The organism is Nocardia sp. NPDC050412 (assembly GCF_044458825.1).
Lineage (GTDB): Bacteria > Actinomycetota > Actinomycetes > Mycobacteriales > Mycobacteriaceae > Nocardia.
The window spans coordinates 56,907-112,317 of sequence record NZ_JBITIJ010000017.1; the positions used below are offsets into that span (position 1 = coordinate 56,907).

Annotated in this window: 56 protein-coding genes and 3 pseudogenes (2 of these 59 only partly in view); 23 read left to right on the plus strand and 36 right to left on the minus strand. The window is 65.7% G+C overall.

Going from position 1 to position 55,411, the window contains the following annotated elements; all coding sequences use genetic code 11:
* The 3 genes from ACIBI6_RS34305 to ACIBI6_RS34315 all read left to right on the plus strand — a co-directional run.
* On the plus strand, positions 1-256 hold the 3' portion of the coding sequence (locus ACIBI6_RS34305) for a flavin-containing monooxygenase (protein WP_396959026.1). The gene continues 1,184 nt to the left of window position 1, outside the view; the window shows 256 of its 1,440 coding nt (coding positions 1,185-1,440); its start codon lies off the left edge, out of view; it ends in the stop codon at positions 254-256.
* Positions 257-436: 180 nt separating this feature from the next.
* Positions 437-718 (plus strand): ABC transporter permease, encoded by a 282-nt coding sequence (locus ACIBI6_RS34310; RefSeq protein ID WP_396959168.1) that lies wholly within the window; start codon positions 437-439, stop codon positions 716-718.
* A 278-nt stretch (positions 719-996) separates the two neighbouring features.
* Complete coding sequence (locus ACIBI6_RS34315; protein WP_396959028.1) at positions 997-2,874, plus strand: glycosyltransferase family 2 protein; 1,878 nt, start codon at positions 997-999, stop codon at positions 2,872-2,874.
* Between the two features lie 341 nt (positions 2,875-3,215).
* Here ACIBI6_RS34315 and ACIBI6_RS34320 read toward each other — a convergent pair whose 3' ends face one another.
* From ACIBI6_RS34320 to ACIBI6_RS34330, 3 genes are read right to left on the minus strand one after another with little or no spacing between them, the layout of a single operon-like run.
* Entirely contained in the window at positions 3,216-4,232 is a 1,017-nt protein-coding gene (locus tag ACIBI6_RS34320) for an alpha/beta fold hydrolase (RefSeq protein ID WP_396959030.1), read from the minus strand.
* A gap of 21 nt (positions 4,233-4,253) precedes the next feature.
* Entirely contained in the window at positions 4,254-4,739 is a 486-nt protein-coding gene (locus ACIBI6_RS34325) for a DinB family protein (protein ID WP_396959032.1), read from the minus strand.
* 20 nt (positions 4,740-4,759) lie between these two features.
* Positions 4,760-5,386, minus strand: a complete 627-nt coding sequence (locus ACIBI6_RS34330) for a class I SAM-dependent methyltransferase (RefSeq protein WP_364360343.1) — start codon at positions 5,384-5,386, stop codon at positions 4,760-4,762.
* A gap of 88 nt (positions 5,387-5,474) precedes the next feature.
* On the opposite strand from ACIBI6_RS34330, the gene ACIBI6_RS34335 reads away from it, so the two are divergent.
* The 3 genes and pseudogenes from ACIBI6_RS34335 to ACIBI6_RS34345 form a co-directional block, all read left to right on the plus strand.
* A complete protein-coding gene (locus ACIBI6_RS34335) occupies positions 5,475-6,056 on the plus strand; it encodes a helix-turn-helix domain-containing protein (RefSeq protein WP_396959035.1) in 582 nt (193 codons plus the stop codon).
* 39 nt (positions 6,057-6,095) lie between these two features.
* Positions 6,096-6,280: pseudogene (locus ACIBI6_RS34340) on the plus strand (MerR family DNA-binding transcriptional regulator); the annotation flags it as partial.
* A gap of 964 nt (positions 6,281-7,244) precedes the next feature.
* Positions 7,245-7,337 (plus strand): annotated as a pseudogene (locus tag ACIBI6_RS34345) (XRE family transcriptional regulator); the annotation flags it as partial.
* Positions 7,338-7,501: 164 nt separating this feature from the next.
* Here ACIBI6_RS34345 and ACIBI6_RS34350 read toward each other — a convergent pair.
* Together ACIBI6_RS34350 and ACIBI6_RS34355 are read right to left on the minus strand one after the other, a co-directional pair.
* Positions 7,502-7,945, minus strand: coding sequence for a nuclear transport factor 2 family protein (locus ACIBI6_RS34350; RefSeq protein ID WP_364359895.1), 444 nt, complete (start codon positions 7,943-7,945; stop codon positions 7,502-7,504).
* Positions 7,946-7,955: 10 nt separating this feature from the next.
* Complete coding sequence (locus tag ACIBI6_RS34355) at positions 7,956-9,548, minus strand: FAD-dependent monooxygenase (protein WP_396959037.1); 1,593 nt, start codon at positions 9,546-9,548, stop codon at positions 7,956-7,958.
* A gap of 117 nt (positions 9,549-9,665) precedes the next feature.
* Here ACIBI6_RS34355 and ACIBI6_RS34360 point away from each other — a divergent pair, with 117 nt between their 5' ends.
* On the plus strand, positions 9,666-10,250 hold the full coding sequence (locus ACIBI6_RS34360; protein WP_396959039.1) for a TetR/AcrR family transcriptional regulator: 585 nt from the start codon (positions 9,666-9,668) through the stop codon (positions 10,248-10,250).
* Between the two features lie 317 nt (positions 10,251-10,567).
* On the opposite strand, the gene ACIBI6_RS34365 is transcribed toward ACIBI6_RS34360, so the two are convergent.
* The 3 genes from ACIBI6_RS34365 to ACIBI6_RS34375 all read right to left on the minus strand — a co-directional run bounded on the left by ACIBI6_RS34365 (position 10,568) and on the right by ACIBI6_RS34375 (position 11,846).
* Complete coding sequence (locus ACIBI6_RS34365) at positions 10,568-10,783, minus strand: carboxylesterase family protein (protein ID WP_396959041.1); 216 nt, start codon at positions 10,781-10,783, stop codon at positions 10,568-10,570.
* A gap of 218 nt (positions 10,784-11,001) precedes the next feature.
* On the minus strand, positions 11,002-11,196 hold the full coding sequence (locus ACIBI6_RS34370; protein WP_396959043.1) for a hypothetical protein: 195 nt from the start codon (positions 11,194-11,196) through the stop codon (positions 11,002-11,004).
* On the minus strand, positions 11,193-11,846 hold the full coding sequence (locus ACIBI6_RS34375; protein WP_396959045.1) for a class I SAM-dependent methyltransferase: 654 nt from the start codon (positions 11,844-11,846) through the stop codon (positions 11,193-11,195). Before ACIBI6_RS34375 ends, ACIBI6_RS34370 begins: the two co-directional genes overlap by 4 nt.
* An 86-nt stretch (positions 11,847-11,932) precedes the next feature.
* Here ACIBI6_RS34375 and ACIBI6_RS34380 point away from each other — a divergent pair, with 86 nt between their 5' ends.
* The 3 genes from ACIBI6_RS34380 to ACIBI6_RS34390 all read left to right on the plus strand — a co-directional run bounded on the left by ACIBI6_RS34380 (position 11,933) and on the right by ACIBI6_RS34390 (position 15,823).
* Positions 11,933-12,574, plus strand: a complete 642-nt coding sequence (locus ACIBI6_RS34380) for a TetR/AcrR family transcriptional regulator (RefSeq protein WP_396959047.1) — start codon at positions 11,933-11,935, stop codon at positions 12,572-12,574.
* A 1,753-nt stretch (positions 12,575-14,327) separates the two neighbouring features.
* Positions 14,328-14,666, plus strand: coding sequence for a YciI family protein (locus ACIBI6_RS34385; RefSeq protein WP_364359915.1), 339 nt, complete (start codon positions 14,328-14,330; stop codon positions 14,664-14,666).
* Positions 14,663-15,823 (plus strand): RNA polymerase sigma factor, encoded by a 1,161-nt coding sequence (locus ACIBI6_RS34390; RefSeq protein WP_396959049.1) that lies wholly within the window; start codon positions 14,663-14,665, stop codon positions 15,821-15,823. Before ACIBI6_RS34385 ends, ACIBI6_RS34390 begins: the two co-directional genes overlap by 4 nt.
* 507 nt (positions 15,824-16,330) lie before the next feature.
* Here the strand turns inward: ACIBI6_RS34390 and ACIBI6_RS34395 are convergent.
* The 7 genes from ACIBI6_RS34395 to ACIBI6_RS34425 form a co-directional block, all read right to left on the minus strand.
* Positions 16,331-19,081, minus strand: a complete 2,751-nt coding sequence (locus ACIBI6_RS34395) for a cation-transporting P-type ATPase (RefSeq protein WP_364359921.1) — start codon at positions 19,079-19,081, stop codon at positions 16,331-16,333.
* Positions 19,082-19,110: 29 nt separating this feature from the next.
* The gene (locus ACIBI6_RS34400; protein ID WP_396959052.1) at positions 19,111-19,272 is read right to left on the minus strand and encodes a hypothetical protein; all 162 of its coding nucleotides are present in this window, start codon (positions 19,270-19,272) and stop codon (positions 19,111-19,113) included.
* A 4-nt stretch (positions 19,273-19,276) separates the two neighbouring features.
* A complete protein-coding gene (locus ACIBI6_RS34405) occupies positions 19,277-19,414 on the minus strand; it encodes a hypothetical protein (RefSeq protein ID WP_364359927.1) in 138 nt (45 codons plus the stop codon).
* 191 nt (positions 19,415-19,605) lie between these two features.
* A complete protein-coding gene (locus ACIBI6_RS34410; protein ID WP_396959054.1) occupies positions 19,606-20,253 on the minus strand; it encodes a response regulator in 648 nt (215 codons plus the stop codon).
* Positions 20,254-20,285: 32 nt separating this feature from the next.
* Positions 20,286-21,842 (minus strand): AAA family ATPase, encoded by a 1,557-nt coding sequence (locus ACIBI6_RS34415; RefSeq protein WP_396959056.1) that lies wholly within the window; start codon positions 21,840-21,842, stop codon positions 20,286-20,288.
* Positions 21,843-22,054: 212 nt separating this feature from the next.
* Positions 22,055-22,237: a universal stress protein gene (locus ACIBI6_RS34420; RefSeq protein ID WP_396959058.1), complete on the minus strand. Its 183-nt coding sequence runs from the start codon at positions 22,235-22,237 to the stop codon at positions 22,055-22,057.
* A 32-nt stretch (positions 22,238-22,269) separates the two neighbouring features.
* Positions 22,270-23,175 carry a universal stress protein gene (locus ACIBI6_RS34425; protein ID WP_364348430.1) on the minus strand — a complete coding sequence of 302 codons (906 nt, stop codon included), beginning with the start codon at positions 23,173-23,175 and terminating at the stop codon, positions 22,270-22,272.
* Between the two features lie 433 nt (positions 23,176-23,608).
* On the opposite strand from ACIBI6_RS34425, the gene ACIBI6_RS34430 reads away from it, so the two are divergent.
* Both ACIBI6_RS34430 and ACIBI6_RS34435 read left to right on the plus strand, forming a co-directional pair.
* Positions 23,609-24,211: a hypothetical protein gene (locus ACIBI6_RS34430; RefSeq protein ID WP_364348427.1), complete on the plus strand. Its 603-nt coding sequence runs from the start codon at positions 23,609-23,611 to the stop codon at positions 24,209-24,211.
* Positions 24,208-25,101 carry a universal stress protein gene (locus ACIBI6_RS34435; protein ID WP_364348424.1) on the plus strand — a complete coding sequence of 298 codons (894 nt, stop codon included), beginning with the start codon at positions 24,208-24,210 and terminating at the stop codon, positions 25,099-25,101. The genes ACIBI6_RS34430 and ACIBI6_RS34435 overlap by 4 nt, the downstream gene beginning before the upstream one ends.
* Positions 25,102-25,385: 284 nt before the next feature.
* Here ACIBI6_RS34435 and ACIBI6_RS34440 read toward each other — a convergent pair.
* Positions 25,386-26,082 (minus strand): annotated as a pseudogene (locus ACIBI6_RS34440) (erythromycin esterase family protein); the annotation flags it as partial.
* A gap of 286 nt (positions 26,083-26,368) precedes the next feature.
* On the opposite strand from ACIBI6_RS34440, the gene ACIBI6_RS34445 reads away from it, so the two are divergent.
* Positions 26,369-27,250: an ABC transporter ATP-binding protein gene (locus ACIBI6_RS34445; RefSeq protein WP_364348421.1), complete on the plus strand. Its 882-nt coding sequence runs from the start codon at positions 26,369-26,371 to the stop codon at positions 27,248-27,250.
* 6 nt (positions 27,251-27,256) lie between these two features.
* Positions 27,257-28,051 (plus strand): ABC transporter permease, encoded by a 795-nt coding sequence (locus ACIBI6_RS34450; RefSeq protein WP_396959062.1) that lies wholly within the window; start codon positions 27,257-27,259, stop codon positions 28,049-28,051.
* A gap of 146 nt (positions 28,052-28,197) precedes the next feature.
* On the opposite strand, the gene ACIBI6_RS34455 is transcribed toward ACIBI6_RS34450, so the two are convergent.
* The 9 genes from ACIBI6_RS34455 to ACIBI6_RS34495 form a co-directional block, all read right to left on the minus strand.
* Complete coding sequence (locus ACIBI6_RS34455; protein WP_364348415.1) at positions 28,198-29,559, minus strand: Acg family FMN-binding oxidoreductase; 1,362 nt, start codon at positions 29,557-29,559, stop codon at positions 28,198-28,200.
* A gap of 166 nt (positions 29,560-29,725) precedes the next feature.
* Positions 29,726-30,634 carry a universal stress protein gene (locus ACIBI6_RS34460; RefSeq protein WP_396959064.1) on the minus strand — a complete coding sequence of 303 codons (909 nt, stop codon included), beginning with the start codon at positions 30,632-30,634 and terminating at the stop codon, positions 29,726-29,728.
* A gap of 260 nt (positions 30,635-30,894) precedes the next feature.
* Positions 30,895-31,368 carry a hydrogenase maturation protease gene (locus ACIBI6_RS34465; protein WP_396959066.1) on the minus strand — a complete coding sequence of 158 codons (474 nt, stop codon included), beginning with the start codon at positions 31,366-31,368 and terminating at the stop codon, positions 30,895-30,897.
* Positions 31,365-32,657: a Ni/Fe hydrogenase subunit alpha gene (locus tag ACIBI6_RS34470; protein WP_364348406.1), complete on the minus strand. Its 1,293-nt coding sequence runs from the start codon at positions 32,655-32,657 to the stop codon at positions 31,365-31,367. The genes ACIBI6_RS34465 and ACIBI6_RS34470 overlap by 4 nt, the downstream gene beginning before the upstream one ends.
* Positions 32,641-33,429 carry an oxidoreductase gene (locus tag ACIBI6_RS34475; protein WP_396959068.1) on the minus strand — a complete coding sequence of 263 codons (789 nt, stop codon included), beginning with the start codon at positions 33,427-33,429 and terminating at the stop codon, positions 32,641-32,643. The genes ACIBI6_RS34470 and ACIBI6_RS34475 overlap by 17 nt, the downstream gene beginning before the upstream one ends.
* Positions 33,429-34,304, minus strand: a complete 876-nt coding sequence (locus ACIBI6_RS34480) for an FAD/NAD(P)-binding protein (RefSeq protein ID WP_396959070.1) — start codon at positions 34,302-34,304, stop codon at positions 33,429-33,431. The genes ACIBI6_RS34475 and ACIBI6_RS34480 overlap by 1 nt, the downstream gene beginning before the upstream one ends.
* Positions 34,301-34,813, minus strand: coding sequence for a cyclic nucleotide-binding domain-containing protein (locus tag ACIBI6_RS34485; protein WP_364348400.1), 513 nt, complete (start codon positions 34,811-34,813; stop codon positions 34,301-34,303). The genes ACIBI6_RS34480 and ACIBI6_RS34485 overlap by 4 nt, the downstream gene beginning before the upstream one ends.
* The gene (locus ACIBI6_RS34490; RefSeq protein WP_396959073.1) at positions 34,800-35,921 is read right to left on the minus strand and encodes a 4Fe-4S dicluster domain-containing protein; all 1,122 of its coding nucleotides are present in this window, start codon (positions 35,919-35,921) and stop codon (positions 34,800-34,802) included. Before ACIBI6_RS34490 ends, ACIBI6_RS34485 begins: the two co-directional genes overlap by 14 nt.
* 395 nt (positions 35,922-36,316) lie before the next feature.
* Positions 36,317-37,714, minus strand: coding sequence for a wax ester/triacylglycerol synthase domain-containing protein (locus tag ACIBI6_RS34495; RefSeq protein WP_396959075.1), 1,398 nt, complete (start codon positions 37,712-37,714; stop codon positions 36,317-36,319).
* Between the two features lie 547 nt (positions 37,715-38,261).
* Here ACIBI6_RS34495 and ACIBI6_RS34500 point away from each other — a divergent pair.
* The gene (locus tag ACIBI6_RS34500) at positions 38,262-40,100 is read left to right on the plus strand and encodes a long-chain fatty acid--CoA ligase (RefSeq protein WP_364348390.1); all 1,839 of its coding nucleotides are present in this window, start codon (positions 38,262-38,264) and stop codon (positions 40,098-40,100) included.
* On the opposite strand, the gene ACIBI6_RS34505 is transcribed toward ACIBI6_RS34500, so the two are convergent.
* The 3 genes from ACIBI6_RS34505 to ACIBI6_RS34515 form a co-directional block, all read right to left on the minus strand.
* The gene (locus tag ACIBI6_RS34505) at positions 40,094-40,882 is read right to left on the minus strand and encodes a universal stress protein (RefSeq protein ID WP_364348387.1); all 789 of its coding nucleotides are present in this window, start codon (positions 40,880-40,882) and stop codon (positions 40,094-40,096) included. The two genes, ACIBI6_RS34500 and ACIBI6_RS34505, sit on opposite strands and share 7 nt — an antisense overlap.
* Before the next feature lie 202 nt (positions 40,883-41,084).
* Complete coding sequence (locus tag ACIBI6_RS34510) at positions 41,085-42,812, minus strand: GAF domain-containing sensor histidine kinase (RefSeq protein WP_364348384.1); 1,728 nt, start codon at positions 42,810-42,812, stop codon at positions 41,085-41,087.
* Positions 42,813-42,932: 120 nt separating this feature from the next.
* Positions 42,933-43,697, minus strand: a complete 765-nt coding sequence (locus tag ACIBI6_RS34515; protein ID WP_364348381.1) for an SDR family oxidoreductase — start codon at positions 43,695-43,697, stop codon at positions 42,933-42,935.
* A 247-nt stretch (positions 43,698-43,944) separates the two neighbouring features.
* Between ACIBI6_RS34515 and ACIBI6_RS34520 the strand changes: the two genes are divergently transcribed.
* Positions 43,945-44,865 carry an NAD(P)H nitroreductase gene (locus tag ACIBI6_RS34520; protein WP_396959170.1) on the plus strand — a complete coding sequence of 307 codons (921 nt, stop codon included), beginning with the start codon at positions 43,945-43,947 and terminating at the stop codon, positions 44,863-44,865.
* A gap of 14 nt (positions 44,866-44,879) precedes the next feature.
* On the opposite strand, the gene ACIBI6_RS34525 is transcribed toward ACIBI6_RS34520, so the two are convergent.
* The 6 genes from ACIBI6_RS34525 to ACIBI6_RS34550 form a co-directional block, all read right to left on the minus strand.
* Positions 44,880-45,788 (minus strand): DUF302 domain-containing protein, encoded by a 909-nt coding sequence (locus ACIBI6_RS34525; RefSeq protein WP_364348378.1) that lies wholly within the window; start codon positions 45,786-45,788, stop codon positions 44,880-44,882.
* An 8-nt stretch (positions 45,789-45,796) separates the two neighbouring features.
* A complete protein-coding gene (locus ACIBI6_RS34530; protein ID WP_364348375.1) occupies positions 45,797-46,324 on the minus strand; it encodes a flavodoxin domain-containing protein in 528 nt (175 codons plus the stop codon).
* A 348-nt stretch (positions 46,325-46,672) separates the two neighbouring features.
* Positions 46,673-47,665, minus strand: a complete 993-nt coding sequence (locus ACIBI6_RS34535; protein ID WP_396959079.1) for an Acg family FMN-binding oxidoreductase — start codon at positions 47,663-47,665, stop codon at positions 46,673-46,675.
* A 264-nt stretch (positions 47,666-47,929) separates the two neighbouring features.
* On the minus strand, positions 47,930-48,055 hold the full coding sequence (locus tag ACIBI6_RS34540; protein ID WP_364348369.1) for a hypothetical protein: 126 nt from the start codon (positions 48,053-48,055) through the stop codon (positions 47,930-47,932).
* A 286-nt stretch (positions 48,056-48,341) separates the two neighbouring features.
* On the minus strand, positions 48,342-48,476 hold the full coding sequence (locus ACIBI6_RS34545; protein WP_364348366.1) for a universal stress protein: 135 nt from the start codon (positions 48,474-48,476) through the stop codon (positions 48,342-48,344).
* A 69-nt stretch (positions 48,477-48,545) separates the two neighbouring features.
* A complete protein-coding gene (locus ACIBI6_RS34550; protein ID WP_364348363.1) occupies positions 48,546-49,226 on the minus strand; it encodes an SRPBCC family protein in 681 nt (226 codons plus the stop codon).
* 198 nt (positions 49,227-49,424) lie between these two features.
* Between ACIBI6_RS34550 and ACIBI6_RS34555 the strand changes: the two genes are divergently transcribed.
* From ACIBI6_RS34555 to ACIBI6_RS34565, 3 genes are all read left to right on the plus strand, one after another.
* Positions 49,425-49,580: a hypothetical protein gene (locus tag ACIBI6_RS34555; protein WP_396959082.1), complete on the plus strand. Its 156-nt coding sequence runs from the start codon at positions 49,425-49,427 to the stop codon at positions 49,578-49,580.
* 33 nt (positions 49,581-49,613) lie between these two features.
* A complete protein-coding gene (locus ACIBI6_RS34560) occupies positions 49,614-49,856 on the plus strand; it encodes a hypothetical protein (RefSeq protein WP_364348357.1) in 243 nt (80 codons plus the stop codon).
* Between the two features lie 267 nt (positions 49,857-50,123).
* Positions 50,124-50,321: a hypothetical protein gene (locus ACIBI6_RS34565; protein WP_364348354.1), complete on the plus strand. Its 198-nt coding sequence runs from the start codon at positions 50,124-50,126 to the stop codon at positions 50,319-50,321.
* Positions 50,322-50,384: 63 nt separating this feature from the next.
* Here ACIBI6_RS34565 and ACIBI6_RS34570 read toward each other — a convergent pair whose 3' ends face one another.
* Positions 50,385-50,912, minus strand: a complete 528-nt coding sequence (locus tag ACIBI6_RS34570; protein WP_364348351.1) for a flavodoxin domain-containing protein — start codon at positions 50,910-50,912, stop codon at positions 50,385-50,387.
* A 216-nt stretch (positions 50,913-51,128) separates the two neighbouring features.
* Entirely contained in the window at positions 51,129-51,683 is a 555-nt protein-coding gene (locus tag ACIBI6_RS34575) for a flavodoxin domain-containing protein (RefSeq protein ID WP_396959085.1), read from the minus strand.
* 149 nt (positions 51,684-51,832) lie between these two features.
* Between ACIBI6_RS34575 and ACIBI6_RS34580 the strand changes: the two genes are divergently transcribed.
* From ACIBI6_RS34580 to otsB, 4 genes are all read left to right on the plus strand, one after another.
* Positions 51,833-52,138, plus strand: coding sequence for a DoxX family protein (locus tag ACIBI6_RS34580; RefSeq protein ID WP_396959087.1), 306 nt, complete (start codon positions 51,833-51,835; stop codon positions 52,136-52,138).
* 338 nt (positions 52,139-52,476) lie between these two features.
* Positions 52,477-52,761, plus strand: a complete 285-nt coding sequence (locus ACIBI6_RS34585) for an SHOCT domain-containing protein (protein ID WP_396959089.1) — start codon at positions 52,477-52,479, stop codon at positions 52,759-52,761.
* Between the two features lie 35 nt (positions 52,762-52,796).
* Complete coding sequence (locus tag ACIBI6_RS34590; protein WP_364348338.1) at positions 52,797-54,227, plus strand: serine hydrolase domain-containing protein; 1,431 nt, start codon at positions 52,797-52,799, stop codon at positions 54,225-54,227.
* 294 nt (positions 54,228-54,521) lie between these two features.
* On the plus strand, positions 54,522-55,411 hold the 5' end (the start) of the coding sequence (gene otsB / locus ACIBI6_RS34595; protein ID WP_396959092.1) for a trehalose-phosphatase. Its footprint extends 3,076 nt past the window's final position; only the first 890 of its 3,966 coding nucleotides appear in the window; it begins with the start codon at positions 54,522-54,524; the stop codon falls past the right edge of the window.

Here is a 55,411-nt window from a genome sequence, read left to right on the forward strand (position 1 = left end):
CGCCCAGTATCTGCGTGACCAGACGACCCAGCCACAGAGGGCTGCGCAGTTCGACCGCCTGATCGCCACCGACCGTCCCGACCTCAGCGGCGGTCTGCACCTCGTCAAGTCGGCCCGCCATGCTGGATACGTGGACGCGAAGTCGTTCAAGAAGGTCATCAAACGAGTGCGTAAGCAGATCGGCTGGACCGCTCTGACACCCCACTTCGCTGATCATCTGGCCCAGCCTCAGCAGGTACAGGTAGCGGCACGCTGACCGGACAGCAGCCACAGCACTGTGTGGCTGCGCCACCGCAGTCGCGCGGGATGAGCCGGTGCTCGTGGCACGCCACCACACGGATCGTCAACCGAGTCGGCCAGGATAGCTGTTGACTGCCGAGGCGCCGTGGATCGCCGTCCGAGCGGGATCTACGGTTGTATGCCGCTCGTGGTCTCGATGATCTTCGGCTTACATCCCGCTTGGGGCATGTTGACAGTGCCACTCATCGGGTTCGTGACGGGATTCGGATGGGCCTCGTTCGGCATGCTCGTTGCGGGTGTGTTCCGGTCGATCGAGAACTTCAACTACGTCCCTGGCATCGTCACCACCCCGCTATTCCTCACCGCTGGCACATACTGCCCGATTTCCGCACTGCCGAAGTGGACGCAGATCGTCGTCAATGCAAACCCGGTCTATCACTGTGTCCAGCTTGTCAGACATGCAGTGTTTGGCTTCTGAACCCAATGCATCGACCACATTCGAGGCGGTCGGTGAGGAAATATCCCGCGAGCCGAGATGATGTGACTGGCGAAGGTGACCACGTCCCCCAAAGTCTAATCGTAGCGGTAGAGCAGGTTCAGCCCACCTTTGTAGCAGAGAGCCTCGATCTCCAGGAAGAGCTGCATCTGCAATAGATACCGATCGCGTTAAAGGTCAGTTATGAGTTGAACCCATTCTGCGCGCAGAATGCCGATTTCTTTCGGAATTATATATGTGAATGCAACAATGGAGGGGCGATGAGCTTCAACGTATGGATTAGTGCTTGGCTGGTCGAGACATCGATTGCCCATTTGGCGAGTATCGGATTTCTAGCTTCAAGCTGGCGCAGGCCGATGACGCGACGGCCATCTCTGATGGCGATACCGGTGTCACACGGAGTCGGCGCCGCAACTGCATGTGTGTTGGGTTGCGATTGGTTTACTGCGGCGGCGATCGCGACCATCGGGATGGCGGCCACCGCGCTCGCGATTCGAAGATGGTCACAGTTTCGAGTGGTTGGAATGGCGGTATGGATTTCTTTTCTTTTGATGATTGTCAGTCAGATCCTATGGGGAACGCACTTTTTGATCTTATCGCACACCAGCATGGTGACATGGCTGCTACTGATAGTCATGGCTGTGGCGGGTCTGATAGTTCTTCCGGCTCATATTATTAATGTCTTCGAGCACTGGGAGGTTCTGCTCCGGCAGCAGTGGACTAGGCGGGCCGAGCCGCTTGCAGACTGGAAACCAGATAATTGGCCATCAAGGATCTCGATTCACGTTCCGACGCATGCTGAGCCGCCAGATTTGGTAATCGAGACCCTAAACGTGTTGTCGCAGTTGCGATACGTGGACTTCGAGGTATTGGTGATCGACAACAATACAGCGGACGAGACGTTGTGGCGGCCGGTTGGGGAGCATTGCCGTCGTCTCGGGCCCAAGTTCCGCTTCCTGCACGTCATGGGTATAACCGGCGCGAAAGCCGGTGCACTGAACTGGGCTCTGCAGCACACGGATCCGACTGCCGAGCTTGTTGCAGTGGTGGATGCCGACTACCACGTTGATCCAGATTGGCTGAAGCACACGATCGGCTTTTTTGATGATCCGGAGATGGGATTCGTTCAATGTCCGCACGCCTATCGTGACTACAGCGACTCAGTATTCGGGAGAATGGCCAACGCCGAGTATGCGATGTTCTTTCAAACGTCCATGGTGTCGTTGGATGAACATGGTGCCGGTTTGACTGTGGGAACCATGTCACTAATTCGCCGCAATGCGCTACTGGAGGCCGGAGGCTGGGCCGAGTGGTGTCTGACCGAAGATTCCGAACTGGCCATCCGCATCCATGCCCTCGGGTACCGATCCGTCTATTTGACCAAGGCCTATGGCAGGGGGCTGATCCCAGAGACATACGCGGGCTACAAGAAGCAGCGGTTCCGGTGGACCTATGGTCCAGTGCAGGAGTTTCGGACACATTGGCGACTGTTTGTGCCTGGTCCAGCGAGGTCTCCCTCTGCACTCACGGTCCGCCAGCGGATGCACCACGCGGTACATGGGTTGTCCATAGGACTGGCGGGCCTTCAACTGGTACTCATCGCGCTCTCGATAGCCTTGATCGCCGCGGCCGCCTGGAATCAGGACTCGCCCCCTCTTCTAGTACCGGCCTGGACTGCCCTAATTGCTATGGCGGCGTCGCGGAAAGCCATGCGGGCGCTGACCTATCGTCATGTGCTTCACTCGACCTGGCGGCAAGCGGCCGGTGGGGAGATCGCCACCGCCGCGCTGACCTGCGTGATCGCTGTCGCTGCTTTTGCCGCTGACATCGGATTACCCGCACATTGGCAGCGCACCAACAAGTTCCGCTCGTTGCCTTCCGGCTCGGGCGCGTTACGCGTAGCCGCCGGCGAGACCGTTTTGGGCATTATTTCTTTGTCGGTAGGCATCGGCGCCATCATCGTGGCATCGCCTGGTCTAACGCTCGCTATCGCCATAGGACTCATCAACTACAGCATGTTTTTTCTGGCTTCTCCGGTGATCGCGGTGATAGCTGACCGGGATCTGCGGCGGAAATCAATCTCCGACAGCCGGCATTCCCATACCGAATCCGTCAGTCGAGTAGTAGATGCAACTTAATTTAGGGTCCGTCACCACACATTAGTGCGTCCGCGCGCATCTAGCGAGTGGCGACAATGCCAGAGTCGCGTCGGTTGCATCAACTTTGCGGCCATCGACTGATGTTCCTGCGGCAACAACAGAGCGCAGATGAGCATCGAGCCCGATCTTGCTTGCCGAACCCGATCCGTCTGTCTGGCAGTACAGAACCGTCCCGGCTTTGTCAGCGCTGCTTCCCGCCCTCACCGGTGTCTCCCGGATCGGACTGCGCTCCGCTCCTACCAGACCACGGCCGCACTGACAGAGCAAGAAACCTGGCATCGACCATGACGTAGATCGCCCTCCGACCGGGCCGGATGTCGTCAGTCGAGGAAGTGTTCGAGTTCCGCGGTGACGAATTGGGGATTCTCCTCGACGAGCCAGTGCCCCGCGTGCGGGACGTCCACGGCTCGCACGATGTTGGTCAGGCGCGGAGAGAGGGTGGTTCGGATCGCGTCGAGTTGGCCCTGGGCGGTCATGAGCAGGGTCGGGACGGATGTCGGTGGGTCAGCGACGGTGTCGCGGACGTCCTTGTCGAGAGCGCGATAGAGCTCGAAGCCGACCGACAGGGCCTCGGGGCGACTGTAAGTGCGTGCGAATTCGTCGATCTCGGCGTCGGTGAATGGGGACCGTTGCGAGGTGCCGCCGAATGCCGTGCCGCCGAAGGAGACCTGCGGGTAGAACATGGCCAGGTACTCGCGGACGTGGTCGCCGACGATCGCTTCGGGGACCCGTGGCTGGGAGTGGAAGGCGATGTGCCAGCTCAGCGTGCGGTAGGTGCGTGCATCGATCGCGGGGCCGGGCAGCGGTAGGTCGAGGTAGCCGAGGCGGGCGGTGTCGGCGGGGAACTGGTCGGCGTACTGGAATGCGACGGCGGCGCCGAAGTCGTGTCCGACAACGCGGGCGTCCCGCACTCCGAGCCGGTCGGCGATCAGGGTGTGCACGTACCGGGCGAGGGTGGCCTTGTCGGAGCCGGTTGGTAAGCCGGTGCTGTCACCCAGTCCGGGGAGGTCGATGGCGTAGACGGTGTGGTGTTCGGCGAGGGCGGGCATGATCGGCCACCAGCCGTACCAGGTCTGGGGCCAGCCGTGGATCAGCACCACCGGGCTGCCGTGGCCGCCGGTCACGTAGTGCATGCGGACGCCGTCGACGTCGGCGAAATTGTGCTGAAAAGTGTTGTCGAACTTGGGATCCCCGTGCGTGGCGGTGGCGTAGGAGGGGACGGCGGGGGTTGTCGTGGAGCAGGCCGCGGTTGCCATCGTGAGCAGGATCGTGAGTGCGATGGTGGCGACCGCGCGCGTGGCGCGGGGCAAGCCGTGTGGCCGGGTTGCGGTGATCATGTGGTCCTGTCCTGGATGAAGTCAGCGGCCGGTCGTGCCGTCGAATAGTTCGCGGAGGATGTCAGCGTGGCCCGCGTGGCGGCCGGTTTCCTCGATCATGTGGGTGAGTGCCCAGCGCAGGCTGGGAGCGGAACGGCCCGGCTGCGGAACCGGTGCGCCGAGATCGGTGCAGCTGGCGAGTATTTCGTTGGCCCGCTCGACCGCCTCGCGGTAGCGGGCGACGACCTCGGCCACGGTGTCGGTCGGTGCGGCCTGGAACGTTGCCTGCCAGTTGGTGACCCGGTCTCCGAGGAACATCGAGCGCTCGACGAAGGTGAGATGCCGGAGCAGGCCGAGCAGGTTCGTGCCCGACGGCACCGCGGCCGTTCGCACCTGCGGTTCGGGGGCGCCCTCGACCTTCGCGGCGATCGCGGCCCGCAGATAGTCGAGAAAGCCGCGCAGCACCTCGGCCTCGCTGCTTCCGGTGCGGGGCGGCGGAGTGTCGTTGCGGCGCTTGGCGGTTGGCACGATGGCCTCCTTCGCAGGGGTTAGGCGGTGCGGCGGATGAGCAGGACGTGGTCGGTGACCTCGGCGGTGCGCCCGTCCGGGCCCGTCGCGGTACGGCGGGGCGTGTCGGCGCGCTCGACCGTCCACGTCGCCGGATCCAGGTCGATTCCGGCCGCGACCTCATGCGGGGACGGGTACCGGACGTCGGGATCCTGATTCCACGACCAGGGCGCGGTCGAGCCGTGGTCGACGACCAGCAGCCGCCCGCCCGGCCGCAGCGCGTAGGCGGCCAGGCGCAGGACGGCGACTCTGTCGAGGTCGAACGGGGTGTGCAGGTAGTGAGCGGAGACCAGGTCGAACCGCCCCGCGGGAAAGGACTCGCGCAGGTCGTGCCGCTCGCCGGCGATCCGGTCGTCCAGGCCGTGTGAGCGGGCGAGGCCGGCGAGCCGCTCGATCGCCACGGCCGAGATGTCAACTGCGGTCACCCGCCAACCGCGCCGGGCGAGCCACAACGCGTCGCCGCCGTCGCCGCAGCCGAGGTCCAAGACGTTGCCCGGTGACACATCCGGAACCGTCTCGGCGAGAAGAACATTCGGACGCGGGTCCGCGGGCGCCGGCCGGTCGGCATACACCGCGTCCCAGAACGTGACCGCATCGGTGGTGGTCATCGAGACTCCTTACTGTCGGAATAGGCTGAGTCTCATCCGGCGCACCAAGGTCTGGCACGCAATCTTGCGGTTCCGGCAAGATGGGCGGATGGACCCCGAAACAGATGACGTGCTCGACGCGGTGGGCCCGCGGCTGCGTGCGTTACGGCGCGAGCGCGGTATCACCCTCGCCGATCTCGCGACGACGACCGGTGTCTCCGAGAGCACGCTGTCGCGGCTGGAGAGCGGGCAGCGCCGGGCAACCCTCGAGTTGCTGCTGCCACTCGCTCGCACCTACGACGTGCCGTTGGACGACCTCGTCGGTGCGCCCCGCACTGGCGATCCCCGAATCCATCTGAAACCGATCCGGCGGTTCGGGATGGTCTTCGTGCCGCTGTCCCGGAGGCCGGGCGGGGTGCACGCGTTCAAGATGATCATTCCCAGGGTTCCGGCACCGCTCGAGCCGACGCCGCAAACGCACGACGGCTTCGAGTGGCTGTATGTGCTCAACGGCCGCCTCCGATTGGTGGTCGGCGAGCGCGATCTGACCTTGCCGCCCGGCGAGGCCGCGGAATTCGACACCTCCCTACCGCACTGGCTGGGCAGCGCCGACGGCGGCACGGTCGAGCTGCTCATCCTGTTCGGCTTGCAGGGGCTGCGGTCGCATGTACACGCCGATACACATCGGTGAGCCTCACGCGGCGCCGAGGCGACCAGGTCGCTGACGGATATGGCATGGAGCACTCGTGAACTCGCCGAACTCGCCGGCACCAGCCAGCGGACGGTGCGGCACTGCCACGACGCCGACTACTTGCCGAGCCCGAACGGGCGGACAACGGCTACAAACGCTACGGGGTGACCCACCCGGTTCGGCTGCTTCGGATCAAAAAGCTTACGGCGCTCGGCTTTTCACTGTCCTGCTGCGCGCGTGATCACCGGACCACGATGTGCTGGCAGGCTGTTAGAGGTCTGCGTCCCAGAGCGTCTATCTGACAACCACTTTGCCCGGATGCATGGAACAGATGATCGGCCTGGCACTGGCGATGCGGGAGATCTGCGAACGCCTCGCGGCCGACACCACCGCGGCCCGACCAGCGCAGGGCCGCTGCCCGGGCCGCGGTGGCGGCGAACTTCGTCCGGATGCAGTACGGGGTAGGGTAGCGACCCCAAGATCCGTTCCGGCCCTTCGGCTTTCGGCCCTGGATAACCTGCTACCCGCGAGGGCAACCCGAACCGGCAACAGGTCATCGGTGCTGGTCAAGCCATTGTCTTTGTTTTTCGTGCGATTACTACGACTGCCGCCAATTGCAGCGGATGCAAATTCGCGACTGTGTGTCCGTCAGCCGCACTTCGGGCGCAAAAGTACTCGCGACCAACGGAATCCGGCGACACAGCGAGGGTTGAGAGAGTATGCCGACAGATATTTCGATGGACGGATTCAGCTCAGTTACCTGCGGTTTCGCGGCAGTCGCATCCGATGCGAGATTATCGCATCGGATGCGACCCACCAGGACCTGGCCGAGGGACGGCGCCGACCTGGGACGAAACGTCCGCTGGCCTCAACCGGACCTCCCGAAGCCCCCGCAATGCACCACAATCGGAGACGGTCGAATACGCGACTCCACCAGTCCGGGACCCCGGGCTGCAGCCGCAGCTCATCGCCTGAGTCGGCTGGGGGCTCAGCCGTCCTCGCTCGGTCGCACAGGTCTGTTGAACCAATGCCGGCCGAGCCTGGTGTGCAGCTGGTTGGGCTGGGGTGAGACCTTGGGGCTCGAGATGATGGTGCAGCTGAATAGTCTTGCCACGTCGGTGATGGTTTCAGGCTCGGCGAGGATGAGGATCTCGTTAGCGGTCGCCACCGCATCACGGGTGACTCGGCGTGGTGCCGCTGCTGGCCGAGCGCGGGATCGAGTTATCGCGTGAGCAGGTGTTCCGGCTGGTCACCCAGCCCCCGCAACGCCTGTCCACGGACAGAACATCAATTACTTCGGCGCGATCGAGGTCGACATCGATGCCGAGCTGGCCCAGCTCGGCCCGACCGGGTACCGGCCGCTGCGCATCCGTAACACCCTGTTCTGATCGCAGCTGCCACCACGTTCGTTCGACCTGCTTCGCCTCGCCGTCTCGCCATCCGGGTCAGCTGGTGGACAGTTTGGTGCCAAAGTCAACCTTGACGGTGTGGATGCGCCAGCTGTCGCTGGTCCGCAGGTAGGTGATGTCGGTGCTCATGTAGACCGCGCGCGGATCGCCGGCCATCACCGAGGTCACCCACATCAGCCAGTGTGCTGTCGCGGTGTCGCCGTCGAGGACGATGATCGGGTTCACGAAGGCGTGCATCGAGAACTCCACGACCGAGGTAGCGGCGGGCAACGCGGCGAGGATCGCGTCGATACCGACGGTCACCTCGCCTTCATGGCTCTCCCATCTCGCGTCGGTGGCGAAAACCTGGGCGACGGCGTCGAGATCGACAGTCTTGCCGTTCCAGCCCTTGTTGATGGCGTCGGCGTAGCGCGCGGTCAGATCGCGGATCGCTTCGAGATCTTCCAGTCGCTGAATTCGCTGTTGCAGTGTGGCATTCATAGCTATCACCTCAATTTTCGGTGGAGTCGGCGCGGGTGGCCGCGGCGACGGAAGCCAGGACCTGGGTCAGTTCCCGGGCGGGATCGTGTGGCGCGACGCGGGTCCGCCACGCGATGTAGCCGTCGGGCCGGATCAGTGTGGTGCCGGTGGACTCGATGCCGTAGGCGTGCTCGAACGCCTCGTGGTCGTCGAACTCGACGTCGGTTCCGGCCTGCTGGAAATCGACTCCGATGCCCAGCTGCGCGGTCGCCTGGGCGGCTGCGGCGGCCCAACGCTCATCGGCTGAGAGCAGGACCCAGTCGCGTTCGATCAGATCGAGCGTTGAGCGCTTGTCGTCGCCGATGCGCACCCACTGGTGCGGGGCGCGGGTACCGGGCTGACCCGCCCACTGCTCGGGGAGTTGCGCGGTCGGCAAGGACGCGTCCGCACCCAGCACCGCAGCCGAGCGGTACAGCTGCCCCAACTCGATGGCCGAATCGTCGAGCACGGGGGTATCAGGGGTATCGACTTTCAAGAAGGCCTTGTAGTCGGCGCGAGCGAACAGTTGATCGTGACGCAGGTCTGCGGTCGGGCGGCGCTCGGCGTCGTAGGTGTTCAGCAGCCGCGGGTCCGACTCGCCCGAGAGCACCGCGGCCAGTTTCCAGGCCAGGTTGTGCACATCGTCGATGCCGGTGTTGGCGCCGTACCCGCCGCGGTTGGGCGGCAGTTGGTGCGCTGCGTCACCGGCGAGGAAGATTCGTCCCTGCGAGAATCGGTCGGCGATCAGACCGGCCAGCTTCCACCGGCCGGTGGTGATGAGTTCGATGGGGATATCGGTACGGCCGATCGCGCGCTGCACCAGTTCGATCTGCTGGGCGGGGGTGCGTTCGACGTCATCGGAGAGCATCAGCACCCACCGGCCATCGGAGTAGGTGGTCAAGAACGCCGTGAAGTCGGGCTGCTCGATCTCGAACTGGACCACGCCGTGCTGCAGGTAGTCCTCGAGGGGGGCGCGGAACAAGATGCTGCGCTGCACCGACAGTGGGCCGACGCCGTGACGCTCGATCCCTAGGTTGGTGCGCACCGGGCTGTCCGCGCCGTCGGCGGCCACCACATAGCGGGCGCGCAGGGCGTACTGGTGGCCGTCGTCACGGCGGCGCAGCGTCGCGGTGACGCCGTCGTTGTCCTGGGCCAGGTGCAGCAGTTCGGTGCCCAGGCGCAAGTCGGCACCGTACTCGCGGGCTCGCTCACGCAGTAGCGGTTCGAGTTTGTCCTGGGTGATCGCGATCGCGTGGACAGGTGAATGGTCGGCGCCGTAGGAGCCCTTGCCGCCGGGGCTCCATGGATATTCCTCCAACCAGGTGCCGCTGAGGCTCTCCACCCGGGCGCGCCGCGGCGGTTTCATGCCTTGCAGTGAGGTGGGCACCTCGACGCCGGTCTGACGGAAGTGCTCGATGGTGCGGGTAGTGAAACCGATCGCCCGGGGGTGCGGCGAGCTGCCGTAGTGCTTGTCGACCACCACGACGGGCACGCCCTGCCAGGACAGGAAAACCGCTGCGGACAGTCCGACGAGGCTTCCGCCGACGATGAGGACCGGTATCTGTTCGAGTTCGTTGACGCTCATTTCGATCATGCCTTCCGAGGTCTCGCTGGTATATCCGCTCCAGAAAAACACAATCGACTAACAAAGGCAAGTCACTTACGTTTTTAACTCACTTGCTTTCTCTGGTAGCGTGGGTGCATGCCTCCTGCACCACTCGGACGCCGCGCGCGCAAGAACTCCCAGACTCGCCGCGCCCTCGCGGACGCCGCCGAGCAGCTGTTTCTGGAGAAGGGCTACGACCAGGTCAGCGTGAAGGAGATCGCCGACGCGGTCGACATCTCGGTGCCGACGATGTTTCGCCACGTTCCCGACGGCAAAGAGGCCATAATGTTCGACGACGGTGCCGAACGTCTCGAGAGCCTGCTGACCGCGGTCACCCAGCGCCCGGCCGGACAGTCGCTAATGGCAGCGCTGCGCGAGTTCCTGCTGGGGCGGGGGCTGTTCCTCATCGATCCGAGCCCGGAGATCCGCCGTCGCACCGACCTGATCATGAGCACCCCCGCATTGCGCGAATACTCGCGCCGATTGTGGATCCGGTGCGAGACGCCCTTGGCCGCTGCGATCGCCGCCGAGTTGGGCAGGCCACCCGAGGACATCACCGCCCGCGCTATCGCACGCTACGTCCTCGAGATTCCTCAATTCGTCGCCGGCGAGCCCGATCCCCGCGCCGCCCTGGATGCGATCTTCGCCTTGCTGGAACACGGCATGCACGGCATGAGCTGACGTCGGCCACCATGAACACCTCACCTGGACATATGACCTGCCCCACCGTCCGCCGCAACTGTAGCGCCGCCATTACCGCCCCATCGCCTCGTGCGCTTTCAGCGGTCGCGGCTCCGGTGGGGGATCGGACTCGGCCGCCAGGCCCTGGCACACCTGCGTCAAACGCGCCGCCACACCGACCCCGGCCCTCCCGAGGCCACCTCGCGGGCTCGATCGCGCAGTCCGCTTCGCCAGGACGGGCAGAGCAGCCTCGCCTGCTCCGGCGTCAAAAACATTGAGGTTCAGACACTCGTCTCCGGGGATCCGGTCGCCGCCGATCAATGCGTGGACCGGTGGCGGGTACGGCGCCTGCACGTATGTGGGCCCGCGTGGAGCGCATCGCGTATTCCCGGCCACCGCGGACCCGGCTGGGGTAGTTGGAAGCGTGCAGATCCGACAGGTGCGGCCGCATAAGGGATTCCGAGGAACTCGGTCATGCCGTCCCTGCTGGGCCTGCGGACCTTGCCACTGGCAATGGAAGCAATGGGCTCCATATGGCTCCTTGTCCGGAGCCGACTGTCCACTGCCGCCAACCGTCCGCCAAGCGCTCAGTTCCGGACCTTGCTCATGCGGTAGCGGAGTCGGTATTCATGGGTGCAAATCAATTGACGCAGGGTTGGACGGATCGATGGCGGTCCTGGCCGGTGACGGCCGATCCCACGACAACCGGTTCCGATAGGCCCAGACCGCACCGATACCGGTCGTGCCTGGACTATCTGAATCTGGTGCGGTGCAGCAGCCATCGGCCGCCGAGTGCCGCGATGACCAGGTGGGCGGCCAGGCCGATGCCTGCGGCGGCGAGTCCGACCATGCTGCCCAACCACAGGTGCGCGGCGATGCCGAGGATGATCAGCGGTAGCGCGATAACCCGCACCGCACCGACGGCCCGGCCTGTTGGGTGCCTCATCCGACCGTGTCCGGCTTGATGGCGGTGACATAGCGGATCCATGGGTGCAGATCTCCCGAGGTGATCTGCTCGAAGCCCGCGTCGGCGATCAGCGGTTCGAGCAGGTGGATCGGGTTGTGTTCCATGGCCGGGCCGGTCAGCGCGCCGACGAGATGCCTGCCGATCGGATTCGCCGGTGGCCGGAATTCGCCGATCAGTAGCCGTCCGCCCGGGCGCAGCACCCGTCGCATCTCTGTCAACGCCGTCGCCCGCAGATCCTCGGGCAGGTGGTGCAGCATCAGGCAGTTCGCTACCACGTCGAACGAATCGTCCTCGGCGGTCAGCGATTCGGCGACGCCGACGGTGTAGGTGCAGTTCGGTTCGACGGTGATCCGGCGTGCCCGCTCGAGGACCGCCGCGGATGGATCCAGGCCGACCACTGTTGCGGCGACCGAAGCTAGCCGACGGGTCAAATAGCCGGTGCCGCAACCGATATCGAGGGCCCGATCACCGGGACCGGCACCGCTCAGTTCGGCGAGGCGGCGGTACACGCGGCCACGACGTCCGCCGAAGAACACCGCACCGAAAACGTCATAGCTGCGTCCGTGATCGATGGTGAGTCCGGCGGTGCCGGGGTTGGGATTGTGATGCATCAGATGTCCGAGGCCCATGGCCAACTCCTTAACTTAGTGACGACTAAGATGGTTCTAACTTAGTTGTCACTAAGTTAAAGCGCAAGAGTCGATACGATGAGGTCATGGCTCGCGCATCCTCGACTCCGGCAGATCCGCGGCGCACCCGCCTCAGTGCCGCCGACCGGCGTGCGTCGATCATCGACGCCGCCACTGTGGTCTTCGCCGAGTCGGGGTTCCAGCGCAGCACCATGGCTCAGATCGCGGCGCGGCTCGGCGTCACCGAGCCTGTGCTGTTTCAGAACTTCGGCTCCAAAACAGGGCTCTACGCCGCCGTCGTGGCACACGCCTCCGGACAGATGTCGGCAATGATGCGCGCCTTTGCCGCTGAAACGGATTCGGTCGCAGGTCTTTTGGCGCACCTGCTCAGTCCCGGCCACATCGACGAACTGCACGCCCCTGGTTCACTCGGGGTGATCTTCGCCGACGCGATGACCCTGACCGCCGAACCCGCCGTCGAACAAGCCGTCCGCCAGCACATGAGCGAACTCGCCGACGCCCTCGCCGAAGTCGTGATCCAAGGGCAGCGGGCAGGCGAACTCCGTTCCGACCTCGACCCGGACGCGGCCGCCTGGCTGATCCTGTCCTTCCTGGCCGCCCATCGCTTCCGCAGCACCGTCATGCCCGACCGGCAATGCCTCGAAGACCACATCGCCGCCATGACACTGCGCACATTAGTGGAACCGGGCTCACCGACGCAGCCGTGACCAGGCAACGCCGGAGGCGGGAACCGGCCACTACCCCTGCGGCCTAAAACAACGGAAACTCATATCCACCGAATAGCATTCGAATCTTGCTACCCGGTTCACGCGGCTGTCGAGGGAGGTGCACTCATGCGTCCCCTCGCTTCTGACCCGTGAGACGTGCCGCGAGGGTCCAGGCCGGGGGCAGTCGGACTCAGGCGTAGACACCTCGTTGAATCCGTCGATGCAGTCGAGTGGTATCGGAACCGACATCACTGTCATCCGTTCCACCCAGACCGGCTCGCATGGCCTCGATCGCAGGATAGCGCCGGGCTTGGGTATCAATTCACTTCCAGTGCGTAGTCGTTGAGCTAAAAGCGTTGCAGGAGCGTCGGATCGCACGTCAGGATCGCGACCGGTCCTCACATGGCGCGGCGTATCTCACTCGGACTGGCCTTCAGATCTATCGATTGATCCCACTAAAGATCGTCACCGCGGCATCGAGGCTCGCATCAGGGAATGGCAACTGCTCAGCACTCGCGCCGATCGCCGGTGCGAGGTGGCTCGGTCGCTGGTCCCGCATCGACGCCGACGGTTCGACCGGGTGACTACACGGTCAGTCGGTTCGTAGGCCCCCGCGCCGAAAGCACTCAACATCGATACCGCCCCCTGGTCACGCGGACGCGCCGGGGCCATCTTGGAGGGCCACTCATCACCCTCGTCCACGAACTCGGGCACGACGATCACCCCGGAGTCGGGCGGTCACACGATCCAAATACGCGTTGATCACCACATGAACCGTGAGGAGGTACACCAACTCGTGAGCTCACTCGGCGGCCCGGTGGAAATACTGAAAGCCGCCGACCCCACCGACGAACTTCGTCTACGACTTCGCCAGGTTCGACGGCGGGCGCAGCCTGTGATGGCGACGCCGGCGCAGTGAATCCATGTCGCTGCATGGAATGCATTGTCCGGCTGTGTGTTTGCGCTCGATGCTCCGACGTCGGCGGTTATTGCGGCCGTGCCGCGGTTTCTTGGATGAGGTGCAGCAGGGCTCGAGCAGCGGCCGGCGTGAGGTCGGGGGGATCCTTCGGGACGCTGACTCCGAGTTCCGTAGCGACTGCCAGGGGCGCAGGTTGCGGCCTCCCTGCGTGTCAGGCTGAGTTGAGTCCATTGGTTGACAGCAAATCGGCCTGACGTGGGGCGAGATACGGATCGGTATTTCATGACCAGCACGAGGGCCTAGAGGGCCGGGGACCACAATGGGCGTACGGGGTTCCGAGGGGCCGCGCGTTGATGAGGCCGCAGGTCAATGGCCTGCGGTTTTGTCAGGTGTGTGTAGTTATCCGAACCATTTCCGTGCTGTAGCGTGCACGGCCTGAAGCTGAGCGGCATGTCGTGTACAGCTTCCGGCTGGGCTCGTGGCTGTCTGCTGGCTCCGCATTCCGGTCGATCGGCGCGTCATAGGCGTTGGGCGACAAGTAAACTTGCGGAACGCTCGCTCATGCCGATTAGGTTGCGGCGCCGCCGGGACTCGGGTCACCTCGCGGTGACCGGAGCGGGGGCCTGCCGGTGTGGGGTGCGCGTCGTTATCGCTATGCGGATCGCCTTCCACCGGGTTGTGGGCCGGTGGGCGCGAGTGGTGCCAGGCTCGCGGTGCAGGACCGACTGCTTGTGGGTGGTTCTCGGCGTGAAATGGTTTCGCGGTGGCGTGTCCCCTCCGGCCAGTCGTGTTCGTCGGGTAGGTGTCGGTGAAATTCGAGCTTGGAGGAGAGTCATGCGGTACGCATTGCTGATCAACGAGTTGCCCGGTGTGTTCGAGGCCCTAGGTGCCGCCGAGCAGGAGTCGGTGTCCGCCGAGTACATCGCGATCAGGTCGGACCCGCGGGTGGTGGACGGTGCTCATCTCGCGCCCGCACACACCGCGTCGACAGTGCGGGTGAAGGAGGGTGATGCGCTGGTGACCGACGGGCCGTTCGCCGACACCAAGGAGGTGTTCGGTGGGTATTTCCTGGTCGAGGCCGATGATCTGGACGCCGCGATCGAGGTCGCCACGAAGATCCCGGCTGCGCGGCTCGGTGGATCGGTGGAGATCCGGCCGATCGTGAAGGCGTGATCGACGAGGTATTCCGCGCCGAGTGGGGGCGTGTATTCGCCTACCTGAGTGGCTTCCTCGGCGATGTCGATCTCGCCGAGGAAGCCACTCAGGAGGCTTTCGCGATTGCTGCGGAGAAATGGCCGGTCGATGGCGTGCCGGACAATCCGGGCGCGTGGTTGACCACGACCGCCCGCCGCCGGGCAATCGACCGGCTACGCCGCGACCGTGCCTTCGTGGCCAAGGCGACCCTGTTCGCCGCGCCCGAGGCCGAGGAGGCCGACATGGTCGAGACTGCGATCGGCGACGAACGGCTCGAGCTGGTGTTCATGTGCTGCCACCCTGCGCTCGCGGTCGATGCGCAGGTGGCACTGACACTGCGGGCACTGGGTGGCCTGTCCACCGAGGAGATCGCCCAGGCATTCCTGGTCGCACCGAGCGCCATGAAACTGCGATTGACCCGGGCCAAGGCCAAGATCAAGCTGGCGGGAATTCCGTTCCGGGTGCCACCGGATCATGCACTGCCCGAGCGCGTCGGCGCGGTGCTGAAGGTGATCTACCTGATCTTCAACGAAGGATACGGCGGACGGGACGAACTGGCCGATGAGGCCGTGCGATTAGGCAGGATGCTGGCCACGCTGATGCCCGACGAGCCGGAAGTGCTCGGGTTGCTTGCGCTCATGGTGTGCCACCACGCCCGGCGCTCCGCACGTCACCGCGAGGGCGAGATCGTTCTGCTGGACCAGCAGGACCGTACCGAGTGGGACAGTGCGCTGATCGCGGAAGGTCGAGCTCTGCTCGATCGGGCCATCGCGCGGTCCCGCGGTCCCTACGTCGTACAAGCCGCGATTGCTGTCCTGCACACCGAACCCGAAACCGATTGGGCGCAGGTGGCCGCCCTCTACCTCGAATTGGTCCGGCTCACGGGTTCACCGGTGGCCGAGCTCAACCGTGCGGTCGCGGTCGCACAGGCAGGCGCACCACAGGCAGCATTGCGCATCACCGAGGCGTTGGGTCTGGACAATTACCCGTACCTGCATTCGACACGTGCCGAACTACTGCGTCGGCTCGGTCATCCCGAGGAGGCCATCGCCGCCTACCGGCGAGCACTCGAACTCCTCACCACCGAGCCGGAACGCCGCCTCCTGCGTAGACGCATAGCCGACCTGGAGCAATGAGAATTGCATCGTCTGTTGGCCGCACGTCCCAGTAGACCGGGCCGATAGTCACGGACCAGATCAAACGTCAACACATACCGCCCGGTCGTTCGATCTAGTCAAAACCTTGCCCCGCAAGAGATTTGCGGGCCCCACTCACACATGGCGAGGAGCGTGCCTCGTCGGCTTCGTAGCGGGTACGGTCGCCACATGGCTCTTCTCGTGCAGTCGGCAGATACTGCCGACCGCACGGTGGTGCGATTGCTGCACGTAGCGGTGGGTGGTCCCCGGTCCCGGCTGGCCTCGGCCGTCGAGAACTACAGCGAAAGTCCGGCTGTGGTCCTGCTGTCCGTTACCGACGGCGACAAAGATCATCGCGGAGACCGATCACGACGGTCTCGAGTTCTTCCAGGCTGTCGGGTTCACTGCACTATCGCTGGGCAAGAATTACCCGGGGGTTGATCGATTCATACTGAGGTGTCATCCGCCTCGTTCGGGTAGATAATCAGTCGATTCAGCGGATGACGTCTACGGGAGTGTGGTGTCTCTGCGACGTAACAGCCAGCGCCGGATTTCGTCCGCACCCCATATGATCACCGGGAAGGGTGCGACGAAGGCGAGCATGTCCGGGGTGAGCGCTGCCGTGCCGAGTAGGTGTTGAACCGGCGGAAAATAGATGATCACGGCCGCGAGCGCGAGTTCGAACGCGATACCCCACAACAGAAGTGGGTTGGACAGCACGCCGATCGAGCGCAGCGAGGCCCGTTCGGTGCGGGCCGCGAACGCGGTGCCGATCTGACCGGCGACGAGGCCGAAGAAGGTCATCGTGGTGGCCTGCAGGTAGGCGTGGTGCAGTGGCGTACCGGGGCCGGTGGGATCGCCCGGATGCCATCCCGCGCCCAGCAGGACATAGAAGAAACCCGCCATGCCCAGTGCCGCAGCGATCGCACCGAGAAACAACCAGGCGCGCAGCACCATCGGAATTCGGATGATCGATTCGGTGCGCCGCCGAGGCGGTCGGCGCATGAGACCGGGCTCGGCCGGTTCGCGACCCAGTGCGAGCGCGGGCAGGGTTTCGGTGCCGACATCGATGGCCAGCAGCTGTAAAACGGTCAGCGGCAAGGGGATCGCACCACCTGAGAGCGCGAACACGATGAACGGGGTCACCTCGGGCGTCGCGTGAGCGAAGATGTAGAAGATGAACTTGCGAATGTTGTCGTAGACCCGCCGCCCGGCCTCGATCGCCGCGGCGATGGTGGCGAAGTTGTCGTCGGTGAGGACCATGGTGGAGGCCTCGCGGGCCACATCCGTGCCGGAGCGGCCCATCGCGATACCGATATCGGCGCGACGCAGGGCGGGCGCGTCGTTGACGCCGTCACCGGTCATCGCCACCACATGGCCGGTATCGCGAAGTGCGTCCGCGACACGGAGTTTCGCCTCGGGCGAGGATCGCGCGAAGATCAGCTCGGGCGTCGTGGAAAGCAGTGCGTCCAGGTCGGCTTCGCTCATCCGGTCGAGCTGCTCGCCGGTCACCACGACCGGTTCGCCGCGGATGATCCCTACCTGGGCGGCGATGGTCGCTGCGGTCAGGCCGTGGTCGCCGGTGATGACGATGATGCGGATTCCTGCGCTGTGGCACGTTGTGACGGCATCGGCGACCTCGGCGCGGGGCGGGTCCGTCATCGCGACAAGTCCGAGCAACACCAGTTGCTGTTCGGCGTGTTCGCGCACCGTGGGCACGGTATCGGTCGGCAGGCGGCGTTCGGCGACCGCGAGCACCCGAAGTCCTTGCCGTGCTTGCGTATCCACCAGCTCAACAAGCGTTGCGCGCCGGGCGGGATGCATCGGTCGCGGGTGGCCGTCGCCATCGAGTTCGGCGGTGCACAGCGGCAGCACTGTTTCGGGTGCGCCCTTCGTGTGCACCCAGATGCCGTCACTCGAGCTGTCGATCGTCGACATACGTTTCCACGCTGGCTCGAAGTGAAACTGCTTCTGCCGCAGACGTTGCCGGTCGTCAGGGTCCGTATGCGCACCCAGTGCTGCACCGGCGATGAGGATGGCGGTTTCGGTCGGATCACCCAGCGCCCTTCCGGTCTGATCGAAGCGGGCGTTGTTGCAGGCGATCATCGCGGCGGCCAGTCGAGTGAGCGTCGAGTCGGCAGTGGGCGGTGCGTGCGGTCGGAGCTCGTGCGGCCCGGTCGACGTATGGATCACGGTGACCTGCATCCGGTTCTCGGTGAGCGTGCCGGTCTTGTCGGTGCAGATCACATCGGTCGACCCGAGGGTCTCCACTGCGCTGAGCCGTTTCACGACCGCACCGCGTCGCGCCAGGTCGCGGACGCCGATCGCCAACGCCAAGGTGATCGTCGGCAGCAGGCCCTCCGGGACATTGCCCACCAGGAGCCCGACCGCGAAGACCACCGCGTTGAGCAGCGACAGCCCGGCGCCTATGGTGGCGAGCGGTACGAATGCCGCTCCGAGCAGCAGCGAAACCAAGGCGATCAGCCAGGCGACGCGGCGCACTTGATGTTCGAGCGGGCTCTCCTCACGCCCGACCCGTTCCGACAGGGCCGCGATGCGGCCGAGCTCGGTATGCATGCCGGTGGCGAAGACGACTGCGTGCGCGTCACCGCCGGTGCATGCCGTCCCGCTGAAGACGATGTCCTGTGCCTGGGCGAGCGGCACACCGGTGTCCGGGGCTTCGGCCGAACGGAACACCGGCAGCGATTCTCCCGTCAGTTCGGATAGATCGACCTCGACACCGCCCTCGAGCAGGCGGGCGTCGGCCGAGATCCGGTCGCCTTCCTGGATCACCAGCACATCGCCGGGCACCACATCGACGGCATCGATCTGGGTGATCTCCCTGTCCCGCATCAGCGTCGCTCGCGCTGGTAGGTACGCCGCGAGTAACTCCACTGCTCGCTCGGCATGCCGCTCTTGGATAAACGCGAATCCCGCGTTGATCACGATGACGACGACCACGGCGATGGCCACCGGTTCGATGCCGACCAGCCAGGCCAGGCCCGCAGCTGCCCAGAGCAGCAGTGCCAGCGGATGGGTGAACTGCGCCAGTAGTTCGCGCGGCCAGGTCCGTGCGCCCCGTCGACGCAGTGCGTTGGGGCCGACGTGGATCAGCCGACGCTGCGCCTCACGGCCGGTCAGCCCGGATCGAGAGCTGTGCAGATCGCGAAGTAGCAGCTCTATCCGCTCCGTCGGATCGAGCAGCATTCCGGATGTTACGTCGGCCTGCTCGGCGGCGACCGCAGTAGCACTGTCCACTGATGGCGAAACTGGTCTGTTCATAGGGATCAGTGCGGTCGGGCGTCGATGACGGGGATGTCGGCGGCGGGCAGGACCGCTTGGCCGGCCGAGCCGAGCGTCATCGCCGCGTCGGCACACAAGCCGTCGGTCAGCACGGCGACGGCCTGGCGGACATCGGTTGTGCGGCTGTTGATCACGATGATCGCCACGACGTCACCGGGGTTCCACGCGGCCGTTGTGGACCCCCACCTCATAGCTGGTGTCGTCGGCGTCGAGGCTGTCGGTGATGACGCGCGACCACCCCTGGGCTTTGTATACAGCGGGTGTGAAGGGGTCGTCGAGGTGGGGCATGATGTCCTCCTCGGGGCTGGCACCGGGTGAATCGGGGGCGGCATACTGCTCAGCCTGAGGTGCGCGCGGCGAGAGCCCAAGGGTCCAAAGGTGGTGTCCAGCGGGGCGATGGTCCTCGCACAGAGTTCTTGCAGGGCAGTGCTAGATTCCGGGTGTCGAGATGCTGCGCGGGCCGGTGCGAATGCGCCTGTTCATTCCTCCATATGCGCTGGGTTGAGCTTCGTGGCCAGTACAGCGGCTTGGGTGCGTCGTTCGACGCCGAGCTTGGTCAAGAGCCGGGAGACATAGTTCTTTACGGTCTTCTCGGCCAGGAACATATGGCTTGCGATCTGTCGGTTGGTCAGTCCCTCGCCGAGCAGTTCGAGCAGCGTTCGTTCCTGGTCGGTGAGCGTGGCCAGCGGCCCGGTCTTGGCCGTGGCTTCCTCGCGCAGTTTCGCCATGAGCGCGGCGGCGGCCCGGTTGTCGAGCAGGGATTTGCCCGCGCCGACTTCACGAATCGCGTCGATCAGCTCGAGAGTGTCGATGTCCTTGACCACGTAGCCGCTGGCCCCGGCCAGGATGGCGTCGAGCATGGCCTGTTCGTCGGTGAACGAGGTGAGGATCAGGCAGCGGAACTCGGGATGCTGGTTCAGCAGTTCACGGCATAGTTCGATGCCGTTGCCATCGGGCAGGCGCACGTCGAGGACCACGACGTCGGGACGCAGGGCCGGGATGCGCGCCATCGCGTGGGATACGCTCCCGGCCTCGCCGACGACTTCGAGATCGGGCTCGGCACTGATCAGGTCGGCCACACCGCGACGCACGATATGGTGGTCGTCCACTAGAAACACCCTGGTCATTTCGCTGTGTCTCTATGCAGCATTCACTCAGCCTAGGGCGGTGTTCGTGATCGCGGGTCGGAGTTCGACCCTTGATTGGTGACCGAAGCCCCTTGCCTTTCAGTGTGAATAATGTTGTGCCACGCGCAAAGTGCTACGGCGGTGGTGTCGGCAAGCATCAGACTGGTGTCCACGGGTAGCGCCTGAGGCCAGACCGCTGCGATGGCCGACATGTCGGCGGCGATCTGGGTGGTCGCGTCGGAATCGCCGTCGCCGCGCAGACGGATGCGGCGCTCCGCCACCGAGGGCGGGCATTGGCACCGCAGTTGCAGCAGGTCGGCGTTCGCCTCGGCCGCGAGTGTGGCGGTACGCTGCCGCTCGTCGGCGTCGATCCAGCTGGCGTCCAGGATCACTGAGCGGCCGAGGGCCAGCAGCTTTCGGGCTCTGCTCCGTAGTTCGGTGTAGACACGAGCTTTACCTGCAGCGGAATACGTTCCGGCGCCGAAGGTTCCGATCGAGCCGGTGACCTCACCGGTACCACGCAACTGCTTGCGCACATGATCACTGGAGAGCAGGACCGCTCCCGTGCTCGCAGAAAGCTCCACGGCAACGGTCGATTTCCCGGTGCCGGGCGATCCGCCGACCAGCACCAGGCGAACCGCGGCCCGCTCGAGATGGCGCAGTGCGAGCCACAGGTGCCGGTGCATACGATCGCGGGCCGTGGACTCGCCCTGGCCGAAGCGGATGACGTCCACCTTCGCTCGCACGAGCGCCCGGTAGGCAACGTAGTGGTCACGCAACGAGGCGGGCGCCGGATCCTCAGTGATCCGCTGGTAGTCGTCGAGCAGCCGCTCGCCCAGTTCGGTATGCCCGCGGAACTCCAAATCCATGGCCAGGAACGCGAGGTCGTCGAGGCGGTCGACGTAACGCAGCCGGTCGTCGAAGTCCAGGCAATCCAGGATGCGGAAGCCGTCGGCCAGTTCGAAGATGTCCTCGGCCTGCAGGTCGCCGTGCCCGTCCACGATGTGCCCGTCGGCGATCCTATTGTTCAGCAACGGTTCTCGGCCGTCGATGTAGCGCATCGCGAGCCGGTCGATCCGGTCGAGGAGATCCGGATCGGCGACGTCTGCCCGCTGTTCGGCAAGACTGCCCAGCAGCACCTGCCACCGATGGCGCAGTGCGTCCGCGGTGCCCTCCGCGTCGATCTCCGGTCCGCGACGGGCCCTGTCGTGGAAGCTTGCCAGCATCTGTGCCAGCGCCGACAGCTCCGCTGTGCTCTTAGCCTGGTCGGCCAGGATGTTGGACAAACGGCCGTCTTCGGGCATGCGGCGCATGACCAGCAGCGGCTCGGCGGGGGAGCCGCTGGGGTCGCTGAGATGGGCCAGGCCGAGATATACGTCCGGAGCCAGGCGGCGATTCAATTCGAGTTCCCTGACACAGGCGTGCTCGCGCAGTTGCGGCGTGCTGAAATCGAGGAAGTCGGTGCGGACGGCCTTCTTTACCTTGTAGGCCCGGTCCCCGTACAGAACAACCAGTCCGGTATGGGTTTCCCGTAGCTCGGCGGGTGCGGCGAATCCGGGCATGGCGCAAACCCCTTTCGGTGTGCTCACTGGTTTTTCGGAAGAGGCCGTCCTGATCGGGCCTCCCAGCGTGCAGAGCCGCGACAGCGGCGGCATCGGCTGGAGCGGTCGATCAGGCCGGGGATCGGTGGGTCCTCGACCACCTAGGTGGTGATGTCGAGGTCACCGACCGGTGTGGCGGCCACCGTGGCGAACTCACTCGACGCGGCGACGGCGGCCGCACCTTGTTGCCGATACATGTCCTAGTGGATCTCACGGAAAGCGATGTTCGGTCCGAAGTCGACCGGGGCGGCGATGCCGTACACGATGTGCAGAGGTGCGCGGTGGTGGACAGCGTCGACGGCGGCCCATCGGGTGGCCGCGGCGGCGGTTTCGGAGCCGTCGATGCCGACCATGACGGGAGGGTTGATGGCGTTGGCAGACATGTGATGTCGCTACCTTCCTGTCGGAGCGGGGCTTACTCCGGGTGGACGACCATGACCGGGCACTGCGCGGTCTGCACCAGTGCGTTGCTGGTTGAGCCGAGCAGCAGCCCGCGGAATCCGCCCCGGCCCCGGCCGCCGACCACGAGAAGTTGAGCGGACTTCGACCAGTCGAGCAGCGGTCGGCGAGGCCCGGATAGGTACACCTTCCGGATGACATGGATGTCCGGATATTTCGCGTGCCACGTCGTCAGCTGTCCGGCAAGGAGCGCCTGTCCCGCGGTCTCGATGTCGCGGTCGGAGCGGATGCTGGGGAATGGGGTGAAGATGTCGAGGTACAGCTCACCGCAGGCATGGACCGCGACGAGTTGGCTTTCACGCTCGTCCGCCTCGGCGAACGCGACCGCGATCGCGGCCTCGCTGACCGGGCTCCCGTCCACGCCGACGACGACGGGACCGGCGTCGCGGGTCTGCTGTTCGGTACCGGTGTCGCGGAGTACCACGATGGTGCCGTGGCCGTGGTTGGTCACCGCGAGCAGGGTGGAGCCGAGGTGGGTGAGCGTACCAGCGGTGCCCGCCGCGCCGATCGCGACAAGATGCGCGGCTTCGGATCGGTGGATCAACAGCTGGGCCGGATTTGCCTGGGAGACTTCGGTTTCCACGGCCAGGGTGGAGTCGACCCGATGGGCCAGGCGCTGGGCCATCAGCACGTAGTCTTGGCCGCGTCCGCGGATCTTCCCGAGCACACCGGGTAGCGCACTGAACGCCGCCCTGATCGAGGAGAGATCGAGGCCGTGCACGATGCGTAGTCGGCGTTGCCGGCGTGAGGCCGTTTCGGCGGCCCAGCGGACGGCGAGGTCGGAGGCTTCGGAACCGTCGACGCCGACGACTACTTCGGCCGAGGTCAGTCGGTGCGGATCATCGTTGTTCGGGGTGGCCATGAGCGCGGTGTCCCTTCACTTCCGATGATCCGGTTACCCATACATTAGGAATCCGTACTGGCCGGGCACGGCTGTCGTTGGTCCCCAACCACAGGGCCTAAAGACAATTCATGCCATCGTGGACGGCAAGCAGCGCAGGGGCGCTCAGGGTAGGGGCACGACCAGGTCAACCCCCGCGCAATGCTGAAACTGCTGCCCGATCGCTCGGCCCGCGACAGATCTGCGCGTCGATCTGGATGCGGCCGGGCTGACCGCGAAGCTCGGCGTGGACCACCTGTACCCGACCTTGCCGAGCGCGATTTCGGCCTACCAGGCGGCCGAGAAAGCGAGGTCGGTGGACCCTGGGGAGCGATGACCTTCTTCTCTGCTCGCGTACGCGCCAACGCGCGATGCTCGAGTCAGGACAAATGCCACCGGAAGAAGGTGACTGGTGTTGTCGGAGGACTCGGTGTTCGCCGTCCGTGGCGCGTGGTCACCGCTGCTGCGGGTGTGGTGGTTGCGACTGTGGCGTCCGAATCCCCTACTGCGGCCGTTGGATCGGATCGAGGCCGTGCTGCGGATCATAGTCGTCGTCGCGGTGCTCGTCGCGATTCCGGTTGCCGGAACGCTTGGGACGACGGCCTATACCGGCGCGGCCGCTCGGATCCGCACCGAGAACGCGGCGAAGTCCGCTGTCAGCGCGGTGATCACGGAGGAACCCCAGCTGATGTCTTCACATCTGCTCGAGGCACGGGTGCAGTGGCTCCGGGATGGCCGACCCGGTACCGCGACGGTGCGGGTGCGTGGCAGTGCCGCGATCGGTGATCACGTGACGGTGTGGCTGGGACCCGAGGGCGCTCCGACGGGCCCACCACAGCCGTCCAATGTCGCCGCGATGACCGGCATCGGCGTCGGTGTCGTGGTGCTGAGCGGCACCTGGGTGGTCGCATGGCTGCTGCTACAGGGCACCGTATGGCTGCTCGAGCGTCGCCGTCGGATGCAGTGGGACCAGCAATGGCGAAATCTCAACCGCCCAATAACAGAGGACAGGCAATGAAGGGAACGACCATGGGCAATTCCACAGTGCCGGAGATAATTGTGGCGGTCGACGGCTCGGCCAGTTCATATCAGGCGGTCGCCTGGGCGGCGGTCGATGCCGCGCTGCACCACTGCCCGCTGCGCCTTCTCACCTCGGTGGCGGTCCCCGACTTCGGCCCCGACCGGACCTTGAACGAGGCGGACATCGACTGGTTGCGCCGCGACGGTGAGCGGATCCTCACCGAAGCGACCCGCGTGGCACACCAGGCCGCCCCAGGCGAGGAGCTGGACTTGGCCACCGAGGTGATCTTCGCATCGATCATCTCTACCCTGATCCTGCATTCGGCGCAGGCCAGGATGCTGGTAGTCGGCAGCCGCGGGATCGGCGCGCTCCACCGCGGACTTCTCGGCTCGGTCAGCACTGCGGTCACCCACCACGCGCATTGCCCGGTCGCCGTTATCCACGGGAATTCGGCCATCGATCCGGTGTCGGCGAGTAAACCCGTCCTGGTCGGTGTCGACGGGTCATCCAATAGCGTGCCCGCCATCGAGCTCGCGTTCGAGGAGGCATCGCGCCGCAAGGTCGGACTGACGGCGCTACATACCTGGAGCGATGCCAGCGGCATCGATCTGCCGCATTCCGGCTGGGAGGCCGCGCGTGAGTCCGAGCAAGAGCTGCTGGCCGAGAATATGGGCGCCTATCGCGACCGGTACCCGGACGTGTCCGTGCTACGCATCCTGAAGCTGGACAGGCCGGTTCGAGCGCTGCTCGAAGAGTCGGCAAATGCCCAACTGCTAGTCGTCGGAAGCCACGGCCGCGGCGGATTCGCAAGCATGGTCCTCGGCTCCACCAGCAACGCCCTGCTACATACAGTCGATTGCCCGATGATCGTGGTACGCAAGGGGTGACGGTCACCTGCCGCTTGCAGCAGTTTGGGGGTCTATACGCGGACTCGGGCTGGGTAAGACTGCTTTGGGCCTGTGCGCGGCGGCTCAGGGGTGGCCGTCGCGTGTGGCAGCCCGAGTGACGAGGCGATCAAGGTGGTCCAGGCGAGAATGGCGGCCCAGTCGCGCAGATCGCCGGGCCGCAGATCTGCCGCCGTCGACTAGGCACGTTCATCGCGAACATGCTGCACCGGTCGCTCGTCACAGACCCGACGGGTACATCTCCGGGGATCGTGCCCGTGACCGGCGTTGTGCGCGCGCAGCCAGTTGGCGAATTCGCGGGCCTCGGTGTTGCGCCACACCAAGGTCGGGAATCGTTCGAATCCGCGCAGCGCCTATTCGGTGCTGGTGTCGTTGCCGCGCCCGTGCACGTACTGGTTCACCCGGGTATGTATCGGGCCAGTCCGCCTCGGCGGCGACCGCGGTGAAGCCCTTCTTCTCGGTCAGCCAGCGGGTGATCGCCGGGCGGGCCCGGTAGAACTCGTGTGTGCCCTGCGAACTTTCGCCGATCAGCACGAACCGGGCCTTGCCGATGAGTTCCTCGAGCACCCGAGTGTGTGGGAGGCCGTCGGGTGCGTCGATGGCGGCGGCGCCGATGGTCGCCGCGGTGTCGACGAGCGCGACGCCGGTGGTCGAGAAGCCGAGCAGAGTACGCACCTGCTCGTCGGTGACCTGGGTGAAGTCCCAGAACCATTCGCCGACCGCGCGGAACGGCGAAGGCATTGTCGCGCAGACCATTTCGTCGATCGAGGCACCGAGTTCCCGGCAGGTCGACTCCGGTGCGGCGGGACCGCGACAACGATCCGCTTCGGCTCGCCCACCCAGGTCGCCTCGATGGCCGCGAACATGCTCGCGCCGTTGGCCAATCCGTTGTCCACCCAGGATCACCGTCCGCCCGGCCACCTCGATCGAGTCTCGATCGGCGCGATAGGTGGCCTCGCGCCGGCGCGCGGCCACCATCCAAGGGCCGAAGGTTGAGAGGTCGCGCCGGGACAGGCGTTTACCGCCGTCCGCTTTCCGCAGGACCCGGTCAACGAACTGATCTTGGCGCAGACCGATGGACCGATCGGTTCCCCGGAGCACAAGGTGACGGCTGTGGCCGTGCGCCGTGTAGCGAGCGGGGACGAACGTCCTCGGTGAGCGGGTCCTCGGGCTCTGGGGCAGGGGCCTATGCCAGCGGATAGTCGAGATAACCGGCGTCTCGCCGCCTGCGCGAAGGAAGGTGCCCCCGATGATTCGGATGGATGGGCTGACGAAATACTACGGCCGCAAACCCGCGCTGGTCGACGTGACGCTGCAGATCCCGGCCGGGGTCGTTTTCGGCTACCTGGGACCCAACGGCGCGGGCAAGACGACCACGATTCGGATCCTTGTCGGACTCATGCGCCCCACTCGCGGTACTGCATGGGTACAGGGAGCGGACACGGTCCGAGAACGCGAGGCCGCCCAGCGCTGCCTCGGGTACCTGCCCGGGCAATTCGTCGCCTACCACGATCTGACCGCACAGCAGTACCTCGAGTACCTAGCAAACCTGCGCGGCGACGTCGATCCCGCGGTGCGTGAGGCGCTGGTCAAGCGGCTTGACCTGGACCCGACGGACCGCATCGGCGCGATGTCGCATGGCAACCGGCAGAAGGTCGGCATCGTGCAGGCGTTCATGTCCGAGCCGGATGTGCTGGTGCTCGATGAGCCGACGCAGGGGTTGGATCCCTTGGTACAGCGCGAATTTCTCGCGATGGTGCGCGAAGCCCGCGACGCCGGACGCACGGTCTTCCTGTCCTCCCATGTGCTCTCGGAGGTGCAGGCCGTCGCCGACACCGTCGCCATCCTGCGGGAGGGACGAGTGATCGCCGAGCACTCGGTGGCCGAGCTGACCAATCAGGCACGCCACCGCATCGACCTCACCTTCGCCGGCGAGCCCCCGGACTTGGGCGTACTGCGCCGAATCGATGGCGTGCGGCGGGTCGAGCAAAGCGCCGTCGCCGTGCACGTCGACGTGGACGGTTCGACCGCCGAACTGCTCAAAGCCGTCGCACCCTACGACGTGGTCGACATTGTCAGCCATGAACCGGATCTCGAAGAGGTCTTCCTCGCCTACTATGGACAGGAGTGAAAGACCATGCTGCGCGACGTCTATCAGAAGAGTCTGCGTGATCAGCGGCGCGGGCTGCTCGGCTGGAGCATCGGGATCGTGGCGCTCGTGCTGATGGAAAGCGCGTTGTGGCCGTCGATCTCGGATATGGCCGGCATGCGCGAGTTTCTGCAGAACTATCCCGAGCCGCTGCGCAAGCTGTTCAATCTGGACACCTTCGGCACCGGGACCGGCTTCCTGAACGCGGAACTGTTCAGTATGTTGCTGCCGATCCTATTCCTGGTCTTCGCGATCGGCCGTGGCGCGCGGGCGATCGCGGGCGAAGAGGAACTCGGCACACTCGAGGTGCTCTTGGTGACCAGGGTCTCGCCCGTGCGCTTGGCGCTCGAACAGGCGGCCGTGCTCGCGACCGCCGTGTTCACGCTGGGCGCTGTGCTGTTCGGTGCGATCGTGGTGTGTTCGGCGATCTTCGGCTTGGACATCGCAATCGGCGCCGCGCTGACCGGAGCATTGTCGATGGTGCTGCTCGGCATCGAATTCGGCTGGCTCGCAGTGGCTGTCGGCGCTGCCACCGGTAAACGGTCTGTGGCACTTGCCGTCACGGCGGTGTTCGCGGTCGGCGCGTATGTGCTCTACGTCGCGAGCAAACTGGTCGAGGCCGTGCGGCCATGGGGACCGGCGTCGCCGTTCCATCAGGCGATCGAGGGCGGGCCACTCGGTGCTGGGCTGCCTGCGGCATATGGCTGGCTGGTGCTGGCGGGTGCGGTGGCTCTGGTGGCCGCCCTGCCGGTCTTCGACCGCCGCGACATCGCGGGAGTGTGATCCATCGCCGTGGCGGAATTCGGGCCTGCAGGTTTGATTTGGGACGGGCTGCGGCTGGGGGGCCGCAGCCACAGCCGCGTGCGGCAGGTGTTGTCTCGGCCTACTGGTGTTACGTCGTGAGGATATCGGTGAGCGGGCGGTGCGGCTCAGTGGCGCATGGTGAGGATGTCAGCGAGGGGGCGTCGCGGCGTCGGCGGGGTCTCGGCCTCGTCGTCGGGCGCTGTGCCGATGCGGATCACGACTTGCGGCACGCCTGGATGGGGGAGCAGGCTCGCGAGGGCCTTTCGGCCGGTGGGTAATTCGGTGATATGGGTCAGTGCGCAGGTCGCCAATTTGGCGGCGGTGCACTCGAGTAGTAGGGCGGACAGCGCCTCGCCGGTGTACAGCCAGTCGATTTGGGAATCGGTGATCGAGCTGAGCATCAGCAGTCGCGACTGGTCCTCCAGCGTGTCGCGGCGGGCCGAATGCGGCGCGGACGGGTATTTGCGTCCTACACTGACGCGGGCGGATTCGGCATCGGAGACCAGCGCGTTGCGCGGAATGCCCTCCGGACCGCTGGAATGTCCAACCCACCAACGCAATTCGGACTGGTACTCCATATCGTATCGACGCATCGCGGTGGCCTGCTCAGATGCCGCCGCGAGTCGGGAGCGGACGCTGTCGTCGAGGACGGACAGCTCCAGATCATGGAATGTCACCAGCATGCGCGCGGTGTGCACCAACTGCGGCCAGTCTCTCGGCGGCAGCATCGGCAACCGGTCGGTGTGCCGCCGATCGATGGCGCGAGCGCGAGCGAGCACACTGTCCGGTGGGTCGGGCCACCCGCGGAAGTCGATGACCGCGAGGTAATCGGGTTGCTCCGGATCAGGCAGGCGTGTGGTGTCGGTGTGCCAACCCTGCGCGGCGAACGCGGTGCGCACATGGTGCAGCATCGCACCGCAGCTGATCACCAACTGCCTGCCGAGCGGGTCCGCCGCGCTCAGCAGCCGGTCGTTGTCGCGGCGCAGATGCAGCCGAGTGCCGTCGAACTCCCAGCGCCACGGCTGGGTGTTGTGCACCGACGGCGCCCGGCTGGCCAGCCGCATGGCCGCCAACACGGTCGGATGGTCCGGCGCGGACGGGACTGAAGAGGGGTTGCTATCGGTCATACCGCGAGTGTCGTCCGTCGCCATATCGTTCGATATGGGATTTGCGCCCGTTCTCGAGGGCACATCGTCACCGGCCGGAACATTGGCGTCCCGGGTGTCGGAGCCGACCTCGATACGCCGGTGGTCGAGCCCTTCTTCGTCGAGTAACCGATCCAGCCGCGCGCCGACCTCCCGCCCGGCGGTATGTAATGCGACCGCCGAACCGCCCAGCCTGCCCACACATCGGGCGACATTGATCCCACCTCCGCCGCGGCTCACCGAGCATCGCCGCGCGCGGTTCCCGCCCTCGCTGATCAGCCGGTCCCCCTCGAAGGCGACGTCCACGGTCGGATTCAGGGTGACCGTCACAACCGTGGACACAGGATGACTCCTCTGCGCGGGCGTATGACTCAGCTTCGGCCACGGCGGCCGCAGTCGCACAGTGCCGAAGGCCCCCGATGGATGCCGTTGGTCGGTCGGGCCGGATCGACCGTCGCCGTCACCCCGACCGCGGAATCATGACCTTTGCTGATGTTGGAGTGTGAAACTAGTTCGGGTGCACGACCATGACCGGACAGTCCGCATGCTGCACGAGCCAGCTGCTGGTCGAGCCGAGGAGTAGACCGCGGAATCCGCCGCGGCCACGGCTGCCGACGACGAGCAACTGTGCGGACTTCGACCAGTACGCCAACTGTTCGCGTGGCCCGGTAACGGAGACCTTGCGGGTCACGGTGACGTCAGGGTATTTCTCCTGCCAACCTGCGAGACGCTCGGCCAGCAGTGCGTGTTCGGCGATCTCGAGGTCGACGATGGGGATTTCGAGATATGAATTTCCGGCATACTCGCCCAAAGTCAGGTCGCTCCAAGTGTGCACGGTGACGAGTTCGGCATTGCGCTCGGACGCCTCGGCGAATGCCGCGCCAAGGGCGGCTTCACCGACCGAGCTGCCGTCCGCGCCCACCACGACCGGCCCGCCGCGATGCGTCGGTTCTCTGGTGCCCCGCACGACCACGATCGCGCCGTGGCCGTGCCCGGCCACCGCGAGCAACGTCGATCCGAGGTGCGCGAGCGAGCTGACGCTCCTAGTGGCACCGAGGACAACGAGGTGCGCGCTTTCCGAGAGCGCGATCAGCGACTTCGCCGGGTTTGCTTCGTAGAGTTCGGTGGCCACGCTGCGATCGGGAGCGATATCGCACGCAAGAGCACGGGCCTCGGCGAGGATGTGATCGCCATGGCCGCGCATCGCCTCGATGACCGAGGACATCCTGGTGAGGTGGCTTCCGAGGACCGCGCGAGTAACCGCGAGGTCGAGGCCGTGCACGATCAGCAGGTGCCGCCCCTTCCGAGCCGCCGTTTCGGCCGCCCATCGGACGGCGGCATCGGCAGTCGCGGACCCATCGGTCCCCACCACCACTGCAGCCGAGGCCAACTGGTGCCGATCCGCATCATGTCTCATTCCGCTGCCCCCTAGATCGCGATGTTCGCGTCGGTGTGTATCGGACTGTCGAACAAAGCATCTCGCCCGACCGACTCGGCTGTGAGGTGCCGAACGTCATCGGTCGCGATGACCAAGAGCATGTGACGGTTGTGTGGTCCAGCCGCGGGACTCAGGTCTCCATGGGCACTGGAACACGGGGCGCCGGTCATCGATTCATGACGGTCGCAAGAAGCGGGGAAGGGTTCGGTTTGCTGCACCGGGCCTCCCGCGGCTGAGGACTATCCAGTTGCGATCCCGGCGCGCGCCAGCTCGGTCAAGGTCGCCTGAACCACCCGTGGGCGCGCTGCCGCGACGGGGCCGGACAGGCCGACACCGAGGTCGAGGGTCGCTGCTTCCACGGCGATGACGACAAGCTCGTGGGGGAGGCGGCCGAGCGCGCGGCCGAGAGGCACCGCGTCGGGGATGCCGAGGGCGTGGGAGCTGGTGGCGGTGGTGAGTTCACGCAGGGCCTCGACAGTTGTACACCAGACGCGGCCCGGAGTGGACGGTTCACACTCGACGGCGTCCACGACGACGGCGAGCTCGGCGCCGTCCCAGGCATCGAGCAGTCCGGTCGGTTCGCCGTCGCAAAAGGCGACGAGAACACCGGGCAGGTCCAGCGCTTCGATGTCTCGGGCCACGGCCGGGCCGATCCCATCGTCGCGACGGAACTCGTTCCCGACGCCGATAACGACGGCCTGCGGCCCGGTCACCGGCGCACCACATCGAGTGCGAGGAAGTGCGCCGAGCACGAGATGCATGGGTCGTAGTTGCGGATAGTGCGTTCGCACAGTGCGGTGAGCGCCGCGTCGTCGAGGTCGAGGTGGTCTGTGACGACGCGACGCAGGTCGTCTTCGATGGCGGCCTGGTTCTGCGAGGTGGGTGGAACGATGTCGGCGGAGCGGATGATGCCCTCACCGTCGACGTCGTAGCGGTGATACAACAGACCCCGTGGTGCTTCACTCACTCCGTGGCCGGTAGCCGCCCGAGGGGCGACGGGAACGAATGCGCTCGGGGGTGTTTCGTAGTCTTCGATCAGCCGTAGCGCCTCCTCGATGGCATAGACGACCTCGACGGCGCGAACCAGGATGCTGCGGAAGGGGTTTCGGCATTCACCGCCCAGTCCGATCTCGGTGGCAACCTGACGGGCTAGCGGCGACAACCGGGTGGAGTTGAGTGTGTACCGGGCCAACGGTCCGGTGAGGTAGCGGCGGCCGTCGAGGGTCGCATGCAGGGCGGTGGAGTGCGGAACCTGAGCTTCGGCGACGTGGTCGGGGAATTCGGCAGCGGAGAAGGTGAGCCCGGTACTGCTGTGGATATCTCCGGATTCGATCGCATACCGGTGCGGGTCGGAGGCGGCGAGCAGGTCGTAGTTCAGCTCGACGTCCGGAAATTCCAGGCCGCCAGCGTAGCGGGCGGTATGCACGGCGTCATCGAGGGCGCGGCGCAGCTGTTCGGCTAGTGGCGCGAAATCGATAGGGGATGGAACCGAGTAGAAGCCGCCGACCCGCACGTTGATCGGATGGATGGACCGTCCGCCGATCAGTTCGAGCACGGCGTTGCCGGCCTTCTTCACCGCCAGGCCCCGTTCGACGAGCTCACGATGATCGGCGGCGAGGGTAATGGCGTCGGGGTAGCCGAGGATATCGGGTAGGTGCAGCAGGTAGATGTGTAAGGAATGGCTGGAGATCCACTCTCCGCAGTACAACAGGCGGCGCAGCCGCGCCAGGGGTGGGTCGAGTTCGGCGCCGCACAGCTGCTCGAGTGCGTTGCAGGCGCTGGTCTGGTAGGCGACGGGGCAGATGCCGCAGATGCGGGAGGTGATGTCGGGTGGTTCGGTGTAGGCGCGGCCGCGCAGGAACGCCTCGAAGAAGCGGGGCGGCTCGTAGATGTTCAGTTCGGCCCGTTCGACGGCACCGTCGGCGACGATGATCCGCAGCGCGCCTTCGCCCTCCACACGTGCAAGCGAACTGACTCGCAACTGCCTAGTGCGATGACTCATCGGATCTCCTGTCCGCGAAGGCCGGGGCGGCCGCCGCGACAGTGTGAAACACTCGGTCGATATCGTCGGTGGACATGCCATTGACACTCAGAATCGGTAGCAGCGCACGGATATTCGGAGACGCCATCGGACCGAAGCAGCCGTAGCAGCCGCGATGAAAGGCCGGGCACAGCGCACCGCACCCGGCGTGGGTGACCGGGCCCAGACACGGAATGCCGTGTGCGACGGTCACACATGTGGTACCGCGGCGCTTGCACTCGGTGCAGACGCTGGTGTTCGGCAGGTCGGGTTTGCGCCCGGCGAGGAAGGCGCACAGCGTGTCCAGCAGTTGGCGACGGTCGATCGGGCAGCCGCGCAACTCGAAATCCACCAGCACGTGTGCCGAGATCGGTGTCGAGGTGGCCAGCGTCGAAATGTATTGTGGGCTGGCATACACCACGGAGGTGAACTCGGTGACGTCGGCGAAGTTGCGCAGTGCTTGGATGCCGCCGTGCGTTGCGCAGGCACCGATGGTGACGAGAATCCGTGACTGCGCCCGGATCTCGATGATGCGGCGCTGTTCCTCCGGCGTGGTGACCGATCCTTCGACCAGCGACACGTCGTAAGGTCCGGGTTCGACCGTGCTGGTCGCCTCGGTGAAATGTGCGATGTGCAGGCGTCCGGCCAGGCTCAGCAGCTCGTCCTCGCAGTCGAGCAGGGTCAGCTGGCAGCCGTCGCAGGAGGTGAACTTCCACACCGCCAAGGTCGGGGTCTTCGTCTGGGAAGTGTTCATCACAGCTCCCGAATCGATAGCAGCGGTTGGGCTGTCGCGTAGTCGACGACCGGGCCGTCGCGGCACAGCAGCAGCGGTCCGAGTTGGCAGTGCCCGCAGCGGGCGGCGCCGCACTGCATGTTGCGTTCGAGCGCGATCCGGATGTCGGTTGCGGCGATCCCCTTGCGCAGCAAGGTTTGTGCGCAGAATCGCATCATCGGTTCCGGACCGCACAGGAACGCTGTTGTGCGACCGGTATCCAGCGTGAGCCTGGTCAATGGTTCGGTGACGAAGCCGACCGTGCCGGTCCAGCCCGCTGCCGGATGATCGACAGTTTGCTGTAATTCGACGTCATCGCTCGCGGCCCACTGCTGTTGGTCGTTTCGGAACAGGATGTCGGTCGGGGTCCGGGCACCGGTGATCAGCACCATCCGCCGGTAGTGGTCGCGAGCCGCGAGCGCAGTGAGTACGACCGGCCGCAGCGGCGCCAGTCCGACGCCGCCGCCGACGATCACAAGATCGCGCCCGCGTGCGGATTCGGGGTCCCAGCCGCTGCCGAACGGCCCGCGCACGCCGATCAACCCACCAACCATCGTGTCGTGTAACGCGCGGCTGATCGCGCCGACGGCGCGGATCGTGTGTTCGAGGACGTCGTCGTCGGCGGCCGGGTTGCCGCTGATCGATATGGCGATCTCGCCGACCCCGAAGCTGTAGAGCATCATGAACTGCCCGGCCCGAAACCGTTGCGCTGCCTGGTGAACCGGTTCGAGCATGAGGGTCACGGTGTCGCGGTTGTGTGGGATTCGGCCGACGACCCGGTAGGGCAGCATGGTGTCGCCCGGTGCCGGTGTACCCCGTGCGATGGTGGCGCTCGTCGTCGCGCCGGGGCGGCTCATCGACTGTTTCCTCGGTCGCCGATGCCGCTCAGCGGTGAGGGTGTGGAGGTGTCGCCAGGATTTCGGTACAGATCGAGCAGCCGTGCCCGGGTGGCCTGCAGGCGTTCCAGCACCACTTCGAGCAGCATGCGGTTCAGGGCACGGCCGAATACCGGGTCCAGGTCGGCGAGCTCGGTTAGTCGAGCGGAATCGAATTCGATCGCGAGTACCGGTTCGATCGTGTGTGCACCGAAATGCCAGCGGTATGGCGGCATCAGCCACGACCAGCCCAGCAGGTCTCCGCTGCCCAGCGTTTGGACGACGATATCGCCGCGGCCCGGGACGTGCGCGTCGAGCCTGACCAGGCCGTCGCGGATCAGCCAGCACCGGTCGGCCGATTGCCCCTCGGTGATCAGCTGCCGCCCGGCCGGGAAGCTGACGTCGCGACCGGCGTCGGCGAGTACGGCGAGTTCCGCGTCGGTCAGTGACGCCAGCTGAGCGAACTGCGATAGTTCGTCAACTGCGGTCACTGGCACCCCCTTCGGCGAGCGCGGTCATTTCGGCGGTGATATCGATCCCGGCCGGGCACCAAGCGATGCAGCGTCCGCAGCCGACGCAGCCGGAACTGCCGAACTGGTCGTGCCAGGTGCCGAGCTTGTGGGTGAGCCACTGCCGGTACCGGCTCTCGCCGGACTGCCGGACACTGCCGCCGTGCTGGTAGGAGTAATCCAGTTCGAAGCAGGACACCCAGCGTTCCCAGCGTTCGGCGTGGTCGCCGGTCAGATCGGTGACGTCCTCGGCGGAGGTGCAGAAACAGGTAGGGCACACCATCGTGCAGTTGCCACATGTGAGGCACCGAGATGCCACGTCCTGCCACTGCGGCGACTCGTGGGATTCGCGAAGCACAGTAGGCAGGTCGGCGTCCGGCATCGACCGTCCCATCCGTCCGGCCGCAGCGTCGACCGCCGTCCGGGCAGTGGTGAGGTCAGTGGTTTCGGCGGGACGCGTGGCGAGGTGCGCGAGCACATCCGCTCCGGTCTCGCTGCCGACATCGACCAGGAAGCGATGCCCGGCGTCGTCGATCGTTTCGGTGAGCGCGAGGTCATATCCTTTGGAGACGCCGGGTCCTGTGCCCATCGAGACACAGAAGCACACGCCTCCCGGCTCGGTGCAGTTCACCGCGACCACGAACAGGCCCGCGTTGCGACCGGTGTATCCGGTGTCGGGATATGTCCCACCGCCGAGTACGCGGCCCAGGATCGCGATCGCGGCGAGATCACACCCACGCACACCGAGAAACGCAAACCGTTGCGCGGAGTCTTCGGCGCGTTGCTCGATCAGGTCAGGTCCCATCTCCCACACCTTGCGGTGTGGCGGATGCAGGAACTGCTTCCACGAGCCGGGCCCGGCCGAATGCGCGAAGACAGCCGCATCATCGCGGCGACGCAGCCGATACCGTCCGGGCGAGGTATCCACGCTCCACCCGGCGGGCAGTTGCGCTCCGGACGTGAGGTCGTCCAGCACGATCGCACCGTCGCGCTCCTGCGGACCGATGACGCGATACTCCGCCTCGCGCAGGACTTCTACGAGGCGGTCCAGGCCGGCGCGGTCGATCACTATGGTGTCGCCAGGCTTCATGAGGCCCCCTGCCGATCGCAGTATTCGTACGATGTCGAGTCTTGTGAGCGGATACCTGTGCGACGAGGGCCGAAGGTCACCACTCACGGCGACCGATGCCCCGAGCGTGACGGCCGCTGCGCTCGCGACGTTCCCTCGGTCAACGGGCTGCTGCCTGAGGGGCAAGAGGGTCCCACCCTCAGGCGGGCTGACGGCAACCAGCAGGGCCGCGGACAGGTCGACCCCACCTTGGTGGGCGATGCCCCACAGGCCGATGAGGGTCGCTGCTCCGTGGGCAGGTAACTCTCGCACCGCCACACGTTGGGCCCGGATTTCCCATGCTGCCAGAGTCTTTCGTCGGTACCCAGGAGATTCCGTCCACTTGCTCGATACGCTCGTGGTTCGATCGCTCCGGATCAGACCGGTGTCGATCGAGATGCTTCGGCAGTGGCGTCGGCTTGCGGTGCGCACTCGCCGCCGAGACGGAGCACGGTAGCGAAGCCTGCGGCGAGGCATTCGGTCAGGGTCGCGAGGTCGGGGATCGCGGCGGTGTCCGCGTTGATCGCGACGTAGCAGGTTCCGGTATGCGAGGTCATTGTCACGTTGACCGCCGTGCCGATGGTGGGGCCGAAAGCGTACATAGCGTCTATGCGCGCACCGGCGATATAGAGGGGCACCGGGGAACCGGGGACGTTGGAGGCGACAAAGTCGACATGCTTGAGCATCTCGGTGACCACTCCGACCGGCAACCGGTTGAACGCCGCCGCGACAGCACCTGATAGCGGTATGGCCGGCTCGCGGCGCCAACGGTCGACCGCGACGTCCACGGCGCGCATCAAATCTGCGGTCTCGGCGATGTCGACCGGCAACGCGAAACGTGCGAGCGTGATCCGGTTGCCGCCGAGTGGATCATCGGCCGTTCGGAGACTGATCGGCATGGTCAGCCGCAGATGGTCGACCGTCGCCCCGTGCTGCTCGTGATACATGCGCAGTCCGATGACCACAGCGGTCAAGAAGGCATCGTTCATCGTGCAGCCCACGGCACGCGCGGCGCGGCGTATTTGCTCGACGGGTGCATCGAGCACCGCCAGTCGGCGACCGAGACTGCGTTCGATCATCACTGGCGACAGCGTCGCGGTAACAGGCTTGGCCAGACGGACCAGCGAGGTCGCGAACGCGGCGCTGTCGCGTAGCGCCCGCGCGGGATGAGTGAGAGCTCGCCACGCGGTTTGTGGCGTCGCGCTGATACCGCCGCGAAGGAGATCTGAGCCGACCGACCAATTCCATGCCACGATATCGCGCAGTGCGCCGTCACTGTCGTGCGGCAGCTCGGGCGAATTGCCGCGATCGGTGCCAGCACGATCGAAATCGAGTAGCGCGGTGGCGATCTGAATGCCGCCGATACCATCGGTGAGGCTGTGGTGCACTGTCATCACCAGCGCGCATCCCCCATCCGACAAACCGCTGAGCAACGTCGAGCGCCACAGTGGACGAGCCGGATCGAAGGCGGTCATCGCCTCGGTGCGCGCGAATTCGAGTACCGCGGACATAGTCGCCGGTTCAGGCAGCGCAACCCGTCGCAGGTGCCAGGACAGGTCGAAGCCCGGATCGAGGGCCCACCTGGGCGGAGCGAGACCGAACGGCACGGTGATCAGCCGATGCCGCAACCTCGGCACGAGGCGGGTGCCGCGATCGATCGTCTGCACCAGGCGATCCCAGTCCGGATCGGTATCGAGGATCAGAACCGCGACGATGGTCGAACGCAGGACCGGATCGCGCTCCATGTTCCATGAGAACAGGTCCGATTGCGACATGTGGGATTCGCGGGGGCCCATAGCCTGCTGCCTTCGTCTTCGCCGTACCGCTTCGCTTGTGCTTCCCCAGACCTCCACGGTCCGGGTCGGTTCCGCCGAGGCGGTCGCGCGGATCTTGTCTTCCAGAACCGTCGATCGCCGCACGCGATGCCAAGGCATCGCCGCACATCCGTTCCGATAACTCGACGCTGAACGCGATGTAGGCAGAAACACTTGGCGACCACCGGATATCGTGTCCCACGCCGAGCAGCATGCGCTCGATGTCGCAGGCCCAAGGACGGCGCGCTCGGCGGTATCTGTATCAATAAGCCTGCTCGGTCCCGACCGAAGACAACCGATCACGAAGACCTTTATGTCGAGGCCCTTTGTCCTCTCCCTGGGCCGCTGGCGGGTCGGGAACCACCGATGGTCCGGGGTTACGCAGTTTCGCCGTACCCCTCGGTCAACGCGCGACTATGCACTCAGGCCCGGGGCCCGCCGACGCGGGTCTGCAGGTTTCTGTCCCGCTTTGGACAGACCTCGGCCTGGGACTCGGTAGAATCGAATGATGACGTTCCTCCGGGAATCCGAGGAACTTTCCGATCTCAGCAAGATCGAGGACCGGGCGTCCTCGGTCGCCCAGATGCTGGTCGACCGAATCACCGCGACTCCAGACGCGGAGGCGTTCCGATTTCCTGACGGCAAGGGCTGGACCAGCGTGTCCTGGAAGCAGTTCGGCGACCGCGTCAATATCCTCGCCGCCGGATTGATCGCACTGGGAATGCAGGCCGAAGACCGGGTCGCGCTCGTATCGTCCACACGCTATGAATGGGTGCTCGCCGACTTCGCCGTGATGTGCGCCGGTGCGGCCACCACCACCGTGTACCCCACGACCAACGCCACCGGCGTCGCGTTCATCGTCGCCAACTCGGGCAGCCGTATCGTGATTGCCGAGGATCAGACCCAGGTCGACAAACTGATCGAACACCGCGTCGAACTGCCCGACGTGCAACGGGTAGTGATCGTCGATGGCGAGGGCGACGGAAACTGGGTCATCACTCTCGACGACCTCGAAAAGCGCGGACGCGGACTGCTCGCCGAATCCCCCGACGCGGTCGCCGACCGCATCCGCGGGATCCGGCCCACGCATCTGGGCAGCATCATGTACACCTCCGGGACGACGGGCACCCCGAAGGGGGTTCGGCTGCCGCATTCGGCATGGACCTACAGCGCCGCAGCGATCGACGCCGTGAACGTTCTCAGCTCCGACGATCTGAACTTTCTGTGGCTGCCGCTGTCCCACGCGTTCGGCAAGGTGATGTTGGCGCTGTCGCCACTGATCGGCTTTCCCACCGCGATCGACGGCCGGGTGGACAAGATCGTGGACAACATGGCGGTACTGCACCCCACTATCGTGGCGGCCGCCCCGCGCATCTTCGAAAAGGCGCATGCCCGGATCGAGGGCACGATGGCCGAAGAACGCGGGCTCGAGAAGAAGCTCTTCGACTGGGCGATCGGGGTCGGCCTGAAGGTCTCGCGTGCCAGGCAGGCTGGCGAGAAACCGTCGCCTCTCGTTTCACTGCAGCACAAAGTTGCCGACAGGCTGGTGCTTTCCAAAGTCCGTGAACACTTCGGTGGTCGGCTGCGGTACTTCGTTTCGGCATCGGCCCCCTTGGACCGTGATGTCGCGCAATGGTTCGACGCGATCGGCATCATCGTGCTCGAAGGCTACGGCCTGACCGAGACCGCCGCCGCCTCGTTCATCAACCGCCCAGGTGCATACCGGTTCGGAACTGTAGGCAAACCGTTCCCTGGCACCGAGGTCAAGATCGCCGAAGACGGTGAGATCCTGATCAAAAGCCCGGGTGTGATGAGCGGCTATCACGACCGCCCCGACGCCACCGACGAAGCTTTCGACGCGGACGGCTGGTTCCGCACCGGCGACATCGGCGAGATCGACGCAGACGGGTTCCTGCACATCACCGACCGCAAGAAAGACTTGTTCAAGACCTCGCAAGGCAAATACGTCGCGCCCTCCGCGATTGCCGCCACATTCAAGGGAATGTGTCCATACGCAGCGGAATTCATCGTCTACGGAGAGACACGACCCTATTGCGTCGCATTGGTCGGCCTCGACGCCCAGGCCATCACCGAATGGGCCGGCAAGCACGACCTAGCCGACAGACCGCTCGCCGAAATCGCTCGGCACAAGAAGACCCATGACGTCATCGCCGCCTATATCGACCAACTGAACACCCAACTCGATCGCTGGGAACAGGTCAAGAAATTCGACATCATCGACCACGAACTGTCCGTGGAGGCTGGTGATCTCACACCGAGTATGAAACTTCGCCGCAAGATAGTCGTCGAGAACCTTGCCGACAGCATCGACACCCTCTATCACTGAAGTCGATCGAGCAGTGCCCGGCGCGGGCCCGACAGGTACACCTTGCGGATGACCTGAACGTCCGGGTACTTCTCCTGCCAGCCCGCGAGCTGCTCGGCGAGGATCGCCTGTCCGGCGGTCTCGGCGTCGTGGTCGGTGATTGTGTAGGGGAGTCCGGCGAAGCGGTCGTAATACAGATCGCTCCAGGCATGCACGGCGACGAGTTGGGCGTTGCACTCGCTGGCTTCGGCGAATGCGGCCGCCACCGCAGCCGAGCTGACCGGTCTGGCGTCGGCGCCGAGCACAACCGGGCCGATGCGCCGGGCCTGTTGTTCGGTGCCGGTGTCACGGACCACCACGATCGGGCCGCGGCCATGGCTGGCGACGGCGAGCAGTGTCGACCCGAGATGGCTCAGGGTGCCGCCTGCGCCCTGAGCGCCGATCGCGACCAGATGCGCGGTTTCGGACAGCTCGATCAGCAGGCGTGCCGGATTGGCTTCGGAGACTTCGGTTTCCACGGTCAGCGTCGGATCCACTTGGTGAGCCAGCCGACGCGCGGTACGGACCAAGTCTGCACCTTCGCGGCGGATCGCATCGATCACCGGGGGCATGATCACGTCATAGATCCCATAGACGGCCTCGGCGGCAGCGAGTCCAGGCCGTGCACGATCCGCAGGCCGCGGCCCCGACGCCGTCTCGGCGGCCCCTCGGACGGCGAGATCGGCGGCTTCGGAGCCGTCGATGCCGACCACAATTTCGGCCGACGCCAGTCGGTGTCGATCATCGTAATGCTGGGCGGTCATGGGCAGTGTCCCTTCGGATTCCGAAAAATCTGCTACCCGAAGATTCGGAATCCGAGATGGTCCGGCACGCCTGGCGTTGGTCCCGAACCGCAGAGCACAAAGGCCGCTCCTGTCGTAGCTGATTCGGCATGCACGAGGCCCTGCATGGTGGACATGCGCGTGCCATCGCCAGGTGCGAGCGTGCGTGCTGTACCGGTAGAACTCAGGGCAGCGGCGCGGACCAGCGCAGCACCGTGCCTCCGCCGAGACCGTTCGCAACGCGGAAGCTGCCGCCCGCTTGTTCGGCGCGCGTCGCCAGATTCGCAAATCCGCTCAATCGCGCGACATCGTCGGGCAGGCCGATACCGTCGTCGGTCACCTCGATAGTGACGTCATCGCCTACACGCAGATGGACCGTCACCGTCGTGGCCTGCGCGTGCCGCACCGCGTTGCTGACTGCTTCGCGCAGTACTGCCTCGACGTCTTCAGATAGTGGCGGCGCCAGCACCGAGACCGGGCCGACGAGTCGAATTGTGGTGCGCAGCCCGCTTTCGCCGACCATGTCGGCAATGATCGCGTGCAGTTGTTTGCGCAGCGTCGGGGCGCCCGCGGTGGTGCTGCTGTGCAGGTCGAAGATCGATTCCCGGATGTCTTGGACGATCGACTGGATGTCGGCGATGGTGTCGATGAGCCGGGATTTGACCTCTGGTGCGCGGGCCCGCTGCGCTGTGCCCTGTAGTGAGAGACCGACCGCGAACAGGCGCTGAATGACATGGTCGTGCAGGTCGCGCGCGATCCGGTCGCGGTCGGAGAGCACATCGAGTTCGCGCATCCGCCGCTGGATAGTCGCCTGCCGCAAGGCGAGTGCGGCTTGATCGGAGAAGGCGGCCATCATCGACTTCCCAGCCTCGTCCAATTGTTGCGCACCCGCCGGTTGCACGGTGACGAGCACGCCGATGACCGAATCCTCGGCGCGTAGCGGCAGGATCAGCGCGGGCCCGAATTTCGATGGTTCATAGAAGACCGGCCGGAAGCGCAGTTCGTCGACCGCGACGACCCGGCCGGACCGGAACGCTTCGCCGGAATTCGATTCACCCATCGGGATGCGCTCGCCGAGCAGTTCGTCGGCGCCGACGCCCGCGGCGGCCTCTACCATCAGTTCGGTGACATCCTCGACCGGGACTTCGGGGTCCTCGGGCAGGGCGAGGAAGGTGCACGCCGACTGGGTGAGTTCTAGCGCCCGTTCGGCGACCAGCTCGAGTGCCGTACCCGGTTCGCCGCCCGCGAGCAGCTCGGTGGCCACATCGTGGTTGGCTTCCAGCCATTGCTGGCGGGTCTGGGACTGCTCGTAGAGGCGGGCGTTGGCGATGGCGATGCCCGCCGCAGCGGCGAGTGCCTGCACCACGACCTCGTCGTCCTCGGTGAACTCCTGGCCACCGGCCTTCTCAGTCAAATACAGGTTGCCGAAGACTTCGTCGTGGACCTTCACCGGTACGCCGAGGAAGGTGTGCATCGGTGGGTGGTGGGAGGGAAAGCCGACCGAAGAGGGATGCCTCGAAAGGTTGGTCAACCGAAGGGGTTTGGGCTCCTCGATCAGCAAGCCGAGCACACCGTGACCGCGCGGCAGATCGCCGATCATGACCCGGGTGCGGTCGTCGATGCCCTCGTAGACGAACTCGGAGAGCTCATTGCTGGTCTTATCGGTTTCTCGTACGCCGAGCGCGCCGTATCCGGCGTCGACCAGCTCGATGGCGGTGTGCACGATCGAGCGAAGCGTGTTGTCCAGGTCCAATCCGGCGGTGACCACCAGCATCGCCTCGATCAGGCGATCCATCTGATCGCGGACACCGACGATCTGGACGATCCGGTCCTGGACTTCGCCGAGCAATTCACGAAGTCGCAGCTGGGCCAGGGTCTCCGTCACCGGAGTTTGGCCGGGTCCGGTGGACATGCCGCCATCCATCCCCCCATTTTCGCATGACCTCTACCCCATGGGGCGCCGTGTAAACCTCCCCGCGCAGCACCCATGACACCGATGTGTTTTTGCGCAGCTGCGCGGACGCGGCTGGGGTCACTGCCATGTTCCGTGCGCTTCAGCGGGTTCGACGAGTGTCATGCCTGCGGTAGCGCCACCGTCGATGACGAATTCCGATCCGGTCGAGAAGGTGGCCTCATTGACGATGAAGCCCACCATCGCCGCGACCTCCTCTGGCTCGCCGAAACGCGGAAGCGGCTGGGCCGCAGCAATACTGGTATCGAAGCCGGCTGTCATCGGAGTGTGGATCGGTCCAGGGTGCACCGAGCAGACCCGGATACCGGCGTCGCCGAGTTCGAGTGCGGCGGCCTTGGTCAACCCGCGCAGGCCCCATTTGCTGGCAACGTAACCGGCGATCCCGGAATAGCCCATCAGACCCGCGGTCGAGGAAATGTTGACAATGACACCTCCGCCATTCGCGCGCAGCCGCGGGGCCGCCAGATGCATACCGAGCCAGGCGCCGAACAGGTTCACATCGACGACGTGCCGGAACATCGCGGGGGATTCGGACTCGATACCGCCGAAGTCGATGATGCCCGCATTGTTCACCACAACGGCCAGTGGTCCGAAGTCCGCTTCGGCGTCGTCGAGTACCCGCCGCCAACCATGTTCGTCGGTGACATCGAGGTGCCGGAACATCACTGTCGGACCTAGGGATTCGGCCGTCGCGGTGCCCTCGGTGTCGAGGAGGTCGGCCACCACGACGCGCAGGCCGGATTTGACGAGCGTTTGCGCGATGACCGCGCCGATGCCGTGCGCCCCGCCGGTGACGACGGCGCTTCGGCCATGGAAATCGGGCATGGTGCCCACCTCCTTATCGCTGACGCGCAGCGGTTCCTGCTGATGTACTCAGGATTTCGCAACAGGCGCCCCAGCGTGATGGCCGAAGGTCATTGATGTGACGGGACTTCTGGACCGTCTGCGCACTCCCGTTGCCGGCGGCCGACCGTAGCTGGCGTCCTGGAAGTCCCGCCAGGATGGGGCGTCTTGCCCTACCTGCGGTATCCCCGCGGTGAGAGCGTGAATTGGGAGGAAAGAAAGGATGACGATGGACCACGGACTGCCCGATGATCACAGCGTGCGGGTTGCACTAGCGCTCGCGGTGCGGGCGCCGTCGGTACACAACACCCAACCATGGCGATGGCGGATCGCGGACCGCAGCGTCCACCTGTATCTGGATCCGACCCGGGCTTTGCCCCCTCCCGACCTCGACCAACGCGATCTCGTCTTGAGCTGTGGTGCCGCGCTGCATCATCTGCGCGTCGCGTTCGCCGCGCTCGGCTGGTCAGCAGTGGTGCGACGGCTGCCGAATCCGGCGCAACCGAACCATCTGGCATCGATCGAACCGGTGCGCCATCGGCGAACCCCGAATGAAATCGAGTTGAGCGCCGCCATCACCCGCAGACGAACCGATCGCAGGCTCTTCACTGAGAGGCCGGTGCCGCCCGGGTACCTCGGATTGGTCACCGAGCGCGCGGCGATCCTGGGGGCGACCGTGCGGCAGGTGACCGACCGGTCGCGCGACTACGTGGTCGAAGCGATGCGGGCCGCGGCGGAGCAGCACGCCGGAGAGCCAGAATACCGGTTCGAGCCGCCGGAATGGCGTGACGGACCGGCCACGGCCGCGGTGCCCGCACACGAATGCGACTTTGCCGAGCTGCTCGTAGTCGGCACCTCCGCCGACGATCTGCTCTCGCGATTGTGCGCGGGCGAGGCGTTGAGCGCGGTGCTGCTGACCGCGACGAATGTCGGGTTGGCCACCTGTCTGCTGACCGAACCGCTCGAGACACCGACACTGCGGGACCGTGTCCGTGCCGGCGTCCTGAACAATTACGGCTACCCCCAAGCCGTGATCAGAGTCGGCTGGGCACCGACGAGCGATGGACAGTTACCCCGCACACCTCGTCGGGCGGTCGAGGATGTGTTGGCTCCATCGACGGTAGGGGTCGCCGAGGCGACCGCCTGCTGACTGACGGACTTGGACTACTTCGGATCGGGCGATCGCTTTTCCGCCGTCTCCAGGCGTTTTTTCGCGGTCGCCAGGGCAGCCGCCAATCGGTCGCGTGCTTCTCGGGCAACCGCACGCAGCTCCGGCCGGTCGGTGTGGTGCAGGACCTCGCCGCACAGCAGCAACACCGGGTCGACCGCTTCGACGAGGGTGGTGTCGCCGTCAGTGCGCACTACGACGTTGCACGGCAGCAGCAGTCCGACCCGGGGATCGGCGATCAGCGCACGCTGCGCGAGGATCGGGTGGCAGGCGCCGAGAATCAGGTAGTCGTCCATCCGCACACCGAGCTTCGTCTGCAGCGTGGCGCGCACGTCGATCTCGGTCATAACGCCGAAACCCTGTTCGGCCAATGCCTTTCGCAGTTCCGAGACGGCGTCGGCGAACAGCGCTTGCACCCGCACAGCGAGGGTGGCGGCGATCGGCCGGCGGATCTCGGTCACGAGATCCCCGGTCCGCACAGCGGCGTCCAGCGCCACCAGATACACCTCGGTCGGTGGCCCCATCGGTTGATAGTCGGAGCATCGGATCCAGTCGTCCAACGCGCGGTACGCGTCACCGATGTGTCGATAGTCGCCGTGGTGCCTGGTGCTGGCGCACAGCCTCGGCTCGGGACGGCGCAAGCCGGCTTGTTCAGTGGTGCCGTCGAGTGCGCCGTCGGTCACTGGGAGACCGAAGTCCACCTCGGTGGTCATACCTGGTCCGAGCATACCCAGATACGTCGTCGACGGTGGTCCGGCCGGCGCGATTCCGGTGCGTTCGGCTAACTCGTAGAGTGCTCGCATCCCCTCCCGGATATCGTCGCCGGCAAAGTCGCCGCGCACCGAGCGGCGCAGTTCGAGCATGGTGGTGGTGTTCGATTCGACGACCTCGACCCGATATGACATCTCTGGCCTCAGGACCGGTGCGCGATATGGCCGAGTTCGGCGCGGGCGAGGCGGTCTGCCCAAGCCCGCGCGCGCTCCAACTCACCCGGCGTTACCGGGCCGAGGATGCCGTCGACGAGGAAGTCCACCGGTCGGTCGACGAGCTCATAACCCAGGCGCCGCAACCGTTTTCCGGCACCACGTGCGGCCGATCCCGGTAGCCAGGTGGGTTTCGCGGCCTTGGTGGCGAAGGCGGCGGCCCGGGAGCCCGGCGGCACCGGCAGTGCCGCGTCGAGCCATTCGCGCATGCCGATATCGACCGCGACCGGTGCCTCGGTCCGGCTCGCCGCGTCGCGCCGAGTCCGAGCCCGGCTCATCCCGAGGGCGTGTGTCGGGGCACCGACCACCAGCAGATCCACCGTCGGTTCGGGGCGCTGGGCAGCGGCGGCCACATCCAACACCTCCACCTCGCCGTATTCGCCCAATGCCGCTGCGATGGCCTTGGCGATGGCGGCGGTGTTGCCGAACATCGACTCGTAGACGACCCGGATCCGCATCTCGGTCTCCCTCTGCACTGATACCTGCGGAAACTTCTGCGCTCCCGACGCTACGGCCGCCCGACGGCCGCACACAGTGCCGAACCGACGCAGGCCGAGGGACTTTCGACCATCCCTTCCCGACTTGCCGATCGCGGCCGCGGCCTACCGGGCGTACGAAAACACGAGGTCGGTGGAGCCCGAACAGGGAACCTTTCCGCTCCGCTCTGGATCGCGACTCCCTCGCCTTCGTCGAAAAGCTCACCCGCACAACCGGAGTCCGCATCGATGAGGCCGACTACCTGCACCTGGCCTCCATCGATTTCCTCACCACGGCCGGATAGCGCAACAAACGGCAGCGGCCATCGGTCAAGACGAACCGACCTCGAGAAACTCGTCGAGTGGTCGTCGGGGCGTCGGGGCCGATTCGGTGTCCTCGGGTGCGATGCCGATGCGGACGATGACCTGGGGGAAGTCCCAGTGGGGGATCAGGTCGGTGATCACCGAGCGGCTGGCGGCGAGTTCAGTGATGTGGGTCAGAGCGCAGGTGGCCAAGCCGCGGGCGGTGCATTCGAGCAGCACCTCCGAGAGCGCCTCGCCGGTATGCAGCCACTGTGCCGGGGTATCGCCTAGGGTGCTGAGCACCACCAGCCGGGCCTTGTCCTCGAGCCCGTCTCGGCGGGCCGAATACGGCGTGGACGGGAAACTGCGTCCGACATCGACCCTGGCGGCCTCGGCATCCGATACCAGCGCGGCCGCGGGGACTCCTTCCTGGGCGTCGGAATGTCCGGCCCACCAATGCAATTCGGTCTGATACTCCATATCGTAACGGCGCAACGCCGTGGCATGTTCGGTGGCCGCGGCCAGTCGGTGCCTGCTGCTGTCGGCGATCTCGTCGACCGCCACATGATGTGGTCGCGCCAGTTCGCGCACAGCGCTGAGCACGTCGTGCCAGTTGTCCGGCGTCAACATCGGCAATCGATCGGTATGGCGCCGGTGGATGGCGCGCACCCGAGTGGCTGTCGTGTTCAGCGCACCGGGCCACGGCCGGAACTCCAGCGTGGCCAAAAGGCCCGGCAGACCGGGGTCGGGGAGGCGAGTGACCTCGGCGAACCAGCCCATCGACAGGAAGGCCAGGCGCGCATGGTCGAGCACCGCGCCGCAGCTGAGCACCAACTGCCTGCCGAGCGGATCCGCCGACTGCAGCAGTCGATCGGTATCGCTGCACAGTTGCAGTCGTGCGCCGTCGAACACCCAGCGCCACGGCTGGGTGTTATGCACCGAGGGGGCCCGGGAGGCGAGCTTTAGCGCCATCCGTACGGTCCGCAGATCGGGTGTGCTCGCACGATCACTTGCGTTCATATTCCGAGTCTCGCCTTCGGGACCCGACCGCCACGACGGGCATTGCGCACCTATCCGGGGGGCCATGGTCACCGCCGCACCGGCACACCACTGGCCTGATCTCGGTCTGGACGGGTGATCACCAGGCCACGTGGCGTCAGGGCGCACCGCGACAGCTGGAGCGCGAAGCACGCGGCATGTCGGTGGCGCTGGTCTGCGAGGCCATTGCGGTGCCGGGTTCGGGCTTGTACGGCCCCATCCGGTCCCCCTGATCAGGAGCGATTGTCATGGGATCTCGGACGTCCTCGTCATGCCGAGCACGATGAAGTTGCCCAGGCCGACGATCCGGTTATCGACAAAAGCGCCGAGCGCACAGGGCGCAGGATCGCGCACCGCGAGGGCGCGCGACATTCGGTAACTCGGTCGGACTCGGCACGAGAATTCGGAAGAGGCTGTTGTTCTCGGGCATCCCAGCGTGCAGATCCGCGACAGTGGCGGCATCGGCAGGGCCGAGCGGGCGGACGGTGATGTGTCGGTCGAGGTGATCATGCCGCGGTCTCCGAACCGAGTCGACTAGCGTTGGAGCGCTTCTCTGAACAGGGTCGGATCGGAATTGGGGCCGAAGGTCTCCAATTGAGGACCGAACAGCACTGAACGCCGGGCGTTCTGTGGGGTCCGCGCTCGAAGGATGGCGCCGCTAGGCGGTTTGGGTGACCATGACGGGGCAATGGGCGTGCTGCACAAGAAAATTGCATGTGGAGCCGAGCAACAGGCCGGCGCAGCCGCCCGCTGTCGGCTGCCGACCATGATCAGTTGCGCCGTTATCGGTCATATCATCGAGTGTCGTCGGGCGATACGCCAGCCGATGTGGGCCTTCAGGCCCGTTCCCGAAAGTCCATCGTTACCGGCCGCCGACCGCGGCCGGTGGGTCGGACAGTTTGACGGCAGGTACGGCCTTTACAGAGGTACGCTCGGCGCGCTGTTTGATGCCGAGCAGCATCTTGCGCTCCATGACCCAACTACCCGGCTCCATGATGAACCGGCTGAGCATGCGAGTGGGCACCGCCGCCTCGGGCAGCGCGATCCGGTTACGGCTGACCAGCCGAGTGCCTTCGGCGCTCGAATAGAGCCCGAATGCCCACACCCAGTGCTTATCCTCCGAGGCGAACACCACTGCCCGTTCGGGTTCAACGATGGCTATCCGCATCCGTGGGCCGGTCTCACCGAGCACGAAAGTGTCACCGACGGCAAGGTTTTGGAACTGCGGAAGAATGGTGTCGGCGCTATGCATGTTCAGTCCGAGCAGGTTCTCGATCCAGTCGTAGGTGTAGGCGCCGCCCCGGCCGGGTCCCATCTGGACCAACCACGGCCAGATCCGCTCCGGAGCCGCGTCGACCGTAATGGACCTGGTGGCAACGATATCCGGGTCGGTGAGTAGGTCATCACCCGGCATCGCACGGGCGATTTCGTCAGCGCTGGAGCCCCAAGTGAGGCAACGATCACGCAGGACCACTTCATAGCTCACCGCCAACCCGACCAAGCATGTGCCGATTCCGATCGCGCAAGCTGTCATTGTCTTCATATCCCGTACGGTCCACCGAAACCAGTGGCGGGCACAGGGTCGTTCGGCAGCAGGGGCGACGACCTTGGTCCGCCGCAGCGGAACCGCTCGGCCGCGCACGCCGTCACCACCGGCGTTGCGCCGGGTGCGTCTACCCGGATCATGGGACCACCATCAGCCTTCGGCTCCGTCACCGCCGCTGCCGCCGCCTAACGACGCTTGCGCGGCGACGCCCTGATCGGCGCGCTCATCTACCGGCTGGCCGACGAGTATCCGTGGCTGTGCGCCTGCGGAACACCACTCGCGGTACTTCCCGCGGACACCGGAGACTCGACAAAGGACCGCTACGTCGGCAATAAGGCCTTTCGGCCCTGATGTCGCGGGCGCCCGGACTGGAGGCTATGTCGCGTGACCGATATTCAGCCGGTACATCGCTTTGAACGGATGCAGTGCGAAGCCGAACCGATGGCCTGGACCATCGATCGGCTGTGTTCGGAATTCAGCGACAGGGTCTCCCGGGAACGGGTGATCGGTGTCGTCGACGGGTGTGCACGGGATCTTGCTGGAACCCCACCCGGCGCAATGCCGGAACTGTGTGAACGACTCGCCCGCCAGTGCTTGCTGGACGTACTCGAACCGACCGCCGTCTGACCTCGACACTGCTGAATTACGGCCCTTATTCACTTCCGCCCGCCGAACGGATAGTCGGTGCCATGGCTCTCACACACCAGGTAGAGCGAATCGCACGCGGAGCGCTGTACTGACGTTCCTGGCCGGAATGTTGGCGATCTGGGCTGCGGCGGGTGCGCTGGCGATGATATTCGGTCTCGTCGACTTCGGTCCGGCGATCGATAGCGCCTGCCGCTACACAGCCCAGTCCGCGGCGGAGTGGCGCTCTGTGTCATTGTCGGGGCCCCGATGGCAGCGACCGCCCTGCTTACCGCCCGCGGTGAACAACACGCGCCGTCGATCGCGATGACCTCCGGGGTGCTGCTGATCGGCGGGATTGTGATGCAACTGGCTGTTATTCGCCACACCAGATGGCTGCAACCGGTGTGCGTGCTGCTCGGCTCGTGCTCGGCTGGGCCGGGCGGCGACGATGATGTCCGTCGCTGACTGTGCCAACGAAGCCGACATACGCGGGCCGACCGGTGGTCGATGCTCCTGCCGGGGTCGGCCTCAGAATCGATGCGCGATCCGATCGGCCCCGGTATGTGCGAGGCGTTCGCCCCAAGCACGGGCGCATTCCAGCGCACCCTGGGCCAGTGGTCCGGTCACGCCGTCGACGAAGAAGTCCACCGGCTGGTCGACGAGTTCATAACCCAAGCGCCGCAATCGTTTACCGGCACTGCGGGCGGCTGAGCCCGGCAACCACGATGGCTTCACAGCCTTCGTGCCGAAGGCCGCGGCCTGGGTGCCCGCTACAACCGGCAGCGCCGTGTCGAGCCATTCCCGGATGCCGACCTCGATGGGGACCAGCGCGTCGGTCCGTTGCGCAGCATCGCGGCGGGTCCGGGCTCGGCTGAGCCCGAGCATATGTGTCGGCCCGCCCACCACCAACAGATCCGCAGCCGGCTGGGGCAGCTCCGCGGCGGCCGCCACGTTGAGCAGCTCCACTGTTGCGTACTCGCTCAGCCCCTGAGCGATGGCAGCGGCGATGGCGGCGGTGTTGCCGAACATCGATTCATAGATGACCCGCGCCAGCATTTCGGTCTCCTCCTGATATGAAACTGGGTGGAGGGTGAAATCGACGCTACGGGCGAACGGCGCCGTCGAACAGGGCCGAACCGACGCTTACTGGGGTACCTTCGGACATCCGAGGGGGTTCCCGATGACTCTCGGCCGTCGCGTCGGGGTCCACGGTGCACAGCGCTGGAACGGTTGCCGGCTTGGAACTTCGAGGCAGGTCGGTCTTGCCTCTGGTCAGGGCACGACCGTCGTCGATTGCGGCTGTGGCAGGCCCAGCGATTGCGCGATCATCGACGACCAGGCGCGGATAGCGCCCCAGTCGCGCAGATCGCCGTAGCGTCCGCCGCCCATGAGGCGGTAGAGCGTACGTGCCTGTAGCGAGACACCGGTGCGTTCGTAATGCCCGGCGAAGGCCCGATAGTCCCGCGGGGCGACCGACGCGACGAGGCCCGCGATCTTCTTCGGCACGGTGCCGCCGATCCATCGCCCGATTGGCCCGCGCAGTGCCGGACCGAGACCGACACTGAACATCCAGACATCAGTGTTGCGCAGGGCTTCGCGGTAGGTCCGAACGAAGGTCGTCGCGGCGGGCAGGAGGTCCCTATTGTGCACGGCGCTACCGAGGATGATCGCGCGGAAATGAGACAGGTCGGGCGCGTGTTCGATGTCGCTCAATTCCACATCGGCGCCACGAGCGCGGAAATCATCGGCGATGAACTCCGCAATATCACGAGTGGATCCCTCTGCGGTCGCGTACATGACCGCGATCCGGGGCGTATTCGATTCCATGCCCTCAGCGTGGTTCAATGCGGGGCTTACCGGTCAGAGTCGTGGTACCCGGGCTACCGGGACCAATGACCCATCGGAGGCAGTTTCGGCGCGGATCAGGCGACGGCAGTGCTGGGTCTCATAGAATTGTGGTTCGAAAGGCAGGTCGCATGTCCACCAACGGCAACTGGCTCGCCCGCAGCGCTGCGACCACCGTGCCCGGCTCGGTGGTGCTGATCGGGCGCGGTCTTTCTCTTCGAAGGCATTCTGAAGTTGCTGGGCCTGAGACGCTCGGCACCGGCCGGTTCGACAAGGCTGATATCTCGGCGGCGGGATTCGTTGCAGCACTCGACGGAGTATTCGAAATCGGCTGCGGTGCATTGATTCCGGCTGGTCTGCTTACGCGGCTCGTGGCGATCCCGATGATCGTGGACATGATCGGCGCACTGCTGATCACCAAATTGCCCATCCTCTGAGGTACGGCCGCATTATTCACCGGCAAGTCCGGGTGGTGACCGCGATCCGAAAATGCTGTTCGTCGACTACAACCCGGGATTTCGTCCACGAATCCAGCGCCGACCTGGCCCAACTATGCGGAAGCGTGTTCTTGCTCATCGTCGGTGCGAGCGCCTCCTCGGCCGACGCCGCGCTGGGCCGGGGCACCGGAAGTCGTCGGTAGGTGTCATTCGGCGCGTGTGTCATTGGTACCCACAGGACAGGGCGATCGGCCCTGCCGACGCCGTGCGTGCGGGCGCACAGTGGTGCTACCTACCGAACCGATCCGCAGTCTGCCCCGGTTCGTGATGTCGAGGAGATGCCCGAGATGATGTATTGGTACGACCACGACCTCAATGGGTGGGACTACGCCGGGATGAGCGTCGGAATGGTGTTGTTCTGGGGTCTGCTGATCACCGCGTTCGTACTGGTGGTTCGCATGGTCACCCGCTCCGATCACCCCGCCTCGACCGGTCTGTCGCTGCGGACCGCCGAGCATCTGCTCGCGAAGCGCTTCGCGCGCGGCGAGATCGATGAGAAGGAATACGTGAGTCGGCTCGAAACGCTGCACGCGCATACCGCGCCGCGGGGGTCACGGCGGTGATGAACGGCCCTACCCAGGAGACGATCGGAGTCGCGATGTCAGTGATCGAACGAAACAGTGTGGGGGATCGGGTCGAAGCTTTGCCGGCTCGTCGGGCGATGGTGGGATCGGCATTGGCGGTCGTGCGGGCGGGGAAGTTGGAGTTCTTCTCCGGCAACGGTTTCGCCGATCTCGCCGCGCATCGGCCGATGACCGTGGATACGGTGGTGCGGGTCGCGTCGATCACCAAGACGTTCACCGCACTCGGGGTTATGCAGCTGGTGCAGCGGGGCCTGGTCGACCTCGATGTCCCGGTGGAGAAGTACCTGCGCGCCTTCCCACTCGTTCCCGCCGACCCCGCTTTTCGGCCCGCCACCGTGCGCCACTTGTTGACCCACACCGCAGGGATCGGCGAGACAGCGCATCCCGCACGGGTTTTGCGGCCGGACTTCGGTGAGAGCGTGGATCCGGGCACGCCGATCCCAGCGTTGGCGGACTACTACCGAGCCGGCTTGCGCCTGCGGGCCGAACCGGGCACTCGGTGGACCTACTCCAACCATGGGTTCGCCGCGCTCGGGCAGATCATTGCGGACGTCAGTGGAACCTCGTTGGCACAGTATCTGCGCGAGAACATCTTCCGACCACTCGGCATGACCGATACCGACCTGGAGCTCACGCCGAGTATGCGCGCACGCCTCGCGACGGGCTACCACCTGCGGGGCAGCGGACCACGCGCCATCACCCTTCGCGAGATGGTGACCGCTGGAGCCGCGTCGGCCTACTCGACGCCCCGCGACATGGCGCGCTATCTGGCAGCGCTCTCCGGCGGCGGGGCCAACGAATTCGGCGCGGTTGTCGAATCCAGCACGCTGGCGACGATGTTCGAGCCGCAGTATCAGCCGGATCGGCGGATACCGGGGATGGGTCTGGCTTTCTTCCGTGGCGTCGCGGGTAGTCATCGAATCGTCGAACATCAGGGCATACTGCCCGGGTTCGACTCCCAGATCTGGGTCGCGCCCGACGACGGGCTCGGGATCTTCGCAAGCACCAACGGCGCGCACCGTGCCATGCTGTGGCTACCCGCGGAGGTTTCCGAGTTGATGAATGATCTGCTGGGTGTGCGCGCCGACGCGATTCGAACCGATGCCGGTCACCATCCGGAGATCTGGAACGAGATCTGCGGCTACTACCGCCTGCCCGGCGCCCTCACTGATCTTCGTGCCCGTTCGATGATCGGCGCTGGGGTGCAGGTCCGGATCCATGCCGGGAGGCCCGTGCTGCGGCTCTTGACCCCCGTTCCGAGCTTGCTGCGCGGATTGCCGCTGCATCCTGACGACCCCAGCGATCCGTGGGTATTCCGGGTCGACCTCACCCGGTTCGGCATCGGTACGGGCCGGATCGTGTTCACGCGAGACTCGGCGGGCGACTCGATGCGCATGCATTTCGATCTGGTACCGATGACGCTGCTGCGCCGCGGCGACCGATAAACGAGGAATCAGCCGCGTGTGGCGCCGATGTCGGTCTGCACGGTCGCCGCGGCGCAGACACCGGATTGGGCTGCTGGTCGGGGCGGTTGGGTTGGCGAAAGCGGGCGAGCGCTGTGCTCCAGCCAGCGGCCCGCCATCGCCGTACGCCGATGGTGCGGTGTGATGCCGCGGCCGAGCAGGAGCCGTCGGTTCCCGGCATCCGCCCGATCGCCTGGATGTGTCGGGGGCATTCGGCTCCTCTCCACATGACCTCCGGCTCTTGATCGGGCCGACAAATCGCCCCAGCCTTGAGCTGTGAGCACAGGCGAGCAGGCCGCACAATTGATCGACGCGCGCCGATATGACGCGGTGATCTTCGATATGGACGGTGTGGTCACCGACAGCGCATCGATGCACGCCGCCGCGTGGACCGAACTGTTCGACCCCTTCGTGGCGTCTCGGCCCGCCGAGCCCGGGCAGGACCGCTCGCCATTCACCGCGGTGGACTACCAGCGCTTCGTCGACGGCAAGCCGAGATATAGCGGTGTGGCGGATTTCCTTACCGCACGCGGTATTTCGCTGCCCTGGGGGGATCCGTCCGATCCGGAGGACGCTGCCACGGTGTGCGGTCTCGGCAATCGGAAGGATCACCTTTTCCAGGATCGGCTGGCCCGCGACGGCGTTCCGGTCTTCGAGTCCACGGTCGCCTTGGTGCGTGAACTGCGGGACGCGGGGATCGGTACCGCGGTCTTCTCCGCCAGCCGCAACTGTGCCCAGGTGCTCGAGGCGGCCGGGATCGGGGACCTGTTCGCGGAACATGTCGACGGGGCCGTCGCCGAGAACCTCCGGCTGCCGGGAAAACCCGATCCGGCCATGCTGGTCGAGACGGCTCGGCGGCTCAGCGCGGATCCGGGCCGGACGGTCGTGGCCGAGGACGCCGAAGCGGGGGTGACGGCCGGGCGGCGCGGCGGTTTCGCGCTGGTGATAGGTATCGATCGAACCGGGCACGCCGATCAATTGCGCGCGCATGGGGCCGATGTCGTGGTTGCCGATCTGGCCGAGGTGCGGGTGCGCGCTGGGTTCCGACGCATGTCGGAGATTCCGGGTGCGCTGGAGTCCTGGCCCCGGATATCGGCTCTGCTCGACACCGCGAATGTGGCCGTGCTGATGGACTTCGACGGAACGCTCGCCCAGATCGTGCCCGA

What these genes read in the sequence shown, in the direction of transcription:
- ACIBI6_RS34310 (WP_396959168.1), top strand. Translation starts at nt 437, where the DNA reads ATGATCTTCGGCTTACATCCCGCTTGGGGCATGTTGACAGTGCCACTC.
- ACIBI6_RS34315 (WP_396959028.1), top strand. Translation starts at nt 997, where the DNA reads ATGAGCTTCAACGTATGGATTAGTGCTTGGCTGGTCGAGACATCGATT.
- ACIBI6_RS34320 (WP_396959030.1), bottom strand. Translation starts at nt 4,232, where the DNA reads ATGATCACCGCAACCCGGCCACACGGCTTGCCCCGCGCCACGCGCGCG.
- ACIBI6_RS34330 (WP_364360343.1), bottom strand. Translation starts at nt 5,386, where the DNA reads ATGACCACCACCGATGCGGTCACGTTCTGGGACGCGGTGTATGCCGAC.
- ACIBI6_RS34335 (WP_396959035.1), top strand. Translation starts at nt 5,475, where the DNA reads ATGGACCCCGAAACAGATGACGTGCTCGACGCGGTGGGCCCGCGGCTG.
- ACIBI6_RS34350 (WP_364359895.1), bottom strand. Translation starts at nt 7,945, where the DNA reads ATGAATGCCACACTGCAACAGCGAATTCAGCGACTGGAAGATCTCGAA.
- ACIBI6_RS34355 (WP_396959037.1), bottom strand. Translation starts at nt 9,548, where the DNA reads ATGAGCGTCAACGAACTCGAACAGATACCGGTCCTCATCGTCGGCGGA.
- ACIBI6_RS34360 (WP_396959039.1), top strand. Translation starts at nt 9,666, where the DNA reads ATGCCTCCTGCACCACTCGGACGCCGCGCGCGCAAGAACTCCCAGACT.
- ACIBI6_RS34365 (WP_396959041.1), bottom strand. Translation starts at nt 10,783, where the DNA reads ATGGAGCCCATTGCTTCCATTGCCAGTGGCAAGGTCCGCAGGCCCAGC.
- ACIBI6_RS34370 (WP_396959043.1), bottom strand. Translation starts at nt 11,196, where the DNA reads ATGAGGCACCCAACAGGCCGGGCCGTCGGTGCGGTGCGGGTTATCGCG.
- ACIBI6_RS34375 (WP_396959045.1), bottom strand. Translation starts at nt 11,846, where the DNA reads ATGGGCCTCGGACATCTGATGCATCACAATCCCAACCCCGGCACCGCC.
- ACIBI6_RS34380 (WP_396959047.1), top strand. Translation starts at nt 11,933, where the DNA reads ATGGCTCGCGCATCCTCGACTCCGGCAGATCCGCGGCGCACCCGCCTC.
- ACIBI6_RS34385 (WP_364359915.1), top strand. Translation starts at nt 14,328, where the DNA reads ATGCGGTACGCATTGCTGATCAACGAGTTGCCCGGTGTGTTCGAGGCC.
- ACIBI6_RS34405 (WP_364359927.1), bottom strand. Translation starts at nt 19,414, where the DNA reads ATGCCCCACCTCGACGACCCCTTCACACCCGCTGTATACAAAGCCCAG.
- ACIBI6_RS34410 (WP_396959054.1), bottom strand. Translation starts at nt 20,253, where the DNA reads ATGACCAGGGTGTTTCTAGTGGACGACCACCATATCGTGCGTCGCGGT.
- ACIBI6_RS34420 (WP_396959058.1), bottom strand. Translation starts at nt 22,237, where the DNA reads ATGTCTGCCAACGCCATCAACCCTCCCGTCATGGTCGGCATCGACGGC.
- ACIBI6_RS34425 (WP_364348430.1), bottom strand. Translation starts at nt 23,175, where the DNA reads ATGGCCACCCCGAACAACGATGATCCGCACCGACTGACCTCGGCCGAA.
- ACIBI6_RS34435 (WP_364348424.1), top strand. Translation starts at nt 24,208, where the DNA reads ATGAAGGGAACGACCATGGGCAATTCCACAGTGCCGGAGATAATTGTG.
- ACIBI6_RS34445 (WP_364348421.1), top strand. Translation starts at nt 26,369, where the DNA reads ATGATTCGGATGGATGGGCTGACGAAATACTACGGCCGCAAACCCGCG.
- ACIBI6_RS34450 (WP_396959062.1), top strand. Translation starts at nt 27,257, where the DNA reads ATGCTGCGCGACGTCTATCAGAAGAGTCTGCGTGATCAGCGGCGCGGG.
- ACIBI6_RS34460 (WP_396959064.1), bottom strand. Translation starts at nt 30,634, where the DNA reads ATGAGACATGATGCGGATCGGCACCAGTTGGCCTCGGCTGCAGTGGTG.
- ACIBI6_RS34470 (WP_364348406.1), bottom strand. Translation starts at nt 32,657, where the DNA reads ATGAGTCATCGCACTAGGCAGTTGCGAGTCAGTTCGCTTGCACGTGTG.
- ACIBI6_RS34475 (WP_396959068.1), bottom strand. Translation starts at nt 33,429, where the DNA reads ATGAACACTTCCCAGACGAAGACCCCGACCTTGGCGGTGTGGAAGTTC.
- ACIBI6_RS34480 (WP_396959070.1), bottom strand. Translation starts at nt 34,304, where the DNA reads ATGAGCCGCCCCGGCGCGACGACGAGCGCCACCATCGCACGGGGTACA.
- ACIBI6_RS34490 (WP_396959073.1), bottom strand. Translation starts at nt 35,921, where the DNA reads ATGAAGCCTGGCGACACCATAGTGATCGACCGCGCCGGCCTGGACCGC.
- ACIBI6_RS34495 (WP_396959075.1), bottom strand. Translation starts at nt 37,714, where the DNA reads ATGTCGCAATCGGACCTGTTCTCATGGAACATGGAGCGCGATCCGGTC.
- ACIBI6_RS34500 (WP_364348390.1), top strand. Translation starts at nt 38,262, where the DNA reads ATGACGTTCCTCCGGGAATCCGAGGAACTTTCCGATCTCAGCAAGATC.
- ACIBI6_RS34505 (WP_364348387.1), bottom strand. Translation starts at nt 40,882, where the DNA reads ATGACCGCCCAGCATTACGATGATCGACACCGACTGGCGTCGGCCGAA.
- ACIBI6_RS34510 (WP_364348384.1), bottom strand. Translation starts at nt 42,812, where the DNA reads ATGTCCACCGGACCCGGCCAAACTCCGGTGACGGAGACCCTGGCCCAG.
- ACIBI6_RS34515 (WP_364348381.1), bottom strand. Translation starts at nt 43,697, where the DNA reads ATGCCCGATTTCCATGGCCGAAGCGCCGTCGTCACCGGCGGGGCGCAC.
- ACIBI6_RS34520 (WP_396959170.1), top strand. Translation starts at nt 43,945, where the DNA reads ATGGACCACGGACTGCCCGATGATCACAGCGTGCGGGTTGCACTAGCG.
- ACIBI6_RS34525 (WP_364348378.1), bottom strand. Translation starts at nt 45,788, where the DNA reads ATGTCATATCGGGTCGAGGTCGTCGAATCGAACACCACCACCATGCTC.
- ACIBI6_RS34530 (WP_364348375.1), bottom strand. Translation starts at nt 46,324, where the DNA reads ATGCGGATCCGGGTCGTCTACGAGTCGATGTTCGGCAACACCGCCGCC.
- ACIBI6_RS34535 (WP_396959079.1), bottom strand. Translation starts at nt 47,665, where the DNA reads ATGAACGCAAGTGATCGTGCGAGCACACCCGATCTGCGGACCGTACGG.
- ACIBI6_RS34540 (WP_364348369.1), bottom strand. Translation starts at nt 48,055, where the DNA reads ATGTCGCGCGCCCTCGCGGTGCGCGATCCTGCGCCCTGTGCGCTCGGC.
- ACIBI6_RS34545 (WP_364348366.1), bottom strand. Translation starts at nt 48,476, where the DNA reads ATGACCGATAACGGCGCAACTGATCATGGTCGGCAGCCGACAGCGGGC.
- ACIBI6_RS34550 (WP_364348363.1), bottom strand. Translation starts at nt 49,226, where the DNA reads ATGAAGACAATGACAGCTTGCGCGATCGGAATCGGCACATGCTTGGTC.
- ACIBI6_RS34565 (WP_364348354.1), top strand. Translation starts at nt 50,124, where the DNA reads ATGGCAGCGACCGCCCTGCTTACCGCCCGCGGTGAACAACACGCGCCG.
- ACIBI6_RS34570 (WP_364348351.1), bottom strand. Translation starts at nt 50,912, where the DNA reads ATGCTGGCGCGGGTCATCTATGAATCGATGTTCGGCAACACCGCCGCC.
- ACIBI6_RS34575 (WP_396959085.1), bottom strand. Translation starts at nt 51,683, where the DNA reads ATGGAATCGAATACGCCCCGGATCGCGGTCATGTACGCGACCGCAGAG.
- ACIBI6_RS34580 (WP_396959087.1), top strand. Translation starts at nt 51,833, where the DNA reads ATGTCCACCAACGGCAACTGGCTCGCCCGCAGCGCTGCGACCACCGTG.
- ACIBI6_RS34585 (WP_396959089.1), top strand. Translation starts at nt 52,477, where the DNA reads ATGCCCGAGATGATGTATTGGTACGACCACGACCTCAATGGGTGGGAC.
- ACIBI6_RS34590 (WP_364348338.1), top strand. Translation starts at nt 52,797, where the DNA reads ATGTCAGTGATCGAACGAAACAGTGTGGGGGATCGGGTCGAAGCTTTG.